This is a genomic window from Escherichia sp. MOD1-EC5990 (genome assembly GCF_002965285.1).
Lineage (GTDB): Bacteria > Pseudomonadota > Gammaproteobacteria > Enterobacterales > Enterobacteriaceae > Escherichia > Escherichia coli_F.
The window spans coordinates 1-57,671 of record NZ_PTRV01000009.1 but is presented as its reverse complement, the minus strand read 5'-3'; the positions used below and the strand labels follow the sequence as shown (position 1 = coordinate 57,671).

Here is a 57,671-nt window from a genome sequence, read left to right as displayed (position 1 = left end):
CCTCGTCTCCGGTACACCAGAAACCGTCGCGGAGTGCGAAGCTTCGCATACGGCGCGCTTCCTCAAGCCGATGCTGTAATCGTTAAGGCCGCTTTCTGAGCGGCCTTTTCCTTTCAGAGTTGCACCAGCAATTTACGTTTTTCTTCCGGCAGCAAATTCACCGCCTGCTGATAAGACGCATCCACCAGATAATAGATTTGCGAATCCGGTAGCGATCCGTCGAGATACACGGTGCTCCAGTGCGCTTTATTCAGATGGCGGCTTGGACGCACATCGCTGTGCTGCTGTCGTAGCAGCTCAGCCAGCTCCGGGCTGGTTTTCAGCGAAACAGCTGGGCGATTTTCTACTTCTTTCACCATCGCAAACAGTACATCTTCCACTTTGATCTGCGTCGCTTTCCAGTCGTTATGCACGCTCTGTTCTGCGCCTGGTTTTGCCATGCAATATTGTAGCAACTCCGAAATGGTCATTTTTTACTCCCCTTGTAGTGTCGCGATGATGCGACGCGATCCGCCGTGGATGCGATGTTCCCCCAGCCAGATGCCTTGCCAGGTGCCGGTCTGAATACGCCCTTTATGCACCGGCAATACAAGCGATGTTCCCAGCATTGAGGATTTGATATGAGAAGGCATATCGTCTGCTCCCTCATAGTCATGCTCATAATTTCCGTTATCGGGAACGGTGCGGAGGAAAAAACGCTCCATGTCGTGGCGTACGGTGGGATCGCAGTTCTCATTAAGTGTCAGAGAGGCGGAGGTATGTTGCAGCAACAGATGCAGTAAACCGATGTTAACGCGCGGCATATCAGCCAGCTGATGCAGTATTTCATCCGTTACCAGATGAAATCCACGAGATTTGGCGCTAAGCGTGAGCGTCTTTTGATACCACATGTGCTGCTCCTTGATAAAACTCTCTTAATCAGTTTGCAGCAAGACAGCGAAAGGATAAAGGTGTGATTAAAAAAACAGCATTCGGGAGAGCATCACGCTCTCCCGCTCTGTCAGTATTCTGAATTGACGATCACCTCTTCACCAAACGCACCCGCTTGTGGCAAGGGTTTGTAGGTAGAGTTGGAGGCGCGCAGAATGCGGATACCACGAGCGCCGACTTCGCGTGCGGCGGTAATATCGTTATCGGAATCGCCATAAAAAATTCGGATATTTTTATCCTGTAGCCATTGCGATTTTGTATTTTGACCTGGTTTATCGCCTGCAAAAATTACCGGATTCATGTTGGTGGCAGGAATGTGAAAATTATCCGCCAGCGTTTTTGACACCGTTTCTGTTTTGGTCGGGCTACGACCAGTCACAAAGAAGATCGCGTCACCGCGGCGTACATGCATATCAATCAGCTGGCGAGCGACCTCTTTTGGAATGCTGAATTCATCCCAGCCATTGTTCATTTTTTCCCAGAACACAGGATTTTTCAGATAATCTTCGCTTTCTGGCGAGAAGGTTTTTTTGCCGCGCCAGAAGCCCGGACTGGAAAAAAGTACCGTGTCATCGATATCAAACCCCACCGCCATTGGCGGACGCCCTGCGAGGCTATTTTCTATTTGTGTGACTGAAACCCAATGAACAGGAGCCTGCTCTGCAAGTCTGGCAACGTTAGTACCAGGATTAAGCGGTGAAGGTGACGAGGCAAGGGCAACAGCGGAACTGTTTAGAGCGAACAATAAGCAAACGGCACTCAAAGCCTGTGTGATCTTGCGCATATTTTTCCCTAAATAGTCAGTCTATTGAAACGTTTTATTATGAGATTTGTTGCAAAAACCATCTGACCATAACGCCAGCTGCCAGGGAATAAAAGGGTTATCTACGGCTTTTGTTAAGAAAGGGAGCAGGATCACATGCGATCAGACTATGTTTGTTGTATTTAATAACTTAATGGCTCTCTATTGTGTAAAAATATTCGGATATAAAAACTTCTATTTTCTCAGTAGGAAATATCGATTATCAGAACCCATTCCTTTGTACGATTAGCCGAAAAAATACGTATACCCACTTATTGATGATTGAGCAGGCGGCTGTTCATCCGCCTGCCAACGACATTACATCACCGCAGCAAACGCCTTTGCCACACGTTGTACATTTGCCGTATTTAACCCGGCGACACACATGCGACCGCTGGCGATGAGATAGACACCAAATTCTTCACGTAGTCGGTCAACCTGAGCGGCACTTAAACCGGTATAACTGAACATACCGCGCTGATTAAGCAGATAATCGAAATTGCGTTCTGGCATTTCTGTGCTCAATACCTTCACCAGTTCCTGACGCATCGCCAGAATGCGAGTACGCATCTCTTCGACTTCCGCCAGCCAGCTGGCTTTCAATGCCTCGTCATTCAGCACCGCAGCCACCACCTGCGCACCAAAATTCGGCGGGCTGGAGTAGTTGCGGCGAACTGTTGCTTTCAATTGCCCCAGTACGCGCCCTGCGGCTTCGGCATCTTCACACAGCACAGAAAGTCCGCCGACGCGCTCGCCGTAAAGGGAGAAAATTTTCGAGAACGAATTGCTCACCAGAGCAGGTAATCCCGCGCTGGCAATGGCGCGAATGGCGTAGGCATCTTCTTCCATACCGGCACCAAATCCTTGATAGGCAATATCAAGAAATGGGATAAGCTCGCGGGCTTTGAGAATTTCAATCACCGCATCCCACTGGTCATTGGTGAGATCGGCACCGGTTGGGTTGTGGCAGCATGGATGCAGCAACACAATACTGCGGGCAGGTAATGTTTCCAGCGTCGCTAACAGGTCATTAAAACGCACGCCGTTGGTTGCTTTGTCGTACCAGGGGTAAGTACTCACTTCGAAACCAGCCCCGGCGAATATTGCTACGTGGTTTTCCCAGGTGGGATCGCTGACCCATACGCCTGATTCCGGGAAGTAACGCTTCAGGAAGTCAGCGCCCACTTTCAATGCCCCTGAGCCGCCAAGGGTTTGAATGGTTGCTACGCGCTGTTGTTGCATTACCGGATGGTCCGCACCAAACAGCAGCGGCGTAATAGCATGGCGATAGCTGTTAAGCCCTTCTATCGGTAAATAAAGCGAAGCGCCATGAGGCTGCGCATTCAGGCGCACTTCCGCATCCGCCACGGCTTTCAGTTGGGGAATAATTCCGTCTTCGTTGTAGTACAGACCGATACTTAAATTCACTTTGTCGCTGCGAGGGTCTTCTTTGAAACGCTCCATAAGCGTAAGAATCGGGTCGCCAGCGTAGGCGTCAACTTTTTGAAACACGCGATGGTTCTCCAGGTTTACGGGCAGGTGGTTAAACCACAATAAACCGGAAGAAGGCGAAGATCGAGTGGATGTTCAAAGTCAGTCGGGAAGTTGATGAAGAATTTGCCCCAGTCGCTCTTGCAGCGAACCCGAAACCGAAAGATAAGGAATGTTCCTGCGCGATAATTCCTGTTCGTACCACGCCTGCTGCCGCGCGCGAAACGCCTCTCCTTGCCGGGTGCCATCCTGCACAAAGGGAAATTCCGCGCCGCAAAGCACCACCAGAGAGTATTCCCGCTCCGCCAGCTGGTGAAGTTCCTTCGGGGCATGACCATATTGATCAAGGGTATAGAACAAGGTCGTGAGTGGCGATGTGTCACATATAAGATAGCGATTAGCTTCTGCTTGTTGTTCCCGACGTACCTGTTCGCGGGCGATATGCAACAAATCGTCTGCGGTTAAAACACCATTTTTCTCTTCCCAATAGTCGCGACCAAATTCAGCGACATACGCCGTGTCGAGCACGTCCGCCAGCGCTTTTGAAAGTGTGCTCTTACCGGTTGATTCGCCACCAAGCAGACAGATACGGCGAACGAAACTGCGATAAACGTCGTGCGCCAGCATGTAACGATAGCGGTGAACGTCGGAACGAATCAGCGTTCCCGAAGGAGATTTATCGCCAAGTGGACGCTGTAATCGAATGTGTTCAACAGGTTGGGCAAAACGCTTTGTCAGCACTTTAGCAAAACCGTCACCATAATCTTCTGCGGTAAATACAGCGTGTGGGCGGCAATGTAATACCTGCAGGCACAGCGTCGCCACATAATGACGATGGATGTCGGCATCGGCATCATTATGCGGTATGGCAGGTAAGTTATAACGCGCGATCAGTTCGGGAGTCAGTACCAGAACCGTCGCTCGCGGGAAGCTCACTTGCAGCCACGTCAGGCGCTTTTCAGGTTCACAGTCAGGCATTTCCGGCACGGAATAACTGATGATGAACAGTTCTTCACATTGTGCCAGCGCGGTATTGATCAACCGTTCATGACCACAATGCAAAGGCGCGAATTTGCCAACCACCAGTCCCGTTACGAAAGGCTTCATGATGCCCGCAGCTCCTTGCGCCACTGATACAAACCATGCCAGGCGTTAATCCAGAACAGGAAATATAAACCGGCGGTCAAGTTTAAACCACGCGTCATATACAGTGGCACCGCCAGGGTATTCACTGCTAACCAGACGTACCAGTTTTCGATACGTCTTCCCATCAACATGAATTGTGCCAGAACGCTGAAGGTCAAAATCAACGAATCCAGCCAGGGGGCCCAGGCATTGGTAAAGGTGTGGAGCAAAAAGCCGTAGCCACCTGCCACGACGACGGCACAGAGCAACAAGAGGAAAAAGTGACTGGCTTGCGTCCGGCGCACCGGCAAGACATCGCCACCCTGACCTTTCAGCCAGTGGATCCAACCGATGATGCTGGTTGCGATGAAGAATAACTGGAGCGTGACATCGGCATAGAGTTGCACGGACCAAAAAACCCAGCCATACAGCATGCTACCAATTATGCCGATCCACCACGTATGCACATTGTTTCTGGCGGCCAGCCAGACGGAAACCGCGTATGCCAGACACGCGGCGATTTCTGAATAAGACATTGTCCCTCCCTGGAGACGGGTATTAATCCACGTATTTCATCGCGACCCTTGAAGTCAGGCGCGTGATAAGTTCGTAAGCGCTCACTTTCGTCATTTCAGCGATACGTTCTACGGGCAAACCTTCGCCCCATAAAATGACCGGGTCCCCGGCTTTATCCTGCGCCTGTGGACCTAAGTCGACGCAGATCATATCCATCGCGACTCGCCCGACAATCGGCACTTCGCGACCGTTCACCAGCACTGGCGTACCGGACGGCGCGGCGCGCGGATAACCATCGCCATAACCCATAGCGACTACGCCAAGACGGGTATTACGTTCGCTTACCCAGGTTCCACCATAACCGACAGGCTCTCCGGCTTTATGCTCACGCACAGCAATCAGGCTGGAGGTCAATGACATTACCGGCTGACAGCCAAAATCGGCACCGGTGGAGCGATCTTCCAGCGGCGAGACACCGTAAAGAATGATGCCCGGGCGCACCCAGTCAAAATGTGACTGTGGCCACAGCAGAATGCCCCCCGACGCGGCAATGGAACGTTGACCAGGTTTGCCTTCACAAAAGGTATTAAAGATATCGAGTTGTTTCTCGGTTGCACCGCATTTTGGCTCATCCGCGCGCGCAAAATGGCTGACAATATTCACCGGCTGACGAACGTTTTTGCACTGAGTCAGGCGATGATAAAACGTCTCAGCCTGTTCCGGCCTTACGCCCAGACGGTGCATACCGGTATCGAGTTTCATCCAGACGGTAACCGGCTCGTCCAGGCTGGCCTCTTCCAGCGCAGCAAGCTGTTCTTCGTTATGCACGGCGGTATGAAAATGTTGCGCAGAAATCGTCGGTAGATCTCTGGCATCAAAAAAGCCTTCGAGTAACAGTACAGGTTTGGTGATTCCCCCCGCACGCAGTCGCAGAGCTTCTTCGAGACGGGCTACGCCAAAGGCGTCAGCATCGGGGAGCGTTCGCGCGGTCTCAAGAAGACCGTGACCATAAGCGTTCGCTTTCACCACCGCAACCATTTTACTGGCAGGTGCCAGTTCACGAAGACGTTGCAGGTTGTGTCGCAGAGCGCGGCGGTTAATCACAACAGTTGCCGCTTGCATTTGTGTTCCTTTTTTTCAGGTTCTGCCCACCCGTGCAAAACCTCGCTAAACAGATAGGACCGGAGTATGCTATTCCACATCCAGGGATGGGTTTATAAACGGCAAGATGATATCGGATTTTCAGCCATGACAAAGATAAAATTTGTTTTCTTTTTTCTGCTAATCGCAGGTATAACGCCTGCCGCGACGGGGGCTTGCCCGGCGCAGACACCTGACGGTGTCGCAGATAAGTTTTACTCAACCTATGTTTTTTCTGATACCAGCTTTAAGAGTGAAAAAGACCAGCTGGCATTTTTTCAGAAATACCTCACCCCCTCGCTTTATCAACTGATTGTTGGCGCGTATGACAGAAATAAACGCGACTACGCCATCGATCCCACGGCCAAACCTACTTTTGGTGACGGGATTATTTTCACGTCTTATCCTTCGGATAGTTACTATGAGAAATTTGATGGCGTGACACTACCGTCATCGTATAAACCTGGTGATAACAACGTCACTGTCGCCCTCCATTTTCATTTTACCGTTGATGATAAAAAGGCCTGGCAGGACGAAGCGCTAATGGCGCGTTCCGCTGATGATGGCTGTTGGCGGATCGACAATATCATATTCCACGAAGACGAAGATAACTCGGTTCTGAGCCTTAAAGAGTGGCTAAAAAAAGGGATTGAAAGTCCGGCGGAATAAAGCAGTTCAACGAACTCAGGAAAAGCATTTTACAAGGAGATAGTAATGACCCCAGACCTGGAACTACTCAAAAACAAACGTAATCAAATTAAAGAAATCATTGATGAGCTACAGCTTACATTAACCGACGATCCAAATTGGGATGCCCCTTCTGATAACAGTTATTTAAATGAAGAAGAACTCGCCATCCCTGAAATTCAGGATAATGTGACGGCAATAAAGGCGACGAATAAATTAATCAGCTGGTTTGGGCAAGATCATGAAGGTTTTGTCGGCTTATGGCGAGGTCCCAATGCGATCCCCCTCGATAAAGCGCAAGTGGTTCGGCTGAATGATGAAGCTAACTATGAACTAGTCGCCGATACCGTGCCCAATTACCTGATGTTCACCTATTTTTATGGCGATGAAGATACTGAACAACATGAATACAATCGTGTTAAAAAATTACTGACTGATGCAGGATTCACCGTTGCTGGCGACATAGAAGCTATCTATGACAATATTGATTACGATAGTCTTCAACCTGAAGATTATAAAGAAGAGCAATATAATCAGGCCCAATCCCGCCGATAAAAATTTTGCCGGTGTTTAACCGGCAAATTGATTATTCATCGTCGTACTGCGGCCCTGCGTAATTATCGAAGCGTGACCACTGACCATTAAAGGTCAAACGTACCGTACCGATAGGGCCGTTACGTTGTTTACCGATAATAATTTCCGCGATGCCTTTTAAATCACTATTCTCGTGATAAACCTCATCACGGTAAATAAACATGATCAAGTCCGCATCCTGCTCGATAGAGCCAGATTCACGCAGGTCGGAGTTGACCGGGCGTTTGTCGGCACGTTGTTCCAGAGAACGGTTCAACTGGGACAGCGCCACCACCGGCACGTTCAGTTCTTTCGCCAGTGCTTTCAGCGAGCGGGAGATTTCTGCAATTTCCAGCGTACGGTTATCGGAAAGCGCCGGTACGCGCATCAGTTGCAGGTAGTCGATCATGATAAGCCCAATGCCGCCATGTTCTCGGGCAATACGCCGCGCGCGGGAGCGCACTTCCGTTGGTGTCAGGCCGGAGGAATCATCAATATAGATATTGCGTTTTTCGAGCAAAATACCCATGGTGCCGGAAATACGCGCCCAGTCTTCATCATCCAGCTGCCCGGTACGGATTTTAGTCTGGTCAACACGCGACAGCGACGCCAGAGAACGCATCATAATCTGTTCTGATGGCATCTCCAGAGAGAAGATAAGTACCGGTTTATCTTGCAACATCGCCGCGTTTTCGACGAGGTTCATCGCAAATGTCGTTTTACCCATCGACGGACGCGCTGCGACGATGATCAAATCCGACGGCTGCAAACCAGCGGTTTTTTTGTTGAGATCGTCATAACCGGTGTTTACCCCGGTAACGCCATCGTGTGGCTGCTGAAACAGCTGCTCAATACGCGCCACGGTTGCGTCGAGCACATCGGCGATGTTCTTCGGCCCTTCGTCTTTGTTTGCACGACTTTCGGCAATTTTAAAGACGCGGGATTCAGCCAGGTCCAATAGATCTTCGCTGGTTCGCCCCTGCGGATCAAAACCGGCTTCGGCAATCTCATTCGCGACAGAGATCATTTCACGGACAACGGCACGTTCACGCACGATGTCCGCATAGGCACTGATGTTCGCCGCACTTGGCGTATTTTTTGACAACTCTGCCAGGTAAGCAAAACCACCAACGCTGTCGAGTTGCCCCTGACGTTCCAGCGATTCCGCAAGGGTAATCAGATCGATAGGACTACCGCTTTCCTGCAAACGCGCCATTTCGGTAAAGATATGACGGTGTGGTCGGGTATAAAAATCGTCCGCCACCACACGCTCGGCTACATCGTCCCAGCGTTCGTTATCCAGCATTAAACCGCCCAACACCGACTGCTCCGCTTCGATCGAGTGCGGAGGCACTTTCAGCCCGGCAACTTGTGGATCGCGTTCGCGGGGTTCAGCCTGCTGTTTGTTGAAGGGTTTATTTCCTGCCATAGTGAATGGAGTTACCGAGATAAAGAATGGGTCGAAACTTTACCATATGAAGCAGACCCTGACGATACGTTCTGGAGGACACATGGCAACACGAATTGAATTTCATAAGCACGGTGGCCCGGAAGTACTTCAAGCCGTAGAGTTCACTCCTGCCGATCCGGCGGAGAATGAAATCCAGGTCGAAAATAAAGCCATCGGCATCAATTTTATCGACACGTATATCCGCAGCGGCCTTTATCCGCCGCCATCGCTACCCAGCGGATTAGGTACCGAAGCGGCAGGCATCGTGAGTAAAGTCGGCAGTGGTGTAAAGCATATTAAGGCAGGCGATCGCGTAGTCTATGCACAGTCGGCATTAGGCGCTTACAGCTCTGTGCATAACGTCAATGCCGATAAAGCGGCGATTCTGCCCGCGGCAATTTCTTTTGAGCAAGCGGCGGCATCATTCCTGAAAGGCTTAACGGTTTATTATCTGCTGCGCAAAACCTATGAAATTAAACCTGATGAGCAGTTCCTGTTCCACGCAGCGGCTGGCGGCGTTGGCTTAATTGCCTGCCAGTGGGCAAAAGCCCTTGGGGCGAAACTTATCGGCACCGTGGGAACCGCGCAAAAAGCGCAGAGTGCGCTAAAAGCGGGCGCATGGCAGGTTATTAACTATCGCGAAGAGAATCTGGTCGAGCGGTTAAAAGAGATCACCGGTGGCAAGAAAGTGCGCGTGGTGTACGATTCCGTGGGCAGAGACACCTGGGAACGGTCGCTGGATTGCCTGCAACGCCGCGGCTTAATGGTCAGTTTTGGCAACTCATCAGGTGCGGTTACCGGTGTGAACTTAGGCATTCTCAATCAAAAAGGCTCGTTGTATGTGACACGCCCTTCCCTGCAAGGCTATATCACCACGCGGGAGGAATTAACCGAGGCCAGTAATGAACTGTTCTCTTTGATTGCCAGCGGTGTGATTAAGGTCGATGTCACCGAGCAGCAGAAATATCCGCTTAAGGATGCACAGCGTGCGCATGCGATTCTGGAAAGCCGGGCGACGCAAGGCTCCAGCCTGTTGATTCCATAAAAGAAATAGGGCTTCCACCTGGGAAGCCCTTTCTTTTTATAGTTCGGCTGTATGTAGGGTACAGCACGATGAATCTGTTAGAGGCGCAATAGTGACAGATTTGATTATCAATTCCTATTTTGTTCTAAGGATAAAACCTTAGGTTGTGATCGTCCGCACAATCCCTTAGTAACGCCAACGGTCATAGCGCTGATATTTCGGCACTTTTGGTGCTTTAATCGCCTTAATAACCCACACCACCGCAATCGCCAATAACAGCCACGGCAGCAACTTAATCATCAATGCCAGCATACCGCCGAGGAACATAATGGCCGTCGCCACAACCAGCGCAGCGATAATACCCAGCAACGAAACGCCGGTGACCATCAGCATGACAAAAAAGCCAATCACAAAAAGTAGTTCCAGCATGATGCTCTCCCAAATATGAAATCTCTTGCTGGCATTACAAGAATCATGCCAAAACTAATCTATTGATTTAACAGCAAAACGCCCCGCGACGGTGCGCAGGGCGTGGTGAATTTGACTACTTTTTGGTGAAAAGTTAACGCTTATCTGCCACCAGTTTGAGCGCGTGTTCCAGCACGTTAATGTCAGCACCCGCTTTATGGGCATTTTCACTTAAATAACGCCGCCACTGCCGCGCGCCAGGAATACCCTGGAACAGCCCCAGCATATGCCGGGTAATATGGCCCAGATAAGTTCCCTGGCTGAGCTCACGCTCAATATACGGATACATGGCACGCACCACCGCTACCGGATCGGCATCGGTATCCGAGGAACCAAAAATCTCTCGGTCTACCGCCGCCAGAATACCCGGATTCTGATACGCCTCGCGCCCTACCATCACGCCATCCATATGTTGCAAATGCGCTTTAGCCTCTTCCAGCGACTTGATACCACCGTTAATCGACATCGTCAGATGCGGAAAGTCGCGCTTCAGTTGATACACACGCGGATAATCGAGCGGCGGGATTTCACGGTTTTCTTTCGGGCTTAACCCAGAAAGCCAGGCTTTACGTGCGTGGATGATGAACATCTCACACTCGCCTTTACCGGAAACGGTGTTGATGAAATCGCAGAGAAATTCATAGCTGTCCAGGTCGTCAATGCCAATACGCGTTTTCACCGTCACCGGAATCGATACGACATCGCGCATCGCTTTCACGCAGTCGGCAACCAGCTGCGCATTGCCCATCAGGCACGCACCAAACATGCCGTTCTGTACCCGGTCAGACGGGCAGCCGACATTCAGGTTGATCTCATCATATCCGCGCGTTTCTGCCAGCTTCGCACACTGCGCCAGCGCCGCCGGATCGCTACCGCCCAGTTGCAACGCTACCGGATGTTCTTCTTCACTGTACGCCAGGTAATCACCTTTACCGTGAATAATCGCCCCTGTGGTCACCATTTCTGTATACAGCAACGTATTGCGGGAAAGCAGACGCAGGAAATAACGGCAGTGTCTGTCCGTCCAGTCGAGCATTGGTGCAACGCTAAACCGACCACTCCAGTGAACGTCAGTTTTTTCAGGCATTGCGCTGGTTTGGTTGATTTTTTGCATTTCAGAATTACCGTGCATTTTCAAATGTAGAGATTATTTTAACGATATATCATGGAGTTATGTTATTCAGCATCACTGTTCAGGAGGCTCAATAGCGGGGTACTATACCATAACAACAGGAAGCGCCTGGCTCTTTGAAAAAGAAAAATGAGATTCCTTCAAAGCGTGACGCTCTCGCGAATTGAAGAAATAATCTTATTAGATGTTAGCGTTGTGAAAAGCAATGATAAACAATTCAGTTTCGACGATAAATAAAAAATCATACATAAAAGCGTGTTGAACTATCTCGCGGCGAATGGCAATGATAGATAAAAAAGAACCCAAGCAATGTTGGGTTCTTTTATGTAAAAAATTCCATACTACAGAGAAAATTCATATTTTATTTTTTTAACACAATACCGAATAGGTCATAAATGAACTTAATAATATCTTCGTTAATGAGATCGTTGTCATTTATATCTTTGTCATTCATATCTTTGCCAATTACAATGGGTCCCGTTGAGTCTGGGTCAAATGATTGAACGAATTTAATTAACGTCTCACCTGCAGCCTGCATTTTTGTAATGTCTGTGATGTCTTTATTGTCTTCTTCAGCCTTCTTTTTCCTCTCATTCAGAATTAAATTAAAATCCAGTTCATTTTTATCTACTAATTCTTTCATATCCATCAGGCTTTTTTTCATCACTTGACGAGATAATATTTTTATCTGACTTGTTATGTGGTTTTCACAATAATCATTAACTTTTTGTGCTGTTGCTATGATATCAGCTGATGCACTACCATATGAGAATGAAAGTAAAAGGGAAGCCAAGGGTTTTAAGCGAGCATCGTTCTTTGCTTTATATGCATTTTCCAAATTTAAAAAACCTTCGCTTACAGTTTTTAGATGTAATGACGCTACAGGTACTTTACCATAGGGTTTATCATAAAATAGCTGAATTGCGGAGGGAAGGTCATTCTGATTTATTACATCGAAAGTACACCTGTCTATTAGAGTTGCATCGCTATTTTCCATTGGATTACAAACAAAATCCATCGCATAATGAAAAATCGCCCGTTCTACAAATGCAGAAATATAGTCACGATCACCTAATTGCTCATTAGTGCACTCTACAATACACTCGTCAACCCAATCTTTGAGAGCATTTATTCGTCCAATTAAGGAAACATTCTTTTCACTTGCAGTCCATAAATTATGGGTAATCCTCTGAATAAACAAATCTATTTTTGCAATAATCGCAGCGCGATTACTCATCGTTGCATAATCAACCGATTTATTATACAGATCCTTAAGTTTTCCCGAGCTTACATTTTTATTATCGTATTGATTTGAGTTGAGGCTTTTATTAAAGTAATCTCTTGAACTTCCTATTATACTTGACATAATTTATCCACCTTTTTACCGAGCTGTATCATTCTTATAATTCATTTGATAAAAAGTCACTATCAAAAATCGCTCATAATTTCTGATCTGTAGGCATACTTTCAAACGCATTTAAATAAATAGCGAGTTAACTTCAAGCAATGTATTTAAAAATGGAGTAATAATTATTGTCATGTTGATAATGGTGTCACCTGGCTATACAACACCTTACCTATGAAACAGAAAATCAACATTACAACAACAATAAGGGTTCTCGGTGTTTTTCCTGGAACATGGTAAAGTAAGGACATTCTTAACCCACACCTTGAGGTGCCCGATGGAAAAGACCACAACGCAGGAATTATTAGCGCAGGCTGAAAAACTCTGTGCGCAGCGTAATGTGCGCCTGACCCCGCAGCGCCTGGAAGTGTTACGCCTGATGAGTCTGCAGGATGGCGCTATCAGCGCTTACGATCTGCTTGATTTGCTGCGCGAAGCTGAACCGCAAGCCAAGCCGCCTACGGTTTATCGCGCGCTGGATTTTCTGCTTGAGCAAGGTTTTGTGCATAAGGTGGAATCCACCAACAGTTATGTGCTCTGTCATCTGTTCGACCAGCCAACGCATACTTCAGCTATGTTTATTTGCGATCGCTGCGGTGCGGTGAAAGAAGAGTGTGCGGAAGGTGTGGAGGACATCATGCATACGCTGGCGGCAAAAATGGGTTTTGCCCTGCGGCATAATGTGATTGAAGCACATGGATTATGTTCAGCATGTGTAGAAATAGAAGCGTGTCGTCATCCTGAACAGTGCCACCATGACCACTCTATTCAGGTGAAAAAGAAATCTCGCTAACAGGGCGTACATCCTTGTACACGTCGGGCAGAAGGGATTAATTACCAGCGATATTCATTGCGGGTTTCCCAATCCACGACCTCTTTTTCTGCCTGATCTTTCTGATAACCATAACGTTCCTGGATTTTACCGACCAGTTGATCACGTTTACCTTCAATGACCGTCATATCATCATCGGTCAGTTTGCCCCATTGCTCTTTCACTTTACCTTTAAACTGTTTCCAGTTACCGCCGGCTTCATCTTTATTCATAATCAAGACCTCATCGTTAGGTTGTGAATGAGAGTACGCTCACTTTTCTTCTGAACGTGAGATTAAGTGTAGTCAGGAATTTTACCCAGGATTATTTATTCAGAATTTTTAACCGTCACGTTGCTGCAAACCAGGTACCGTTGCGCCAGTGACGCTGCCAGATAGCTGCCAGAGAAAGCCCGCGCAGCGCCAGAAAGACAGTTAACGCCAACCACAAACCATGATTGCCCAGCCACGGCAGCGTAAGGAGCGTCAGGGCAAAACCTGCTGCTGCTACCGCCATACTGTTACGCATTTCAGCCGCACGCGTTGCGCCTATAAACATGCCGTCCAGTAGATAACACCAGACACCGACCAATGGCAAAATCACCTGCCAGATAAGATAGCGGTCGGCCAGCTGTTGAATCTGGGTTAACGACGTCAACAACGCAATGATGTGTTCCCCTGCCAGTAAATAAATCACCGAAAACAGCAGTGCAACGATCCCCGACTGGCGGCACGCTGCGCGCCAGACCTCCAATAGCTGGCTCCCGTCGCGCGCACCGTACGCCTGACCTGAATGCGCTTCAACCGCGTAGGCAAAACCATCAAGCGCATAGGCGGTAAAGGTGAGTAGAGTCATCAGAACCGCGTTTACCGCGATGATGTCACTTCCAAGTCGTGCGCCAAGTACGGTGATCGCACCAAAACAGAGTTGCAGCAACAGCGAGCGCAGCATGATATCGCGGTTAAGCGCCAGCAAACGGCGGAAATTACCTCGCCAGGCTTTTTTCAGCATTTCGCCGGAGATACCGCGTGTTTTGATGATTTTACGCACTAGTAGCAGACCAATCAGCAATGTTGCATATTCTGCAATAACCGTCGCCAGCGCAGCGCCCTGCACGTTCATATGCAGCCCCATCACCAGCCAGACATCCAGCACTATGTTGAGAATATTGCCGACTACTAACAAAATTACTGGCGCACGGGCATATTGCACGCCGAGTAGCCAGCCAAGTAACACCAGATTCGCCAGCGACGCCGGTGCGCTTAACCAGCGGATTTCAAGAAAGCGCCGCGCCTGTTCCAGCACTGCTTCGCTACCGCCAACAATATGCAGCGCCAGATCGATAATCGGCGTACGCAGTAGCGCAATTAACGCCCCAGCCCCCAGAGCCAACAGCAACGGCTGTACCAGCGCACGGGCTAATGCCTGGGGATTTTGGGCACCATAAGCCTGCGCAGTAAGCCCGGTGGTGCTCATGCGCAAAAACAGCAACAGCATAAAGAGAAAGCTGGTCGCCGTTGCACCAACCGCCACACCGCCCAGATAAACCGGACTATCAAGATGACCAATAACCGCCGTATCGACCAGCCCAAGCAACGGGACGGTGATATTGGAGAAAATCATGGGTAAGGCGAGATGCCAGAGTGCTTTATCAGATGAAGTGAGGAATGCCATGCAGACAAGCCTGATGAAGAGAGATGAAAAACAAACCGCGACGCCAGGCGGCATCGCGGTCTCAGAGATATGTCACAGCCAGTCGCCGTTGCGAATAACCCCAACCGCCAGCCCTTCAATCGTGAAGCTTTGCTGACGAAGGTCAACGACAATCGGTTTAAACTCACTGTTTTCTGGCAACAGTTCGACTTTATTGCCCTGTTTTTTCAGACGCTTAACGGTAACTTCGTCATCAATACGAGCGACGACGACCTGACCATTACGTACGTCCTGAGTTTTATGCACAGCCAGCAAGTCGCCATCCATAATGCCGATATCTTTCATCGACATCCCGCTGACGCGCAGCAGGAAATCCGCATTCGGTTTGAACAAGGAAGGATCAACCTGATAATGACCTTCAATGTGCTGCTGCGCCAGAAGCGGTTCACCGGCAGCCACACGACCTACCAGTGGCAACCCCTCTTCCTCTTCCTGTAACAGACGAATCCCGCGTGATGCGCCGGAAACAATTTCAATAACGCCTTTGCGTGCCAGCGCCTTCAGATGTTCTTCAGCCGCGTTTGGGGAACGGAACCCCAAACGCTGCGCGATTTCCGCACGCGTCGGCGGCATACCTGTCTGGCTGATGTGATCACGGATGAGATCAAACACCTCTTGCTGCCTGGCCGTTAACGCTTTCATTCCGCCCCCTGGGTGTATATACAGTTATGCTGTGAGTATATACAGCAAAAGGCGATTTTGGAACCATAAACTGCACAATAAACCAGAGATTTATCGAATTCTGGAAGGGTTATCCAAAATGCGACCATAACAGGATGCACCAGGTAATCACGGCGACGATAATCGCGATCAGTACCGCAGCGGACCCCATATCTTTAGCGCGTCCGGAAAGCTCATGGTATTCAGAGCCAATTCGGTCAACCACGGCTTCAATGGCACTATTGAGAATTTCCACAATCATCACCAGCATGACGGAGCTGATAAGCAGCACGCGAGTAATCGCGTCCACATCCAGCCAGCAGGCGATGACCACCGCCAACAATACCGCTACGCCTTCCTGACGGAATGCCGCTTCGTTGATCCATGCCGCGCGTAACCCCTTCCAGGAATAGCCAGCAGCTTTGATAATTCGAGTGAATCCAGTGGTATTATTGGCCATTGAAAGAACCTTTTTACATTATGAGCGTCAATATCAGTGTACCGTTAAATCCGATGATTCGGGTTTGCGTAACGCCGCGCGAAACATGAGCGGATACCACAGAATTTCCCATGAGTTTCTGCTATCCTTGCCGCGCATTTGCATTATTAACCAGAGGCTTTACATCGTTTATGTCCGGCTGGCCACGAATTTACTACAAATTACTGAATTTACCATTAAGCATCCTGGTAAAAAGCAAGTCTATTCCGGCAGATCCTGCCCCGGAACTGGGACTGGATACCTCTCGTCCAATTATGTACGTTTTACCGTACAACTCGAAAGCAGATTTGCTGACGTTGCGCGCCCAGTGTCTGGCACATGACTTGCCTGACCCGTTAGAGCCGCTGGAAATCGACGGCACGCTACTGCCGCGCTATGTGTTCATTCACGGCGGGCCGCGTGTGTTCACCTATTACACGCCGAAAGAAGAGTCTATTAAGCTGTTCCACGACTATCTCGATTTGCACCGTAGCAACCCAAATCTGGATGTGCAGATGGTGCCAGTATCGGTGATGTTTGGTCGCGCGCCGGGGCGTGAAAAAGGCGAAGTGAACCCGCCGCTGCGTATGCTTAACGGCGTACAGAAATTTTTCGCCGTACTGTGGCTCGGTCGCGACAGTTTTGTGCGTTTCTCACCGTCAGTTTCTCTGCGCCGCATGGCCGATGAACACGGCACGGATAAAACTATCGCCCAGAAACTAGCGCGCGTGGCACGTATGCACTTTGCTCGTCAGCGTCTGGCTGCCGTAGGTCCACGTCTTCCTGCCCGTCAGGATCTGTTTAATAAGCTGCTCGCCTCCCGCGCCATTGCCAAAGCGGTAGAAGATGAAGCGCGCAGCAAAAAAATCTCCCATGAAAAAGCGCAGCAGAACGCCATTGCACTGATGGAAGAGATTGCGGCGAATTTCTCTTACGAGATGATTCGCCTGACTGACCGTATTCTGGGCTTCACCTGGAACCGACTTTATCAGGGCATTAACGTCCATAACGCTGAGCGCGTTCGCCAGCTGGCTCATGACGGTCATGAGCTGGTATATGTGCCTTGCCACCGCAGTCACATGGACTACCTGCTGCTTTCTTACGTGCTCTATCACCAGGGGCTGGTGCCACCGCATATCGCCGCCGGGATCAACCTGAACTTCTGGCCTGCCGGGCCGATTTTCCGCCGTCTGGGTGCGTTCTTTATTCGCCGTACGTTTAAAGGCAATAAGCTCTATTCCACCGTTTTCCGTGAGTATCTCGGCGAACTATTCAGCCGTGGTTATTCCGTCGAGTACTTTGTGGAAGGCGGTCGTTCCCGTACGGGGCGTTTGCTGGATCCGAAAACCGGTACACTGTCGATGACCATTCAGGCGATGCTGCGTGGCGGCACGCGTCCGATTACGCTGATTCCGATCTACATCGGTTATGAGCACGTCATGGAAGTGGGTACTTACGCCAAAGAACTGCGCGGTGCAACGAAAGAGAAAGAGAGCCTGCCGCAGATGCTGCGCGGTTTAAGCAAGCTGCGTAATCTCGGTCAGGGTTACGTCAACTTCGGTGAACCAATGCCGTTGATGACCTACCTTAACCAGCACGTACCAGACTGGCGTGAATCTATCGATCCCATCGAAGCGGTGCGTCCGGCCTGGTTAACGCCGACGGTCAATAATATTGCTGCCGATCTGATGGTACGCATTAACAACGCAGGCGCGGCAAACGCCATGAACCTGTGCTGTACTGCGCTTCTGGCGTCACGTCAGCGCTCACTCACCCGCGAGCAGTTAACCGAGCAACTCAACTGCTACCTGGATCTGATGCGCAATGTACCTTACTCCACGGACTCTACCGTTCCTTCAGCCAGCGCCAGCGAGCTTATCGATCACGCGCTGCAAATGAACAAGTTTGAAGTCGAGAAAGACACTATCGGCGACATCATCATTCTGCCGCGCGAGCAAGCGGTGTTGATGACCTACTATCGCAACAACATTGCGCATATGTTGGTGCTGCCTTCGCTGATGGCGGCAATTGTCACTCAGCATCGCCACATCTCCCGCGACGTATTGATGGAGCACGTCAATGTGCTTTACCCAATGCTGAAAGCGGAGCTGTTCCTGCGCTGGGATCGCGACGAATTGCCAGACGTTATTGATGCGCTGGCAAATGAGATGCAACGTCAGGGTCTGATTACCCTGCAAGATGATGAGTTGCATATCAACCCGGCGCATTCTCGCACGCTACAGCTGCTGGCCGCAGGCGCGCGCGAAACGCTGCAACGTTATGCCATCACCTTCTGGCTGTTGAGCGCCAACCCGTCGATCAACCGCGGTACGCTGGAAAAAGAGAGCCGCACCGTCGCGCAACGTCTCTCCGTGCTGCACGGTATCAACGCGCCGGAGTTCTTCGACAAGGCGGTGTTCAGTTCTCTGGTGCTGACACTGCGTGATGAAGGATATATCAGCGATAGCGGCGACGCCGAACCGGCAGAAACGATGAAGGTTTATCAATTGCTGGCGGAGTTGATTACATCAGACGTGCGTTTGACGATTGAGAGTGCGACGCAGGGCGAAGGGTAATCAGTGAGAATTGCCAGATGCGGCGCAAACGCCTTATTCGGCCTACCATGATCTGCAAATTCAATAAATTGCGATATGTTGTGTAGGCCTGAGAAGCGCAGCGCATCAGGCAGCCCAGAAGAAAGCCGGATGATCATCCGGCTTTTTTACATCATCAGAAATGCCAGTAACTCATTGCCAGCCCTAAAAACAGTACCAGACCAACATAGTTATTATTCATAAATGCCTTAAAGCAGGCTTCTCGCTCACGGTTGGCAATCAGTTTTTGTTGATAAACAAACAGCGCGCCAGCCACCAGAATTGACCAGTAATATCCCCAGCCTAAGCCATTTAACTCACCGATGATCGCCATCAGCGCCAGTACGCCAATCTGCAAAATACCAATAATCAATTTATCGTATTGGCCGAACAGGATTGCGGTGGATTTAATGCCAATCTTCACATCATCATCGCGGTCAACCATCGCATACTGCGTGTCGTAAGCCACCGCCCAGAGAATATTGGCGAGGAACATTAACCAGCAACTCAACGGCACCGACTCACTCACAGCGGCAAAAGCCATTGGAATCGACCAGCCAAACGCCGCCCCCAGCACCACTTGCGGTAGATGGGTATACCGCTTCATAAACGGGTACACCCACGCCAGCGCCAGCGCGGCAATCGACAACAGAATGGTCATCGTATTCAGCGTCAGCACCAGTAAAAACGAAATCAGTACCAGCACGACAAACAGCGCACGCGCCTCTTTCTCCGTTACCGCGCCGCTGGGAAGTGGTCGGTTCGCCGTACGCTTAACATGACCATCAAACTTGCGGTCAGCATAATCATTCACCACACAACCAGCAGCGCGCATCAGCCAGACACCCGCGACAAACACCGCCAGGATCCAGAGCTGGGGAACGCCCGGTGTCGCTACCCACAGTGCCCATAATGTTGGCCAGAGCAGCAGTAACGCGCCAATTGGCTTATCCGTACGCATTAAGCGATGAAACGCCAGCAGCTTATTCTGCGTCAGACTCCACTCCATATTTTTTTCCTCTTAGTACAACGGTGACGCCGGTAAAAACAGTTCGGTTAGCAACAGCGGTTTACCGCTTAATCGCAGGCGGGAACGTCGCCCCCACAGTCCGGCATCACGGCCTATCTCAATAAAGTCCCGGGTTAATGTCGATGATGTGAACAGATAGCGTCCTAACGGCGTTTTACCCAATTTTTGTAACGCCAGCTCCGGCCCGCTTAACGTTGACTCAGGAACGACGGTACGACCGGCAAGCCACGGTTCACCATCGGCACATAACAAAATTTCACGTAACCAGTAACGGGACTCTTTCGGCAACAATGGCAGTTCTTCGTGGATTTCATTCTGCCCGACAAACCCTTCGCGGATCATCGTCACGCTCACTGTTTTTCCCTGCTGCTCAAAACGTTTCGTCATGGAATCTTCCAGCAACAACCAGTCGAGCAGTTGCGGATCCAGGGAAGGGATCTCTGTAAAATAGCGCAGCGCACGCAGTTGCGTTAACGCGGGGTGTGACATGCCGAACTCTCCGTTACATAACGTAAAGGCATTGTATCGCAGAAAAGTGTTTACGGGAGATGTATAGCAAATTAAGTGATCTAATGCGCAACAAAAACGCAACAATCGCATGAAGTGATAAAACGCTGTTGAACCTTACGCTTGCCGATGCCCGTGCTGGCAAGAGCAACCATAGGGGCATCACCGCCCGGGATGCCAGGAATGGTGATGTTTTCCTTTACTTACACACCTTTATTCTTTTTATGGATAGCTCGCCAACTTGCAGTAAAAATTGGGAAAAGCGCATGTTCATCATGAGATGTGGAGCCAAAAAGTGTTTCCGGAGTAATATTAACAGGCAGCATTTCATGTCTGGATTTAAAGATATAGGGGGAATTCCAATGGGTATCTTTTGTAGGATTCAACATATCATGTAAGCGCTGGGAGCTTACCACCATAACTGGCCCATCATCGACAGAGGAAAACAGGATAAAGATATTGTCGTTTTGTGTTAATTGCTTGGCGTTAAATGTTCTTAAATAATCGTCAACTTCTTTAAATACAGGTGATATATTATCACTGCGTATCCACTCTTTATAAAGATACCAGGCATTTTCTCTGATAATCTCATCCGATGATCGTAGAGCCTGATCGATAAGTTGGATAAAAAAATTATTATTTTGATCAATCAACCATTTATTCACACGAAATCTATTAATGAAAGTATTCATCTGTGTGACATCAAATTTCACCTTACTAAAACGATGTTGACGCATAAAAATATCGAACTTATCATCTTCATCATGATATAAATAGCTACGTATAATTGGATTGCTCACATAAGGATAATGACTAAATGTGTTTTTCATATTCTCAATAAAGTTTTTATTAACAATATTAAGAATTTTTAATTGCATCACCAGTTTGACTGCCAGAACGGATTTTAATTTCACTGCATTATCAGGCAACGTATTAATCATTTGGATAATGCCATTGATATAACCATCAAGATCTTCATTACCAAATATATCTGAGTAATCAATCGTTAATGCCAATTTCTCTGTAATGCAGTCTTTAAAATTCCCTGTCGACATTCGCACATGATCAAACATAACAGCTGTCAGATTCGATTTAATAAATGATATTTCTTTGGTAGAAAGAAATTCTGCTCTGGTGAAGTGCGAAGCATAAAGATAACAATTATCGAAGTTTGAATTTTTAATCTGACATTCGCGAAAATTACTATGACCAAGTTGACTCTGCGAGAAGTCAACGGTATCAAGAATATTTTGGCTAAAATCAACACATTCGCCACTCGCTTTGAGAAAAATCACATTGTGTAAACGTCGACATTTAAATATGACATTATTAACTGTTGCCTTAGTAAAATTGCAATTCTCAATTTCTTTACATTCGAAAGTTGCATGTTGTAGATTTGACGATAAAAAAGACACCTCCGAAATAACGTCACCTTTAAAATGGCAACTTGTTAAATCCAAATCAGACAGGTCGATATACCCCTGCGCATCTTTATCCATCAGAAAATCACAAGCACATTCTATTTTTTCATTTCTATAAAATTTTACGCTTATAATATCATTACTGATTGAGACTTCACGAAACATATTTATTGAATGATTTTTTTCGTTCCGTTGCTTTATATTTAAAAATATATTGCTGATATAAATAAAATTTTCTCGATTTAACCTTGGTACCCCATTGAAATTACGTAGTAAATCAAGATCTAATTTATTATTTCCTTGCACCACATCATGTTTCATCAAAGAGCTATTGCCGCCAGAATTTGTGATATGACCTATCATAAAACCTCTGTATTACAGAAATAAAATAACCTGGAAAAGTAGCCTGAGCGTCCAGACACTACCGGGGATAGGAAAAGAATCTCTGATATGGCATTGAGATAATGCACATTCTTAGTGAAGAAGAAGCGAAGTACTATAAAAAATCGCTCATATCCCAGGAAATAAGCATAAAAAAAGGTGCGTCAGGAGACGCACCAGTTGTTGCAAAATCAGCACTGTGGGGCGTAATTACCCCTTGCCTTTTACACTGCTGATAAAGGTGGAACGGGCAGATGTCGACCCCAGGCGTTCAGCTTCATCAAGCAGTTTTAACGCCTTATCAACATCACCTTTCGCGACAGCGTTTTTGATCGCGGTATTAAAATAACTTTCCGTGTCGTTGAGCATCGGCTCGCTTTTCTTCACCGGTGCCGGAGCGGGTGCAGCCACAGCTGGTGCCGCCGTGTTGCCTACCGTAACCGGAGCTGGAGCGGAAGAACCAAATAGAGGCCCCACCAACACGCTGGAACTGGAGTTCGTTTTCACTTTCAGTTTCAGTAAGCCATCGGTGGTATGACGAGCAACCGGGTCAGGAATATCCGGGATCGAGTTACCGACGCCTTTGGCATAGGCTTTTGCCGGGTCGAGCAGTTGGGTCGTCTGCTGGAGATCTTTTTCCGTGGTAAAGACCAGTACATAAAGTTTCTGCTGCCCCAACGCCGGTGTCAGGCGCATAACGCCTTCCAGACGGTCTGCGCTCATCACGCCAGGTTCCTGGTAGGTGAAATAACTGCTGGGGAAAAAGGCTGATGGGGTCATGTTCTGATCAAGAATCAGCACGTTGGGCGCAAATACGCTAGTTTGTTTGTTCACTTCGCTGGTCAGCGTTAGGGTCAGTTCGCCAATGTTTGCCGGGACGCTGTACGCAGCAACCGGACCACTGATGCCGGGAACGTTCAGTTGTTGGCCACCGGTCGCCAGTTGGGTGGTCTGGGTTTTCGATTGATCGACCGGTGTCCAGGTGAGTTGTTGCAGCGCGGCAGATGGAATGGCTGGCGCGTCGCTGGTGTTTTGCGGTACGTAGTTAACATCGGCAAGGCTGATTCCAGGCGCGCTTGCCAGCAACCCTGCTGATAAACAGAGGGCGATGAGACTTTTATTCATTTTCATTGTTTTCACCTCAAAATCTGGAGTTCAGCGGTAGCCAGGCAATAGCGCGCCAAACCCGATAATCAGAGGGGCTTTCGCCCCTTTCAGATAATGACAACCTGTTTTTATGCCGGATGCGGCGTAAACGCCTTATCCGGCCTACATTTGACAGCCGTTGTAGGCCTGATAAGACGCGCAAGCGTCGCATCAGGCGCTGATTGCCGGAAGCGGCGCGAACGCCTTATCCGGCCCAGGTTTTGCTATTACCACCAGATTTCCATCTGAGCACCGAAGGTCCACTCGTCGCTGTCGCCACGTCCGAAGCTGCCGCCGTTGAAATCAGCTGGAACAGCTTTGCCGTAGTATGGGTTGGTTGAAGAGCTACCGTTGTAGTCATAACCCCATTTCTCATCCCACTTGGCGTAGGTTGCGAAGACACGAATAGCCGGGCGTGACCAGATGCTGTCGCCAGCCTGCCATTGTTGCGCGAGGGTAATTTTGTACTGATTGTTCTTGTCACCAGTGCGCTGGGATTCGACGTTGTCGTAGCCGATTTCCATCACGGTGCTCATGATTGGCGTCCACTTGTACATCGGGCGAATACCGACGGTCCACCATTTGGTGCCGTTGTCGTTATCCCAGTTGATATCCTGGTACATACCCACGTACATCATGTCCCAGTTGTCGCCCATGGAGATCGCACCATGGTCGAGGATACGCAGCATGTGACCGTTGTTATTGATATTGTAGGCAAATTTTTCGTTATCAAACGCAACGCCAGAACCCTGCGACAGACCTTTACCCTGTGAGGTCATCGAGTCAGTAGCGTACTGAACAACAAACTTGTTAAAGCCCTTCAGGACACTCTGAGTATGTTCTGCAGTGAATAACCAGCCATCTTTCGATGCACCATCAACCAGACGATAGTTATCACGCAGATTGGCACGACCGTAGTCGACACCCAGCTCTAACGTGCCGCCCGGGTTGATTTCCATCTGCGCTAAACGTACGTCGAATACATCGTTCGCGGTTTCGTTGGTATAGTCATAAATATTATTGCTGGCGAAAGAGGAAGAACCACCAGCTTCAGAGGAACGGGTTGCTGCCAGAGAGAGTTTACCAAACCCAACATCGATGTTTTCCAGACCGGCACCAGGACCAGAAATATCCCAGTAGTAGAAGTCGATCATATGAACGTCATGACGTTGGTAGAAACGCTTACCTGCCCAGATGGTGGAGCCTGGCAGCCATTCAATCAGGTTTTTACCCTGCACGTTTGCTTCACGGAAGGCTGGATCGGTAGCTTCCCAGTCATTTTGTTGCGCGACGGAATAGGCCACGTTAGTGTCGAAATAGAAGCTCTTATCGCCCTCTTTCCACACTTCCTGACCCAATTTTAATTCAGCATAAGTTTCACATTCGTTGCCAAGACGGTATTTACTTTGAGCACCGGTAGTCTGGAAACACTGTTGTTCGCCGCCGCTACCTGTCCAGCCAATACCGGAACGTGCATAGCCGTGGAAATCAACAGCCATTGCCTGAGCAGACATTACGCCCGCTGCGACGGCAACCGCCAGAGGAAGTTTGCGCAGAGTAATCATCATTCTATCTCCTGAGTCATTGCTTTTCTTTTTTCACATCACCTGTGACAGGCTTTGTGTGTTTTGTGGGGTGCTTAAACGCCCGGCTCCTTATGCAGTCGACGACATGCAGTGCCATCCTCACGGAACAGATGGCAACGCTCTGGCGGCAGGCCGATAGCGAATGTGGCACCTTCTTCTACCAACACCACGTCGTTCTGGCGGTACACCAGGTTTTGACGAATGGAAGGGATCTGGATATGGATTTGAGTTTCGTTGCCGAGCTGCTCGACGACCTGAACTTCACCCTCAAGGATGACGTCAGCGATATCACTCGGCAGTAGATGTTCCGGGCGAATACCCAGCGACATATTGGCTCCAACCTGGACATCACGGCTTTCAACCGGCAGCCAGACTTGCTGACGATTCGGCATCGGCAGTTCCACCTGCACTTGATCGATTGCGGTGGCGGTCACTTTTACCGGCAGGAAGTTCATCTTTGGCGAACCGATGAATCCGGCGACAAAGCGGTCTGCCGGATAGTGGTACAGCTCCAGCGGTTTCCCAACCTGCGCCACGCGACCGGCGTCCAGTACCACGATTTTGTCGGCCAGCGTCATCGCTTCGACCTGATCGTGGGTGACATAAATCATTGTGCGGCCCAGGCGTTTATGCAGACGGGAGATTTCGATACGCATTTGCACACGCAGTGCAGCATCGAGATTGGAGAGCGGTTCATCGAGCAAAAATACACTTGGCTCGGCCACCAGCGTACGGCCAATCGCCACACGCTGACGCTGACCACCAGAGAGCGCTTTCGGTTTGCGATCCAGCAAATGCGCCAGTTGCAGCACTTCCGCCACCTGGTTGACGCGTTGGTTAATCACCTCTTTTTTTGCGCCTGCCAGTTTCAGGCCAAATGACATGTTTTCTGCTACTGACAGGTGGGGATAGAGCGCGTAAGACTGGAACACCATACCAACGCCGCGTTCTGCTGGCGGTGTGTCATTCATCCGTTTCTCACCGATGAACAGGTCGCCGCTGGTGATCGTCTCAAGCCCGGCAATCATGCGCAGTAAAGTCGATTTTCCGCAGCCAGACGGCCCGACAAACACCACGAATTCACCTTCATGGATGTCGAGATTGATATCTTTCGATACCACGACCTCGCCCCAGGCTTTCGTTACATTTTGCAGCTGTACGCTCGCCATGCCCTTCTCCCTTTGTTACAACCTGTCATCGACAGCAACATTCATGATGGGCTGACTATGCGTCATCAGAAGATGGCTTAAATCCTCCACCCCCTGGCTTTTTTATGGGGGAGGAGGCGGGAGGATGAGAACGCGGCTTCTGTGAACTAACCCGAGACCATGTAAGGAATTTCGTGAAGTTGCTTGCAAAAATCGTGGCGATTTTATGTGCGCATCTCCACATTACCGCCAATTCTGTAACAGAGATCACACAAAGCAACGGAGGGGCGTAGGGGCAAGGAGGATGGAAAGAGGTTGCCGTATAAAGAAACTAGAGTCCGTTTAGGTGTTTTCACGAGCACTTCACCAACAAGGACCATAGATTATGAAAATAAAAACAGGTGCACGCATCCTCGCATTATCCGCATTAACGACGATGATGTTTTCCGCCTCGGCTCTCGCCAAAATCGAAGAAGGTAAACTGGTAATCTGGATTAACGGCGACAAAGGCTACAACGGCCTCGCTGAAGTCGGTAAGAAATTCGAGAAAGATACCGGAATTAAAGTCACCGTTGAGCATCCGGATAAACTGGAAGAGAAATTCCCTCAGGTTGCGGCAACTGGCGATGGCCCTGACATTATCTTCTGGGCGCACGACCGCTTTGGTGGCTATGCTCAATCTGGCCTGTTGGCTGAAATCACCCCAGACAAAGCGTTCCAGGACAAGCTGTATCCGTTTACCTGGGATGCCGTACGTTACAACGGCAAGCTGATTGCTTACCCAATTTCTGTCGAAGCGTTATCGCTGATTTATAACAAAGATCTGCTGCCGAACCCGCCAAAAACATGGGAAGAGATCCCAGCGCTGGATAAAGAACTGAAAGCGAAAGGTAAGAGCGCGCTAATGTTCAACCTGCAAGAACCGTACTTCACCTGGCCGCTGATTGCTGCTGACGGGGGTTATGCGTTCAAGTACGAAAACGGCAAGTACGACATTAAAGATGTGGGCGTGGATAACGCTGGCGCGAAAGCGGGTCTGACCTTCCTGGTTGACCTGATTAAAAACAAACACATGAATGCGGACACCGATTACTCCATCGCAGAAGCCGCCTTTAATAAAGGCGAAACAGCGATGACCATCAACGGCCCGTGGGCATGGTCCAACATCGACACCAGCAAAGTGAATTATGGTGTAACGGTACTGCCGACCTTTAAGGGCCAGCCATCCAAACCGTTCGTGGGCGTACTGAGCGCGGGTATTAACGCCGCCAGTCCGAACAAAGAGCTGGCGAAAGAGTTCCTCGAAAACTATCTGCTGACTGACGAAGGCCTGGAAGCGGTTAATAAAGATAAACCGCTGGGTGCAGTAGCGCTGAAGTCCTATCAGGATGAACTTGCGAAAGATCCTCGTATTGCCGCCACCATGGATAACGCTCAGAAAGGTGAAATTATGCCGAATATCCCGCAGATGTCCGCTTTCTGGTATGCCGTGCGTACTGCCGTGATCAACGCCGCCAGCGGTCGTCAGACTGTGGATGCAGCGCTGAAAGATGCACAGACTCGTATCACCAAGTAATGCAGTGACATGCCGGATGCGGCGTAAACGCCTTATCCGGCCTACAAAACCGAAACGTATGTAGGCCTGATAAGACGCGTCAGCGTCGCATCAGGCAGTTGTTGTCGGATAAGGCGTAAATGCTTTATCTGTCCTGGAATGAGGAAGAACCCCATGGATGTCATTAAAAAGAAACATTGGTGGCAAAGCGACGCGCTGAAATGGTCAGTGTTAGGTCTGCTCGGCCTGCTGGTGGGTTACCTTGTTGTTTTAATGTACGCACAAGGGGAATACCTGTTCGCCATTACCACGCTGATATTGAGTTCAGCGGGGCTCTATATTTTCGCCAATCGTAAAGCCTACGCCTGGCGCTATGTCTATCCGGGAATGGCTGGGATGGGGCTATTCGTTCTTTTCCCTCTGGTCTGCACCATCGCCATTGCCTTCACCAACTACAGCAGCACTAACCAGCTGACTTTTGAACGTGCGCAGGAAGTGTTGTTAGATCGCTCCTGGCAAGCAGGCAAAACCTATAACTTTGGTCTTTACCCGGCGGGCGATGAGTGGCAACTGGCGCTCAGCGACGGCGAAACTGGCAAAAATTACCTCTCCGACGCGTTTAAATTTGGCGGCGAGCAAAAACTGCAACTAAAAGAAACAGCCGCCCAGCCTGAAGGCGAGCGCGCGAATCTGCGTGTGATTACCCAGAATCGTCAGGCGCTGAGTGACATTACTGCCATTCTGCCGGATGGTAACAAAGTGATGATGAGCTCCCTGCGCCAGTTTTCTGGCACGCAGCCGCTCTACACACTTGACGGTGACGGCACGCTGACGAATAACCAGAGCGGTGTGAAATATCGGCCGAATAACCAAATTGGTTTTTACCAGTCCATTACCGCCGACGGCAACTGGGGCGATGAAAAGTTAAGCCCCGGTTACACCGTGACCACCGGCTGGAAAAACTTTACCCGCGTCTTCACCGACGAAGGCATTCAGAAACCGTTCCTCGCCATTTTCGTCTGGACCGTGGTGTTCTCGCTAATCACCGTCTTTTTAACAGTGGCGGTCGGCATGGTTCTGGCGTGTCTGGTGCAGTGGGAAGCGTTGCGCGGCAAAGCGGTCTATCGTGTCCTGCTGATTCTGCCCTACGCGGTGCCATCGTTTATTTCAATCTTGATTTTCAAAGGGTTGTTTAACCAGAGCTTCGGTGAAATCAACATGATGTTGAGCGCGCTATTTGGCGTGAAGCCTGCCTGGTTTAGCGATCCGACCACTGCCCGCACGATGCTGATTATCGTCAACACCTGGCTGGGTTATCCGTACATGATGATCCTCTGCATGGGCTTGTTGAAAGCGATTCCGGACGATCTGTATGAAGCCTCAGCAATGGATGGCGCAGGTCCATTCCAGAACTTCTTTAAAATTACGCTGCCGCTGCTGATTAAGCCGCTCACACCGCTAATGATCGCCAGCTTCGCCTTTAACTTTAATAACTTCGTGCTGATTCAACTGTTAACTAACGGCGGCCCGGATCGTCTTGGCACTACCACGCCAGCCGGTTATACCGACCTGCTCGTTAACTACACCTACCGCATCGCCTTTGAAGGCGGCGGTGGTCAGGACTTCGGTCTGGCGGCGGCAATTGCCACGCTGATCTTCCTGCTGGTGGGTGCGCTGGCGATCGTCAACCTGAAAGCCACGCGAATGAAGTTTGATTAAGGGAGATAACAAAAATGGCAATGGTCCAACCGAAATCGCAAAAAGCACGTTTGTTTATTACTCATCTGCTACTGCTACTTTTTATCGCGGCGATTATGTTCCCGCTGCTGATGGTCGTCGCTATCTCTCTGCGTCAGGGGAACTTCGCGACTGGTAGCCTGATCCCGGAACAAATCTCCTGGGATCACTGGAAACTGGCGTTAGGTTTTAGCGTTGAACAGGCTGATGGGCGCATTACGCCACCGCCGTTCCCGGTACTGCTGTGGCTGTGGAACTCAGTAAAGGTCGCCGGAATTTCCGCGATTGGCATTGTTGCGCTCTCCACCACCTGCGCCTACGCTTTCGCCCGTATGCGCTTTCCTGGTAAAGCGACACTGCTGAAAGGCATGCTGATTTTCCAGATGTTCCCGGCGGTGCTTTCACTGGTAGCGTTGTATGCGTTATTTGATCGTTTGGGTGAGTACATTCCATTCATCGGCCTGAATACTCACGGCGGCGTAATCTTCGCGTACCTGGGGGGGATTGCGCTGCATGTCTGGACCATCAAAGGCTATTTCGAAACCATCGACAGTTCGCTGGAAGAAGCGGCGGCGCTGGATGGTGCAACACCGTGGCAGGCCTTCCGCCTTGTCCTGTTGCCGCTGTCAGTGCCGATTCTGGCGGTGGTGTTCATCCTGTCGTTTATCGCTGCCATTACTGAAGTTCCGGTCGCGTCGTTGTTACTGCGTGACGTAAACAGCTACACCCTGGCCGTGGGAATGCAGCAATACCTCAACCCGCAAAACTACCTGTGGGGTGACTTTGCCGCCGCTGCCGTGATGTCTGCATTACCGATCACCATCGTCTTCTTGCTGGCTCAACGCTGGCTGGTCAACGGACTGACGGCAGGTGGTGTGAAAGGTTAAAGATGTTGTTCTGCCAATGTTATGCCGCTACACCCTCAACTTACGTTATCCCAACTTGTGACTGTTATTCGGCGCTCTATGGAGCGCCTTTTTTTACTCCCGCTTCAGCCGTTTCGAATTACACAGCCATAAGGTGATCACCAGTAGCAGGATCGCTGCCGAGTAGATCAACACATCCAGTGGTGATTTATGATCGACGATGATCAAGCGCACAATGGCGGTGATCCCGATATAGACAAAGTAACGCAAGGGAAAGTGAAAACCGGACTGAAAGTACTTCACAATCAACGCGATAAATTCGAAATAGAGAAAGTAAACCACCAGCCCTTCCACCAGCTCATATTTGCTGGCTTGTTCTGGCGCGAACAGCACATCAGCCAGATGCACCGTTTCTTTGCCGAGGAAGACAACCAAAATCAGGCCGAGGCACAACAGGCCAAGATTGAGAACGGTCTGCAAAATGGTGGAGATAAACTCCACGCGCGGACGAGAGAGTGACGTCATAGCAGTACCTCCTTCACAATGGCGAGCTTCCTGTATAACGCAAAAATGTGACGGAGATCTATATTTTTTGTGTATGTTTTGTTCAGATCGATTAAATGGGCATCTCCCAACCAACGTCGCATCTGGCAAAACACACAGTCCAAAAAATCACCCATTCAGGTGATTCCCAGCCACCAGCAATGCGCGAAAAATCGACAATGTTCCTCTGGAACAAATGAAACGTAACCTGATAAAGGTGGTAAAAATGAAGCCTTATTTTGCTGCTTTGATGTTATCAGTCTCTGTTCTTCCTGCTTATGCTGGTCCGCTCGGTACTGCTGATAAAGCCGACCTACCGCAAAGCAATGTCTCCAGCCCAATGATGGCCCAGTCGCTCAGGCAACCAGACCTGCAACCAATATCGACGGACAGGAAAACAGAATGTTTTCGCCTTTACACACCAGATCGCAAACCGGGGGTGAACTGCGTTCCTGATGGCTCGACAGGCCATTAAGAATGAAGGTGCCAGTGAGTGCGAAAACTGGCACCTTTCCTCTGACTTAGCGGAAATTGACGCTTCGGTCGCTGGTCATGTCATACAACTGGAACTTACGCCCAAGTTGCTGACCACCGTCACGCGTCAGCGGCGTCCAGCCAATTGCCGCTCGGCTACGAGTCGGGCCAGACGAGAAGAGATCCAACGGTACAGAGATATACACGCCTTTGGTGAAGTCCCCTTCGCCGTACTCCTCTTTCGAAACATTCGTGATCGTGGCATACCCACCCACTACCACGCCGCTGTCAAAGCGTTTGGCGATTTCCAGCGTGCCGCCTTTATCCCCTGCCAGATATTGCCCGACGCTGGCTTTCACTAACACATCCTGAGCGAAAGATGGCGTCCAGTAGGCGGTCAGATGTCCGGTTTTCACGCTGTAATCGGTGAATTTCATCATATCTTTCGCGCTACGCCAGTCGCGCTGTTTAACGTAGTTAGCATCCAGACCAAACGCCCAGTTGCTATCCAGCGGGCGATACAACACCTCTGCCCCCACGCCGCCAAACATGGTTTCGAGATAACCACCGTAGACCTGACCGTAGAAGCCGTTGCCCAGATGCTGGAAGTAGTTGGCTTGCAGGTTATTCACATAGACATCATTCTGCACATACTCACGCACATGGGTACGCACGCGCGGTAAGTGCGAGTCCTGCGGCGGATTGGTGTAGTTAAACTTGTCGTAGTTGTTGGCAAGGTTAGCAAACAGGCTGCCGGTGGTCAGCAGATGGTCCGTCAGCCACAAATCTGCCGTTCCCATCACGCCCAGCTGATACATGTAAAAGTTTTCCGGGCCACCGACCGACTGGTTTAGCACCGGATCGATATGGAAATCAAAGCGTGATTTGTCGATATACCAGCCCTGCTCGGTGGACTTCGGAACCACTGGCTCGACGCGTTTTTGCGCCAGCTTCGTTTCGTGGCCCAACGGCTCTCCGGCAAGATGATTTTTCAGGCTGGCGACATCGGTTTCCGTCGTCACCTGCGGCATGTTAAGGCGATTTTCTGTAACGCGGATCGTCTTGATCCCATCCGGCAGATCGTTCATCACGATCCGATTAGCACGGATGATCCCTTCGCGCGAATCACGATATTTCACCTGCTCACCGGTGACGTACAGCGTATCGCCTTTCGTCTGGATCTGCGGATCGGCCAGTCCGGCGTTGTATTTCAACAGCGTTAACTGATTCGCCACCACCGAATGCTGCAAAATGGCATCCTGCGGCTGCGGTTGATATTGCGGACGGGCGTTATCGTTGTAGGACGGGCGTAGATCGTTAAAGTTGGTACGCAGCGTGACGCCAAACATAAAGGTGTTACCGCGTTCATAGCTAAGGTTAACGTCGGCCCAATCGGTAACGCGATAAATCGCCCCGACGTTAAACTTACTTTTTTGCTCCAGCTTCCCGGCAAAATCCTGCTGATAATTATTGCCTTCATACTCCAGTTTCAGACGCAGCGGCTGCCAGGGCGTCTGGTATTCCACGCCGCCAAACAGTGAGGCCGGACCGTGGAACATCTGGCTGCCGTCGATAGATCCCGCTTGTTTGTAGCTGTTATCGCGATAGCAATATTTGTCACTGGCTGAACAGAGCGGATTTTTCACGTTACCGCTGGTGCCCAGATATCCCCAGCCCAGGCCGAGCGTAAAATCGAATGGCCCCCAGGCTTTGCTGGCGACAAGATATTCCGCATCGAACAGCCCCGTACCGCCGATATCCCGCGCACCAACCGCCACCTGTGGCAGCCAGTAACTCTCTTCCCATAAACGCAGTTTGAGATCGAAGGCTTTATCTTTATACGTTTGATCACCAGAGAACGCTTCGACGCTGCTGTACTGCCGAGTGCGCACGTCGGTATAACGCAGCGTTGTTTCCAACCACGGGAAGAGTTGCACCGAAGCAGAGTAATAACGGTACTGATCGTTATCGCGATAGTTCAGACTCAACTCCCCTTCCCGCGCCATGCGCGCAGTAGGTGTTTGTAATAATCCTACGCCACCGAAATCCGATTGCGACGGACCAATGGGCGAAGGATATGTTTCGCCGTAGCAAGCCGTGCTAATGCCCAGCGCCAGTAAACTAAGCAGATGTCTTTTTTTCATTATTGCGGTATCCGCTGCGTCAGAGTCTGAAGAATGTCAGCGTTAAGGGCATCAGGCGTCTCACTCCAGACGGAGTCCGCGAGGCCAACATAAATAATGCTGCCGGGCATCAGCTCTACGTGACGCTTGTTCCAGTAAGCCACCGGCGCTTTTTGCGTGCGTCCATCCGGATAAACGACCCACGCGTAGCTGCGATCCGCACCGCTGAGCAGGCTCTGGTCAGAGAGATAGCTCGCCACGTCGCGACCGGGAGTGAATGGCTGATTGCCAGGACAGCTGATAAGCCCGAATAACGTGACCGTGGACGGTGGTGGTCCGACCCACAGCGTGTAGTTGCCCTGCAACGGCGGGTTACCGCGTTCGGCAACGCGCACGATATCAGGATCAAGATTGATTTTTTGTCTGCCCGTCACCTTCAACGCCTGAATTTGCTGGCGTAAGGCGTTAATGGCGGCGGCATCGTCGGTGCTGGATTCTGAGGCCAGTTCTGCCAGCCTTGTCAGCAACGCCTGCTGCTGCCGTAATGCCGCCGCCGTTGCCAGCTCTTCGCTAATCACCGCTCCGGGCCACCAACTGTTTGCCAGCCGCGGTTGGCCTACCAGATCGATTAAATGCTCTGCGCCCGTTAGCGTTTTGGCCTCATTGCTGCCATTACTGAACACTTTGACGGTGCCTGCCGCAAAGACCGATGACGCTCCCACGCTCATAATCAACGCAGCAATAGTTTGTTTAATCATTGTTTTGCCGCCTTGATGAGAGTGGTTTTCACCGGGAAATAATCCGCGCCGAGATACTGTTCCGACTGGCGAATTTGCCCTTCGCTGTCGATCCAATAGCGGTTATGCCAGCGAGCCTGGTCGGTGGAGACTTCTTCGTCCAGCACACGAACCGGAGTTTCATCGCTACCGACTTTGACAGTATCGGTGCCATCCCATTTGAAAACCGAGCGTGCGGTGGCGTAGCGCACCTGCTGGTACTCGGTCCAGCCCATCGTGCGCGTCCAGGTTGCGCCATCAACAATTTGTGCGGGTTTTATCAGCGGGTCGGCGGCAAGGTTATTCACTTCAATCAGGTTGTCGCCGCCAAGCAAAGTCTTCACCAGACGACCATGTTGTGTGACGAGAGTGGCTTGATCCTGAGTAACCCATTTTTGTTGTCCATCTTCAGCGAAGGCCAGCACCACAAACAACTGCGGCCCGCCATTAAGCTGCATGTACTGGCTGGCGTAGGGCATATTTTGAATATCATCGTCCGTCAGCTGTACGCCTGGCGTACCGAACAGACTGTCCCACAGTGAATTGCCCAGCTCTTTAGTCGTGGCTGAACAAGCCTGTAATAGCAGGCAGATAAGAATGAGTGCAGGTCGCTTCACGACTCTTCTCCAGAGGGGCAGAATAACCACACCGGAGTGTGGTTATGGTTAATCCCCGTCATACTTCAAGCCACAGATGCGATGACTCGAATTATTTTAGGGATACATACTTTATTACTGGGTACTGGTGGTCGTGGTTGTGGTGGTCCCGGTATTAGAACCATCACCGCCACCGGTTGCCGCGAGCGCGACACCCACCGCCGAGCTTACGGTGCTGACGCTGGTCGCGGAGGAGCTACCCGCCGAAACCGACGTTGCTGCCGCCCCTGCCGCTTCGCCCACCTGTACAGGTGCAGCCCACGCAGAAGTCGCCGCAAGCGCAGATATGGCAAAAATGCCATACAGAACTTTTTTCATAACAATTTCCCTTCATTGAATGAATGGAGATTTACCCAAAAACATTTCGGGCGGGATCGAGTATACACAACTAAAGCATGCGAATTACGGCGTGGGGAATTAGTGACGGGGTTTTAAGATAATTGGAATGAATATCAAATATAAGTTTCACATTATATATAAATAACATTGCAAATCATAAACTTAAAATAAAACAAAAAGGAATGAACCTGCGTATTTTCCGAAATCAACCACAATTAAAAATCTATTTTAGGATTAACCTCACGGTATGATTTCTGTTAAATCACAGACAAGGGGATTTATCTGATAAAACAATGCCGACTTATAGTCGGCATTGTTATTAAGGTTATTTAATTAACCGCGCCACGCTTTATAGCGGTTAATCAGACCATTGGTCGAGCTATCGTGGCTGCTGATTTCTTTGTCATCTTTCAGCTCTGGCAGAATACGGTTCGCCAGCTGTTTACCCAGCTCCACGCCCCACTGGTCGAAGGTGAAGATGTTCAGGATCACGCCCTGAGTAAAGATTTTGTGCTCATACAGCGCAATCAACGCACCCAGGCTGAACGGAGTGATTTCGCGCAGCAGGATAGAGTTGGTTGGGCGGTTACCTTCGAACACTTTGAACGGTACCACGTAGTCAAGCGTTGCCGGATCTTTACCCTGATCGCGATATTCCTGCTCAACCACTTCGCGGGATTTACCAAACGCCAGCGCTTCGGTCTGAGCGAAGAAGTTAGACAGCAGTTTCTGGTGATGATCAGAGAGCGGGTTATGGGTGATAGCCGGGGCGATGAAATCGCATGGCACCATCTTCGTACCCTGGTGGATCAGCTGGTAGAACGCGTGCTGACCGTTAGTACCAGGTTCACCCCAGATAATCGGGCCAGTCTGGTAATCCACAACGTTACCGTTACGGTCAACATACTTACCGTTGGACTCCATATTGCCCTGCTGGAAGTACGCTGCGAAACGGTGCATATACTGGTCGTACGGCAGAATCGCTTCAGTTTCCGCGCCAAAGAAATTGTTGTACCAGATGCCAATCAGCGCCAGCAGTACAGGCAGGTTTTTCTCTGCAGGCGTGGTGGAGAAATGCTTGTCCATCGCGTGTGCGCCAGAAAGCAGTTCAACGAAGTTATCAAAGCCGATGGAGAGAACAATCGACAGGCCAATCGCTGACCATAAAGAGTAACGACCGCCGACCCAGTCCCAGAACTCGAACATGTTAGCGGTATCAATACCAAACTCACCAACGGCTTTGGCATTGGTTGAGAGCGCAGCAAAGTGTTTCGCAACGTGTTTCTCATCACCTGCCGCTTTCAGGAACCAGTCACGCGCGCTATGGGCGTTGGTCATGGTTTCCTGAGTGGTGAAGGTTTTAGATGCTACCAGGAACAGCGTGGTTTCCGGGTTTACTTTTTTCAGCACTTCCGCGATGTGAGTTCCATCGACGTTAGAAACAAAGTGCATGTTCAGGTGATTTTTGTACGGACGCAGTGCTTCGGTCACCATGTACGGCCCGAGGTCAGAACCACCGATCCCGATGTTCACTACGTCAGTGATTGCTTTGCCGGTATAGCCTTTCCACTCACCAGAAATAATCGCTTCCGAGAAGGTTTTCATCTTCTCCAGCACCGCGTTGACTTCCGGCATAACATCTTTGCCATCAACCAGAATCGGGGTATTGCTACGGTTACGCAGCGCTACGTGCAGAACAGCGCGGTTTTCGGTGCGGTTGATCTTCTCGCCAGAGAACATCGACTTAATCGCTCCCGCCAGATCGCACTCTTTCGCCAGATCTTGTAATTTCGCCAGCGTCTCTTCAGTGATGCGGTTTTTGGAGTAATCCACCAGCATCTGATCGTCGAAGGTTGCGGAGAACTTAGAAAAACGATCGCCGTCTTTAGCAAAAAGATCGGCGATCGTAACGTCTTTCATTTCATCGAAGTGTTTCTGTAGTGCCTGCCAGGCAGCGGTCTGCGTTGGATTGATGTTTTTCATTAGCAATACTCTTCTGATTTTGAGAATTGTGACTTTGGAAGATTGTAGCGCCAGTCACAGAAAAATGTGATGGTTTTAGTGCCGTTAGCGTAATGTTGGGTGTAAACCCTTAGCGCGATGAAGCATTTATTAGTTGAACTACTGACCGCCAGGAGTGGATGAAAAATCCGCATGACCCCATCGTTGACAACCGCCCCGCTCACCCTTTATTTATAAATGTACTACCTGCGCTAGCGCAGGCCAGAAGAGGCGCGTTGCCCAAGTAACGGTGTTGGAGGAGCCAGTCCTGTGATAACACCTGAGGGGGTGCATCGCCGAGGTGATTGAACGGCTGGCCACGTTCATCATCGGCTACAGGGGCTGAATCCCCTGGGTTGTCACCAGAAGCGTTCGCAGTCGGGCGTTTCGCAAGTGGTGGAGCACTTCTGGGTGAAAATAGTAGCGAAGTATCGCTCTGCGCCCACCCGTCTTCCGCTCTTCCCTTGTGCCAAGGCTGAAAATGGATCCCCTGACACGAGGTAGTTATGTCTGAAATTGTTGTCTCCAAATTTGGCGGTACCAGCGTAGCTGATTTTGACGCGATGAACCGCAGTGCTGATATTGTGCTTTCTGATGCCAACGTACGTTTAGTTGTCCTCTCGGCTTCTGCTGGTATCACTAATCTGCTGGTCGCTTTAGCTGAAGGACTGGAACCTGGCGAGCGATTCGAAAAACTCGATGCAATCCGCAATATCCAGTTTGCCATTCTGGAACGTCTGCGTTACCCGAACGTTATTCGTGAAGAGATTGAACGTCTGCTGGAGAACATTACTGTTCTGGCAGAAGCGGCGGCGCTGGCAACGTCTCCGGCGCTGACAGATGAACTGGTCAGCCACGGCGAGCTGATGTCGACCCTGCTGTTTGTTGAGATCCTGCGCGAACGCGATGTTCAGGCACAGTGGTTTGATGTACGTAAAGTGATGCGTACCAATGACCGATTTGGTCGTGCAGAGCCAGATGTAGCCGCGCTGGCGGAACTGGCTGCGCTGCAGCTACTCCCGCGCCTCAATGAAGGCTTAGTGATCACCCAAGGATTTATCGGCAGCGAAAGTAAAGGTCGTACAACGACGCTTGGCCGTGGAGGCAGCGATTATACGGCAGCCTTGCTGGCGGAGGCTTTACACGCTTCTCGTGTTGATATCTGGACCGATGTCCCAGGTATCTACACCACCGATCCACGCGTGGTCACCGCAGCAAAACGCATTGATGAAATCGCGTTTGCCGAAGCGGCAGAGATGGCAACTTTTGGTGCAAAAGTACTGCATCCGGCAACATTGCTACCCGCAGTACGCAGCGATATTCCGGTGTTTGTCGGCTCCAGTAAAGACCCACGTGCAGGTGGTACGCTGGTGTGCAATAAAACTGAAAATCCGCCGCTGTTCCGTGCCCTGGCGCTTCGTCGTAATCAGACTCTGCTCACTTTGCACAGCCTGAATATGCTGCATTCTCGCGGTTTCCTCGCGGAAGTTTTTGGCATTCTCGCGCGGCATAATATCTCGGTGGATTTAATCACCACATCAGAAGTGAGCGTGGCATTAACCCTTGATACCACCGGTTCCACCTCCACTGGCGATACGTTGCTGACGCAATCCCTGCTGATGGAGCTGTCTGCACTATGCCGGGTAGAAGTGGAAGAAGGTCTGGCACTGGTCGCGTTAATTGGTAATGACCTGTCAAAAGCCTGTGGCGTTGGCAAAGAGGTATTTGGCGTACTGGAACCGTTTAACATCCGCATGATTTGCTACGGCGCATCCAGCCATAACCTGTGCTTCCTGGTGCCCGGCGAAGATGCCGAGCAGGTGGTGCAGAAGCTGCATTTTAATTTGTTTGAGTAAACACAGTATGGCCCGAAAGACATTATTTCGGGCCGTATGTTTTTCTTGTCATTATGCCCATCAATAAACGAGTCTATTCCCTGTTAACCAGCATCTTTATCTAAGAATAATTACCTTTAATTTTTTATCTGCATCTCTAGCTAATTATCGAGAGAGATAAATATTTAAGAGAAGGCAAAATGAATATTATCAGTTCTGCTCGCAAAGGAATTCCCGTACACTGAACTCTCCGGCTCACTGAGGGCACCATCATGGCACTCCCCCGTATTACCCAAAAAGAGATGACTGAACGCGAGCAGCGTGAACTTAAAACACTGCTGGATCGGGCGCGTATTGCGCATGGTCGCGTGCTGACCAACTCGGAAACTAACAGCATTAAGAAAGAGTACATCGATAAATTAATGGTTGAGCGTGAGGCTGAAGCAAAAAAAGCCCGCCAGTTGAAGAAAAAGCAGGCTTATAAACCCGATCCCGAAGCATCGTTTAGCTGGTCGGCAAATACGTCAACGCGCGGCAGGCGCTGATTAGCGCCCCTTCTTTTTGCGCCCCGGCGAGGTAAAACGCTTACCGTTGGACGCCGGGCGACCGCCTTTTTCCGCCGTTTTTTCCATCTTCACCACCGGGCGTTTAATGCCCGCCGTTTTCGGTTTGGCCTTCGCTTTGGGTTTTACCTCAGAAGTGGAATTCTCAATTAATTTAAAGAGATCAATTAGCTCATCGTCGGTTAAATCGCGCCACTCACCCAGCGGAATGCCGCTTAAACTGACGTTCATAATGCGCGTACGCTCCAGCTTTTTCACTTCGTAACCAAAGTGCTCGCACATGCGACGGATCTGACGGTTCAGTCCCTGCACCAGGGTAATGCGAAAAACAAACGGCGCTTCTTTTTTGACTTTGCACTTTTTCGTCACCGTCCCGAGGATCGGCACCCCCGCCCCCATACCACGAATAAATTCATCGGTAATCGGTTTATCGACCGTAACCAGATACTCTTTCTCATGATCGTTACCCGCACGGAGGATCTTATTCACCAGGTCGCCGTGATTGGTGAGGAAAATCAGCCCCTGGGAATCTTTATCCAGGCGGCCAATCGGGAACACGCGTTTGCTGTGGTTAACAAAATCGACAATGTTATCGCGCTCGCCATCTTCGGTGGTGCTGACAATACCGACGGGCTTGTTCAGGGCGATAAGTACCAAATCTTCGGCTTCCCGAGGCTCAATCAACTGACCATTTACTTTCACAACGTCGCCGGGTTTCACCTGATCGCCAATGGTGGCTCGCTTGCCATTAAGGAACACATTGCCTTGCTCGATATAGCGATCCGCTTCGCGGCGTGAGCAAATTCCGCTTTCGCTGATGTATTTATTTAAACGGACTGATGAGTCGGGCAGCATAAATTCTCCTGTAAAAAACGGAATATACCGTACCTTTGGGTTGATAAAAAATAGTCATGAGCGAACTATTTGTTATTTCCATTGGCTTGAATTCGTTACCTGCTCAAATCACTTTCCAGAAGCAATGTGCGACATCGTGAGCCATGTCAGTAAGCGATTAAAATCACAGTGATAGCATGCCTCCCGTGATTTCTTACTAACCGGAGAAGTAATGGAACTGCTTTTATTGAGTAACTCGACGCTGCCGGGTAAAGCCTGGCTGGAACACGCGCTGCCGCTGATTGCTGAACAGTTGCAGGGTCGCCGTTCTGCGGTATTTATTCCTTTCGCTGGCGTAACGCAGACCTGGGATGATTACACAGCGAAAACGGCTGCGGTTCTCGCTCCGCTGGGTGTTTCTGTCACCGGTATTCATAGCGTTGTCGATCCCGTTGCCGCGATTGAAAATGCTGAGATCGTGATTGTCGGCGGCGGTAATACTTTCCAGTTGCTGAAACAGTGCCGCGAGCGCGGGCTGCTGGCACCAATTACTGACGTGGTGAAACGTGGCGCGCTGTATATTGGCTGGAGCGCAGGCGCTAACCTTGCTTGCCCAACCATTCGTACCACCAACGATATGCCGATTGTCGATCCGCAAGGTTTCGATGCGCTAAATCTGTTCCCGCTGCAAATCAACCCGCACTTCACCAACGCGCTGCCGGAAGGCCATAAAGGTGAAACCCGTGAGCAGCGTATTCGCGAACTGCTGGTCGTCGCGCCAGAACTGACGATTATTGGTCTGCCGGAAGGTAACTGGATCACAGTAAATAAAGGTCACGCTACGCTGGGTGGCCCGAACACCACTTATGTGTTTAAGGCTGGTGAAGAAGCGGTGCCGCTGGAAGCGGGTCACCGTTTTTAAGTGAATTGCCGGATGCATGATCCGGCATCTTGTACATAGTGCCTGATGCGACGCTTTACGCGTCTTATCAGGCCTACAGGGGCACGGTATTAATACTCGTCTCGTCCTTCATCTTCATCAGGCTGTTCCAGCACACTGTAAGCGACTGAACAAAACAGCGAGTTCAGGCGCTGCATATCTCCCAGTAATCCTAAATGTAGCGAACTGGTTTCAATGCTCTGCACGTTTTGCTGATGCAGGCGATCGACGTGGGCGTGGGAATAGCGGCGATTAAGAATGCGAAAACGATGTTTGCTGCGGCGCAAACGACGGGCGCTGGTAACATCGCCAGAGAAGAAAACCGACATTGCCAGTTTTAAATTACTGAGCAATTGCTCATAGAGCGCATCCAGTTCCTTCAAGCCATCAAGCGAAAATGCTCGCCTTGCAGCCAGCGATTTGTCGGCAATTTCACTACCCATGCGCTCGACGATATCGGAGGCCTGTTCAAGGTTAAGCGACATTTCGATGATCTCCGCCCAGCGACGCGACTCTTCTTCTGCCAGTTCCTCTTTTGGCATTCGCGCCAGATACAGCTTAATAGCGGTATAGAGAACGTTGATGTCATCAGCCAGTTTACGCAGTTCTTTCTCCTGCCGCGGCTCGCCGTGCATCACTTTATTCAGCCCTTCCATCATCTGTTCCATGGCGTCGCCAATGCGCAGGGTTTCGCGGGCGGCATTCGCCAGAGCAAGCGTGGGCGTATCCAGCGCGCTGACATCCAGATGTTTGGGCCGTAGCTGGGTATCCAGTTCCGGTTCATCGCGAATAATCGTTTTGCAAAACCGTGCCATCGGGTCAACGAATGGCAACATGACCAGGCAGCGTACAAGGTTGTAGAAGACGTGGAAATAGATCACCAGTTCCGCTTTTGGCAATGGCAACTTCCCCATTGTCTCTGCCAGCAAATGAACAAACGGCAGGATAATCAGGCTACCCACCAGCTTAAACAGCAGGCTACCCAGCGCGACACGGCGAGCTGCGGCATTGGCGGCACTGTTGTTGAGCATCGCCAGCAGGCCGGAACCGAGGTTAGCACCAATCACCAGACAGAGCGCCACCGGGAAGGAGATAATGCCTGCGGCGGTCAGAGTCGCGGTCAGCAGTACAGCAGCAAGGCTGGAGTAACTGATAATGGCGAACATCGCGCCAATCAGCGCATCCAGCAGAATGTCACCCGTCAGCGAGGCAAAGATCACCTGAACGCCGTTTGCCTGGGTGATCGGCGTTACGGCCTGCACAATCAACTCCAGCGCCAGTAAAATCAGCCCAAGACCAATACCGACGCGGCCCAGTTGCCCGGCGCGTGATTGTTTGCGGCCGAGGAAAAAAATCACGCCGATAAAAATAAGTAACGGTGACAGCCAGGATAAGTCGAAGGTGAGAATACGCGCCATTAGCGCCGTCCCGACATCTGCACCCAGCACAATCACCAGCGCAGGCGCGAGAGCAACCAGATCCTGGGCGACAAACGAGGTCACCAGCATGGTGGTGGCATTACTGCTCTGCACCAGTGCGGTAACGCCGATCCCCGCGCAAAAGGCGAGCGGCTTTTTTTCGACGCTCCGGCTCAGAACGGTACGCAGACGTGCGCCGAAGACGCGCATTACGCCTGTTCGAACAATATGTGTCCCCCAGACCAACAGGGCGACGGCAGAAAGCAGGTGAAGCAGCGTTAACACGAGTTCAGGTTCTCCTTATCGTTATATGTTCCTGAAGCAATTGAATGACCAAAGGACCGGAAACACGCTGACTGAAATCTTTATCGTGACTTTTGACATTCGTTTTTCCGGCTAAGATTATTCCAGCCTGATTCCAGTATAAGTGTTTCATATTAATAAAGAGACAGGGCACTCATTGAGCGCCCTGTTTGTTGTAAGGAAAAGTGACAGATTTGTGAATCAGTCCGCGTCATACCCCAGATTCGGTGCCAGCCAGCGTTCAACATCTGAGACGCTCATACCTTTACGGCGGGCATAGTCTTCGACCTGATCGCGCTGAATTTGCGCCACCGCGTAGTACTTGCTGTCCGGGTGGCTGAAGTACCAACCCGAAACCGATGCACCGGGCCACATGGCGAAAGATTCTGTAAGTTTCATGCCGGTATGTTTTTCCACTTCCAGCAACTCCCAGATGGTGGCTTTTTCCGTATGTTCCGGGCAGGCCGGGTAGCCTGGTGCCGGGCGGATTCCCTGATAGTTTTCGCGGATCAGCTCTTCGTTGCTGAGGTTCTCGTTCGGCGCATAGCCCCAGTAGACTTTACGCACACGCTCATGGAGATACTCCGCAAACGCTTCGGCTAAACGGTCGGCAAGCGCTTTCACCATGATTTTGTTGTAATCATCGTGCTGTGCTTCAAAGGCATCAGCCAGTGCGTCCTCTTCCAGTCCGCCAGTCACGGCAAATGCGCCGATGTAATCTGCTTTACCAGAAAGCTTCGGCGCAACGAAGTCAGCGAGACAGTAGTTAGCGAAGCCCGTTTTTTCGGTCTGTTGACGCAGATGGTGGCTGACGTTGATCACATGGGTACGCGTTTCGTCACGGTAGATTTCAATGTCATCGCCCACACGGTTTGCCGGGAACAGCCCCACCACGCCACGCGGATTCAGCGTTTTCTCGGCGCTTAATTTATCCAGCATGTCGTTGGCGTCTTTAAACAGCCGCTGCGCCTCAACACCTACCACTTCATCTTCCAGAATGCGCGGATACTTCCCGGCCAGCGACCAGGTCATAAAGAACGGTGTCCAGTCGATGTAATTACGCAGCGTTTCGATGCTGGCTTCGACTTCCTGCACGCCGAGACGGTGCGCCACCGGCGGCGTGTAAGCCTGCCAGTCAAAAGCGAAATCGTTATCGCGCGCCGCTTCCAGCGTGACCGGTGGAGTGCGCGGTTTCTTGCGCCCATGTTGAATACGTACGGTTTCGTACTCTTTACGGGTACGAGCGACAAAATCATCACGCTGAGTGTCAGAAAGCAGCGCCGCCACCACACCAACGGTGCGTGAGGCGTTCTGCACATACACCGTCGGGCCACTGTAGTTTTGCTCGATTTTCACCGCCGTGTGCGCTTTAGAGGTGGTCGCGCCGCCGATCAGTAACGGAATGGTGAAACCCTGACGCTCCATCTCTTTCGCCACGTTAACCATTTCATCCAGCGACGGCGTGATAAGCCCCGAAAGGCCAATCAAATCAGCATTCACTTCTTTGGCGGTGCGGAGAATTTTTTCCGCCGGCACCATAACGCCGAGATCAACAATTTCGTAGTTGTTACATTGCAGCACCACGCCAACGATATTTTTACCGATGTCGTGGACGTCACCCTTCACTGTAGCGATCACCATCTTGCCGTTGGTTTTGCCCTGCTCTTTGCTGGCTTCTATGAATGGTTCGAGGTAAGCCACCGCCTGCTTCATCACACGCGCCGATTTGACCACCTGCGGCAGGAACATTTTGCCTTCGCCAAACAGATCGCCGACCACGTTCATGCCGTCCATCAACGGGCCTTCAATCACTTCAATCGGGCGCGTAGCCTGCTGGCGGGCTTCTTCGGTATCCTGCTCGATAAACTCGGTAATGCCTTTGACCAACGAGTATTCCAGACGTTTATTCACTTCCCACGAGCGCCACTCCGCCTGCTGGGCGTTAGCGGTGTCGTCGGTTTTGCTGCCGCGATATTTCTCGGCAAGCTCCAGTAAACGCTCGGTGCCATCGTCGCGACGATTAAGAATCACATCTTCCACCGCGTCGCGCAGTTCAGCGGGTAGGTCGTCGTAAATCGCCAGTTGCCCGGCGTTGACGATCCCCATATCCATGCCATTGCGAATAGCGTAGTAGAGGAACACCGCGTGAATGGCTTCGCGCACCGGATCGTTGCCACGGAATGAGAACGAAACGTTAGAAACGCCGCCGGAAATCAGCGCGTGCGGCAGTTCACGTTTGATGTCTTCACACGCGCCGATAAAGTCCTGCGCGTAGTTGTTGTGCTCTTCAATGCCAGTTGCGACCGCGAAGATGTTCGGGTCAAAGATGATATCTTCTGGCGGGAAGCCAACCTCTTCGGTGAGGATTTTGTACGCCCGACGGCAAATCTCGATTTTCCGTGCGCGGGTATCGGCCTGGCCCTGTTCGTCAAAGGCCATCACCACGACTGCCGCACCGTAGCGACGCAACAGTTTCGCGTGATGGATAAAGGCGTCGACGCCCTCTTTCATCGAGATAGAGTTAACAATGCCTTTGCCCTGGATACACTTCAGACCTTTTTCAATGACGTCCCATTTTGAGGAGTCGATCATAATCGGCACACGAGCGATATCCGGTTCACCCGCAATCAGATTAAGGAAACGCACCATCGCCGCTTCGGCGTCGAGCATCCCTTCATCCATGTTGATATCGATAATCTGCGCGCCGTTTTCCACCTGCTGACGCGCCACATCCAGCGCCTCGCTGTATTTCTCTTCTTTAATCAGGCGTTTGAACTTAGCGGAACCGGTGACGTTGGTCCGCTCGCCGACGTTCACAAACAGGCTGTCGTCGCCAATGTTCAGCGGCTCCAGGCCGGACAAACGACAGGCTACGGGAATTTCCGGTAGTTTGCGCGGCGCTAATCCTTCTACTGCACGGCTCATCGCTGCAATATGTTGTGGCGTGGTGCCGCAGCAGCCGCCAACAATATTCAGGAATCCCGCTTCTGCCCATTCACGTATTTGTTTTGCCATCGTGTCGGCGTCGAGATCGTATTCACCAAAAGCGTTGGGCAGCCCAGCATTCGGGTGCGCGGTGACGTAGCATTCCGCAATCCGTGACAGCTCCTGCACGTACTGGCGCAGTTCATCGGGCCCCAGCGCACAGTTCAGGCCAAAGGTTAGCGCTTCGGCGTGGCGCAATGAGTTGTAAAATGCCTCAGTGGTCTGCCCGGAGAGTGTGCGCCCGGAGGCGTCGGTGATGGTGCCGGAGATCATAATCGGCAGTTCAACACCCAGCGCTTCAAACTCCGTTTTCACCGCAAAGACCGCCGCTTTGGCGTTAAGAGTGTCGAAAACGGTTTCAATCAGGATCAGATCCGCACCGCCTTCCACCAGCGCTTTAGTGGATTCTCGATAAGCCGCCACCAGCTGGTCAAAAGTGATGTTGCGGAATGCTGGATCGTTCACGTCCGGAGAAATAGACGCCGTGCGGTTGGTCGGGCCGAGAACACCGGCAACGTAGCGCGGTTTCTCTGGCGTACGGGCGGTCCACTCGTCAGCACAGGTACGCGCCAGCTTCGCCGCCGCAAAGTTGATTTCCGCCGACAGGGATTCCATCTGGTAATCCGCCATCGCAATAGTCGTGGAGTTGAAGGTGTTGGTTTCGATGATATCCGCGCCCGCTTCAAAGTAGGCGTTGTGGATAGCGGCGATCACTTCCGGTTTGCTGAGTACCAGCAGGTCGTTGTTGCCTTTGAGATCGCATGGCCAGTCGGCAAAGCGTTCACCACGAAAATCGGCTTCGTTCAGTCGATAGCTCTGGATCATAGTGCCCATACCGCCATCCAGCACCAGAATACGTTCATTTAACTGCGCACGCAGTTGTTCCACTTTGCTGCTCACACTTGCTCCCGACACGCTCAACCCAGATTTAATAAAAATTCAACAAACCATACTGGCATAAACGCATCTGTGGTAAAAGCGAGCACCACGCAACATGAGATTTGTTCAACATTAACTCATCGGATCAGTTCAGCAACTATTGCATTAGCTAACAATAAAAATGAAAATGATTTCCACGATACAGAAAAAGGAGGCTGTCATGGTCGCACCCATTCCCGCAAAACGCGGCAGAAAACCCGCCGTTGCCACCGCACCAGCGACTGGGCATGTTCAGTCTTTAACGCGTGGCCTGAAATTACTGGAGTGGATTGCCGAATCCAATGGCAGTGTGGCACTCACGGAACTGGCGCAACAAGCCGGGTTACCCAACTCCACGACCCACCGTCTGCTAACCACGATGCAACAGCAGGGTTTCGTGCGTCAGGTTGGCGAACTGGGACACTGGGCAATCGGCGCACATGCCTTTATGGTCGGCAGCAGCTTTCTCCAGAGCCGTAATTTGTTAGCCATTGTTCACCCTATCCTGCGCAATCTAATGGAAGAGTCTGGCGAAACGGTAAATATGGCGGTGCTTGATCAAAGCGATCACGAAGCGATTATTATCGACCAGGTACAGTGTACGCACCTGATGCGTATGTCCGCCCCTATTGGCGGTAAATTACCGATGCACGCTTCCGGTGCGGGTAAAGCCTTTTTAGCCCAACTGAGCGAAGAACAGGTGACGAAGCTGCTGCACCGCAAAGGGTTACATGCCTATACCCACGCAACACTGGTGTCTCCTGTACATTTAAAAGAAGATCTCGCCCAAACGCGCAAACGGGGTTATTCATTTGATGATGAAGAACATGCGCTGGGGCTACGTTGCCTTGCAGCGTGTATTTTCGATGAGCACCGCGAACCATTTGCGGCAATTTCGATTTCCGGGCCGATTTCACGTATTACCGATGACCGCGTGACCGAGTTTGGTGCGATGGTGATTAAAGCGGCGAAGGAAGTGACGCTGGCGTACGGTGGAATGCGCTGACTTTTTCTGGCGGGTAGAGGTAATATTCTGCCCGTCATACCTGAGTAGCAATAGAATAAGGGTATCTGTTAATCGCATTGACGCAAAAATAACTTAATATCATACACTTCACACACTTTTATTAACTCAGCATTATTTTTAAACATCAAACCACTTAATTATTAACAAAATCGCAAGAACTCATTGCGCCGAAACTTTTGCGGTTTCATTATGAGATTGAGCGATTTATGATATTTCTTTACTTGTAATCATATTAAATTTTTTCACTGTTCTGATAGTTAAAATTCCAGACATCAATAAACAATGAGATATTTAAATGATTACTCGTATTCCTCGCAATTCTTTCTCTTTAAATATTAATAATGCAGCCCAGACAAATGAACACCAAAACCTGAGTGAATTGTTTTATAAAGAACTCGAGAATAAATTTTCTGGCAAGGAGCTGGGGACACCTCTATTAAAAAGCTTCTCAGAAAACTGTAGACAAAACGGCCGTCATATCTTTAGCAATAAGGATTTTGTCATTAAATTTTCCACGTCTGTCTTACAGACTGATAAAAAAGAAATTACGATAATTAATAAAAATGAAAACACGACACTCACTCAAACCATTGCTCCAATATTTGAAGAATACCTAATGGAAATTTTACCTCAACGCTTAGACACTCTTGACAAACAAGAATTAAACCTAACCTCAGATAGAAAAGAAAAAGAATTTCCAAGAGTTAAACTTAATGGTCAATGTTATTTTCCGGGGCGCCCCCAAAACCGTATAGTATGCCGACACATTGCTGCACAATATATTAATGATATTTATCAGAATGTTGATTACAAACCCCATCAAGATGATTATTCTTCAGCTGAAAATTTTCTCGCTCACTTCAACAAAAAATGTAAAAACCAGACTTTGGCGTTAATTTCCAGCCGTCCTGAGGGGCGTTGTGTTGCTGCCTGCGGTGATTTTGGTCTAGTTATGAAGGCATATTTTGACAAGATGGAATCAAATGGTATCAGTGTTATGGCAGCCATATTATTGGTGGATAACCATGCTTTGACGGCCCGGCTAAGAATAAAAAATACAACTGAAGGATGTACCCATTACGTGGTTTCGGTTTATGATCCTAATGTAACTAACGATAAAATAAGAATCATGAGCGAAAGTAAAGAGGATATTAAACACTATTCTCTGATGGATTTTATGAATGTAGATTATAGCCTCCTGAAATGGTCAAATGATCATGTTATTAACCAATCTGTTGCAATAATTCCAGCACTTCCGAGAGAACAGCTATTGATGTTAAAAGGATCTGTGGATGAAATAACCCCTCCATTATCACCTGCAACGATGAATTTGCTCATGGCAATTGGTCAGAATCACAAACTTACGCAGTTGATGATTCAGCTCCAGAAAATGCCAGAACTACATAGAACAGAAATGTTGACTGCCTATAATAGTATTAACCTGCCAGGTTTATATTTGGCTATAAATTATGGTAATGCGGATATCGTTGAGACTATTTTCAATTCACTGTCAGCTCCTGGATATGAAGGATTACTCTCGAAAAAAAACCTCATTAATATTGTGGAGGCAAAAGATAAAAATGGTTGTTCTGGATTATTTTTAGCGATATCACGTAAGGATAAAAATGTCGTAACCTCGATTCTGAACGCCTTACCTAAACTTGCTGCTACACATCATTTAGATAACGAACAGGTGTATAAAATCCTGAGTGCCAAAAGTAGATCGTCCAGCCATGTTTTATACCATGTTATGGCGAATGGTGATGCCGACATGCTGAAAGTTTTTTTGGATGCATTACCTTTGTTAATTCGCACATGTCATTTGACTAAAGAGCAGGTACTCGTTCTCCTGAAGGCAAAGGATTTTTATGGTTACCCGGGGCTATACCCGGCGATGCAAAATGGACATAGCGATATCGTGAGAGTTATACTCGAAGCATTGCCCTGTCTGGCCCAGGAAATTAACATTTCCGCTTCTGATATTGTAGATCTTCTGACCGCCAAAAATCTTGCGCGCGACACGGGTTTGTTTATAGCCATGCAGCGCGGACATATGAACGTTATTAAGACTATTTTTAACGCATTACCCACTCTGTTTAATACGTTTAAATTCGATAAAAAAAATATGAAGACCCTCCTCCTGGCACATAATTCTAATGAATATCCCGGTTTGTTTTCAGCGATACAGCATAAACAACAAAACGTTGTAGAGACAGTTTATCTTGCTTTATCTGACCATGCACGCCTTTTTGGATTTACCGCTGAAGATATTATAGATTTTTGGCAACATAAAGCGCCACAAAAATACTCTGCCTTTGAGTTGGCTTTTAAATTGGGTCATCGGGTTATTGCTGAATTAATCCTTAATACGTTAAATAAGATGGCTGAAAGCTATGGCTTTACGGATAACTCTCGATACATCGCGGAGAAAAATAAGATGGAAGCTTTACTCAAAAAAGCATCTCCCCATATCGTACGCTAAATCTTTGCCTGCGCCGATACGCATAAACATCTTCCACATGTCCTTCACGAATGCGGTTTTGTAGTGCGCGCCAGTAATCGGCGCGGAACAGGTCGGCGTGCATCTCTTCAAACAGCGGACCAATGCGCGGATCGGCGCAAAGCCAGTGGCGGAATTCTTCCGGGAAAACATCGCCCGGCGAGACGCTGTACCACGGTTCGCTGGCAAGTTCGTCCTCCGGGTAGCGCGACGGTGGGATGTCGCGGAAGTTTACTTCCGTCATGTAGCAAATTTCATCGTAATCATAAAACACCACGCGCCCGTGGCGGGTGACACCGAAGTTTTTAAACAGCATGTCGCCAGGGAAGATATTGGCGGCAGCAAGCTGGCGAATAGCGTTACCGTATTCTTCAATGGCGTCGCGCAGCTGCTGACCTTCCACTTGTTCCAGCCAGATATTGAGCGGCACCATCCGCCGCTCAATATAGAGATGGCGAATTACAATCTGTTCGCCGAGATCGGTGATTTTTTCCGCCGCTTCCTGGAGCAGTAATTCCATTAATGCCGGTGCGATTTGCCGCTTCTCCAGCACAAAGTTTTCAAACTCCTGGGTGTCCGCCATTCGACCTACGCGATCGTGCTCTTTCACCAGTTGGTAGCAGGCACGAACGTGAGCTGCAGACATCTCTTTCTGCGGCGCGAACTTGTCTTTAATCACTTTGAACACCCGATCAAAACCCGGCAGCGTAAACACCAACATCACCATGCCACGAATACCCGGCGCTTCAATGAACTGCTCATTACAGCCCTGTAGATAAACGAGATATTCGCGGTAGCTCTCGGTTTTAGCGTGCTTCTGGCAGCCGATAGCCATATACAATTCAGCGGTGGTTTTACCTGGCAGAATTTCCCGTAGCCACTCGACCAGTGCTGCGGGCAGCGGTGCATAAACCATAAAATAGGAGCGTGCGAAGCCAAAGACGATGCTCGCTTCGGCGGTCGTCGTCAGGCAAGTATCAATAAATAACTCGCCGTCGTCCGTCTGATGGATCGGCAGCAAAAATGGCAATGTGCCGAAAGGCGTGATCAGTTTGCCCACCAGCCAGGCGGCTTTATTGCGATAAAACAGTTCGTTCGCCACCTGTAAATGGCTTTCCGCGAGGTTGTCTGTCCCCAACATTTCTGTCAGATGGCGAATGATGTAATGAATGTCACGGCTTTTATTTTGCCAGCGCAGACGCAGCGGCAGATCGCTGATAACGCGCATTAGCAGAGATTCCCAGCCGTGATCGGGGTGAAAGTCTTTCGCCAGCGGGCGGGGAATGGTACGAAAACGGCGCTCTGGCTGGGAGCTAAAGATAAAAAGCCGCTCGGGAGTAAGCGAGCGGTGGTCAAATAACCGACAGTACACGGAGTTAAAAAAGCTCTCCGCAATCTCGAAACGCGGGTAGTCCGGCAACAGCCGGGTGTAATGCTCTTTAACGCGCAGTAAAAATGCCGCGTCCGTGCTTTGGCCGTTGGTAATGCAGCGCAGTTGCTCCACCACCAGACCCACGTGATGATCGTAAAGATGGATACGGTTTTTCATCGCCTGCTGGACAGCGTGCCAGTCGGCTTGTTCGAAACGCTGCTGCGCCCCGGAAGTCACTTCGAGGAATCGACCATACTGAGCGTCGAAGCCTTGCAGAATGGTTTGTGCAATCAGTAATTCCAGGCCACGCGGCATCGCCTCTCCTTAATTCGCCCCTCGCCTTACGGAAAGGGGCGTTGGTTATTAGAACTGCGATTCTTCGGTGGAGCCGGTCAGCGCGGTGACTGAAGACGTGCCGCCCTGAATAATGGTCGTCACTTTATCGAAATAACCTGTACCCACTTCCTGCTGGTGAGATACGAAGGTATAGCCATCTTTCGCGGCGGCAAATTCCGGCTGCTGCACTTTCTCAACATAGTGCTTCATACCCTCGCCCTGGGCATAGGCGTTTGCCAGGTCAAACATGTTGAACCACATGCTGTGGATGCCTGCCAGGGTGATGAACTGGAACTTGTAGCCCATATCCGACAGCTGCTGCTGGAAGCTGGCAATAGTTTTGTCGTCGAGGTTTTTCTGCCAGTTGAACGACGGCGAGCAGTTATAAGCCAGCAGTTTGCCCGGATATTTCGCGTGGATAGCTTGTGCAAAGCGACGCGCCAGTTCCAGATCCGGCGTGGAGGTTTCACACCATACCAGGTCAGCATATGGCGCATACGCCAGGCCACGGCTGATCGCTTGCTCAATGCCCGCATGAGTACGGAAGAAGCCTTCACTGGTACGCTCGCCGGTAATAAATTCGCTGTCATACGGGTCGCAATCGGAGGTGATCAGATCCGCCGCATCGGCATCGGTACGTGCAACCAGCAGGGTTGGAACGCCCGTCACGTCAGCTGCCAGACGCGCCGCGACCAGTTTCTGAATAGCTTCCTGAGTTGGCACCAAAACTTTGCCGCCCATGTGACCGCATTTCTTCACTGACGCCAGCTGATCTTCGAAGTGAACTGCCGCTGCACCGGCTTCAATCATCGCTTTCATCAGTTCAAAGGCATTCAGGACACCGCCAAAACCGGCTTCCGCATCGGCAACGATCGGCAGGAAGTAATCGACATAGCGCGGATCGCCCGGCTCAATGCCCGCGGACCATTGGATCTGATCCGCACGGCGGAAGGTGTTGTTGATCCGCTCCACCACAGCTGGCACCGAGTTTGCCGGATAGAGCGACTGATCCGGATACATGCTGGCCGCCAGGTTAGCGTCCGCCGCTACCTGCCATCCCGACAGATAGACTGCTTCAATACCCGCTTTCGCCTGTTGCAGCGCCTGACCGCCAGTCAGTGCACCGAGGCTGTTGATGTAGCCTTTTTTCGACTCGCCATGCAGCAGACGCCACATTTTCGCCGCGCCCAGTTGCGCCAGCGTGCATTCAGGATTGACTGAACCGCGTAATTTCACCACATCTTCCGCGCTGTATGGGCGAGTAATGCCTTCCCAACGCGGTTGAGTCCACTCTTTCTGTAATTCTTCAATTTGTTGTGTACGGGTTTTCATGTGCAGATGCTCCATAGTTATGTGGTGGTTTACGCTAACAGGCGGTAGCCTGGCAGGGTCAGGAAATCAATTAACTCATCGGAAGTGGTGATCTGTTCCATCAAGCGTGCGGCATCGTCAAAACGCCCCTGGGAGAAACGTTCTTCGCCCAGTTCGCTGGCAATGACTTTCATCTCTTCGCCAAGCATCTGGCGGAACAAGGCTTTGGTCACCGGTTTGCCATTGCTCAACGTTTTTTGATGATGGATCCACTGCCAGATCGAGGTACGGGAAATTTCAGCCGTCGCCGCATCTTCCATCAGGCCATAAATCGGCACACAGCCGTTGCCGGAGATCCATGCTTCGATGTACTGCACAGCCACGCGAATGTTGGCGCGCATACCTTCTTCGGTGCGTTCACCATCACAAGGTGCCAGTAGCTGATCGGCAGTAATCGGCGCGTCTTGTTCGCGCATCACTTCAAGCTGATTTTTACGGGAGCCGAGAATGTCGTTGAATACCGCCATTGCCGTATCCGCAAGACCTGGGTGAGCGATCCATGTGCCATCGTGACCGTTATTGGCTTCCAGCGATTTATCCGCTTTTACTTTGTTGAGCACCTGGTTATTGCGCTCTTCATCTTTGCTCGGAATAAACGCTGCCATGCCGCCCATCGCAAATGCGCCGCGTTTATGGCAGGTTTTGATTAACAGGCGTGAATAGGCATTAAGGAACGGTTTATCCATCGTCACAGCCTGTCTGTCTGGCAGGACGCGATCGGGATAGTTTTTCAACGTTTTGATATAGCTGAAGATGTAATCCCAACGACCGCAGTTCAGACCAACAATATGGTCACGCAGCGCGTGAAGGATTTCATCCATCTGGAACACGGCGGGCAGCGTTTCAATCAGCAACGTCGCCTTGATGGTGCCGCGCGCCAGATTAAAGCGATCTTCTGCATAGCTGAAGACTTCGCTCCACCAGGCCGCTTCCTGCCAGGACTGGGTTTTTGGCAGATAGAAATAGGGGCCACTGCCTTTTGCCAGTAAGGCCTGGTAGTTGTGAAAGAAGTAGAGCGCAAAATCAAACAGGCTGCCAGGGATTGCCTCACCACGCCAGGTGACATGTTTTTCCGGCAAGTGCAGACCGCGTACCCGACAAATCAACACCGCTGGATTGGGCTTGAGCTGGTAAATTTTGCCTGCTTCATTGGTGTAACTGATGGTGCCATTAACTGCATCGCGCAGGTTAATTTGCCCATCGATCACTTTGTTCCAGTCCGGGGCCAGTGAATCCTCAAAATCGGCCATAAAGACTTTCACATTGGCGTTGAGCGCGTTGATCACCATCTTGCGCTCTACGGGTCCGGTAATCTCTACCCGACGATCTTCTAAGTCCGCAGGAATACCACGAATTTTCCAGTCAACATCACGAATGGAAGCTGTTTCCGAAATAAAATCAGGCAATGTTCCGTTATCGATATCCTGCTGCTGCTGAATGCGCGCTGCCAGAAGTTTATTACGTTGTGGCGTAAAATGCGTCACCAGCTCAGTCAGAAATTCTACCGCTTCGGCAGTAAGAATTTGCTTCTCCTGCTCGCCATACGGCCTTGTGAAAACCAGTTCATCGGTTGTTGTTGCCTGTTCAGTCATCGTGCAGCTCCTCGTCATGGATCCGAAAACTTCCCCACTGTGAACGAAGGATTGTTGTGTGCTTTTCGTTCAGCACAACTAAGACTACTCATTTAAAATGCAAAATCAAAAACAATTTCCATTTTAAATAAAAATACATGTTAACCTATTGATAACAATATGAATAAAATTTATTCACCTCTTGAGGTGTGTTTCGGAAATAAAAAAGGCACCCGAAGGTGCCTGAGGTAAGGTGCTGAATCGCTTAACGATCGACTATCACAGAAGATTAATCCAACGTTGGATTCATGTGCCGTAGATCGTATGGCGTGATCTGGTAGACGTAATAGTTGAGCCAGTTGGTAAACAGCAAATTACCGTGACTACGCCAGCTCGCTCGCGGTGTATTTTGCGGATCATTATGCGGGAAATAGTTATACGGTACATCCGGGTCTAGTCCGGCTTCCACATCGCGGAAAAATTCCTGCGCCAGCGTATGTGCGTCGTATTCCGGATGCCCCGTCACAAAGGCAATGCGCTTATCTTTGCTGGCAAACAGATATGCATCCCCTTCTTCTGTCTCCGCCAGAATTTCCAGATCGGTATAATCACGAATCAACGCTGCCGGAAAGTCAGCATAGCGCGAATGCGGTGCCAGAAATGAATCATCAAAGCCACGCGTCAGAAGCGCATGAGGATGGAGAATGTGATGCTCATAAACGCCAGAGAGTTTGTCGGTGCGGGTTTGCTTAGGAATGCCGTAGAGGATATTGAGCGCAGCCTGTACCGCCCAACAGACAAACAGCGTTGAGGTGACGTGATCTTTCGACCACTCCAGCACCTGTTTGATCTGCGGCCAGTAAGCGACGTCATTAAACTCCACCAGGCCCAGCGGCGCGCCAGTAACTATCAGACCATCAAAGTTTTGTTCCTGAATATCTTCAAAGTTACAGTAGAAGTTATTCAGATGCTCTGCGGGCGTGTTGCGCGATTCACGGGAATCGATGCGCAACAGCTGAATATCGACCTGCAAAGGTGAGTTTGAAAGCAGGCGCAGAAACTGATTTTCAGTTTCGATCTTCTTCGGCATCAGGTTAAGGATAAGCACCTTTAGCGGACGAATTTCCTGACCAGACGCGCGAGAAGTTGTCATCACAAAGACGTTTTCTTCACGCAAGAAATTGACGGCGGGTAGCTCGTCCGGCACACGAATCGGCATAACCTGATTACCTCACTACATACGCTTATACGTTTAGACATCCAGATAGCTGAAGATAACCAGAAAATTTGCCAATGTCGAGCCTGCATGTTGAAGGTGAGAAAGTTTCAAGGAAAAGGCTACGTTAGAATATAAGAATGACGAAAAGGAGAGAAAATGGTTATTAGTATTCGCCGCTCACGGCATGAGGAAGGGGAAGAACTGGTTGCGATTTGGTGCCGTTCTGTCGATGCCACTCACGATTTTTTATCAGCAGAGTATCGGGCCGAGCTGGAAGAGCTGGTGCGTTCCTTCCTGCCGGAAGCGCCGTTGTGGGTCGCGGTTAATGAGCGGGATCGGCCGGTTGGGTTTATGTTGTTAAGTGGGCAGGATATGGATGCGCTGTTTATCGATCCTGATGTGCGCGGCTGCGGCGTGGGTCGGATGCTGGTGGAACATGCGCTCTCGATGGCACCGGAACTGACAACCAACGTTAATGAGCAAAATACGCAGGCGGTGGGGTTCTATAAAACGATGGGGTTTAAGGTTACGGGACGCTCGGCAGTTGACGATCTGGGGAGACCGTATCCGCTGCTGAATCTGGCGTATGTGGAGGCGTAGGCAATTTTTTTCTCATCCCGGTGAGCTGAACTTCAGGTTTCGTACCCACCAATGGTGACATGATTATTTCTGCTTAAGCATTGCCATGACCGCACTATCACTGAGCACCACTGATTGCGCATGGATGTGGAAATGGCGATATTTCATTAACGTTGCACCAGCGACCACTTCATGAAGAATGCGTTCCTCAACCTGTGACAAACCGCCCTCATTCATTTCCAGCGCGCTCACAACAATATCCATACGTTTTGCTGGCAAAAAAGAGTACCAGGGTGAACGTGGGTGGAGTTGCAAAACAAGATCTTGCAGAACTTTTTCTGCAACAAAGAAATTGGCGATTAACAGGCGCTGGTTACTGAAGGCAGCCTCTCCTGACACTTCACGTTTGCTTTCAAGATCGCGAACAGTAATTTGATTACGACGAATTTGGATATACAGAACTGACATGAGATTCCCTTCATCATGCAAATAATTGATATGCAAAAAACCCCGGCCTTATGGACCGGGGTTTTTCTAATTTGATGCCTGGCAGTTCCCTACTCTCGCATGGGGAGACCCCACACTACCATCGGCGCTACGGCGTTTCACTTC

51 protein-coding genes and 1 riboswitch (1 of these 52 running past the window's edge) are annotated in these 57,671 nt (G+C 50.1%); of the genes, 16 read left to right on the top strand and 35 right to left on the bottom strand.

Going from position 1 to position 57,671, the window contains the following annotated elements:
• Positions 1-79, top strand: partial view of an excinuclease ABC subunit UvrA gene (gene uvrA, locus BEB42_RS12570; protein WP_000357740.1) — the end only. The gene continues 2,744 nt to the left of window position 1, outside the view; 79 of the gene's 2,823 nt are visible here — the last part of the coding sequence; its start codon lies beyond the left edge, outside the window; the stop codon is at positions 77-79.
• A 34-nt stretch (positions 80-113) separates the two neighbouring features.
• Here the strand turns inward: uvrA and BEB42_RS12565 are convergent, their stop codons facing one another.
• From BEB42_RS12565 to alr, 7 genes are all read right to left on the bottom strand, one after another.
• Entirely contained in the window at positions 114-470 is a 357-nt protein-coding gene (locus BEB42_RS12565) for an MmcQ/YjbR family DNA-binding protein (RefSeq protein ID WP_000155657.1), read from the bottom strand.
• Between the two features lie 3 nt (positions 471-473).
• Complete coding sequence (locus BEB42_RS12560) at positions 474-890, bottom strand: secondary thiamine-phosphate synthase enzyme YjbQ (RefSeq protein ID WP_000270364.1); 417 nt, start codon at positions 888-890, stop codon at positions 474-476.
• A gap of 110 nt (positions 891-1,000) precedes the next feature.
• On the bottom strand, positions 1,001-1,714 hold the full coding sequence (gene aphA, locus BEB42_RS12555) for an acid phosphatase AphA (RefSeq protein ID WP_001353538.1): 714 nt from the start codon (positions 1,712-1,714) through the stop codon (positions 1,001-1,003).
• A 336-nt stretch (positions 1,715-2,050) separates the two neighbouring features.
• Entirely contained in the window at positions 2,051-3,244 is a 1,194-nt protein-coding gene (gene tyrB / locus BEB42_RS12545; protein WP_105267410.1) for an aromatic amino acid transaminase, read from the bottom strand.
• An 81-nt stretch (positions 3,245-3,325) separates the two neighbouring features.
• On the bottom strand, positions 3,326-4,330 hold the full coding sequence (locus BEB42_RS12540) for an AAA family ATPase (RefSeq protein WP_024218679.1): 1,005 nt from the start codon (positions 4,328-4,330) through the stop codon (positions 3,326-3,328).
• On the bottom strand, positions 4,327-4,884 hold the full coding sequence (gene pnuC / locus BEB42_RS12535; protein ID WP_000122238.1) for a nicotinamide riboside transporter PnuC: 558 nt from the start codon (positions 4,882-4,884) through the stop codon (positions 4,327-4,329). The genes BEB42_RS12540 and pnuC overlap by 4 nt, the downstream gene beginning before the upstream one ends.
• 22 nt (positions 4,885-4,906) lie before the next feature.
• The gene (alr, locus tag BEB42_RS12530; RefSeq protein ID WP_001147343.1) at positions 4,907-5,986 is read right to left on the bottom strand and encodes an alanine racemase; all 1,080 of its coding nucleotides are present in this window, start codon (positions 5,984-5,986) and stop codon (positions 4,907-4,909) included.
• Positions 5,987-6,112: 126 nt separating this feature from the next.
• Here alr and BEB42_RS12525 point away from each other — a divergent pair, with 126 nt between their 5' ends.
• A complete protein-coding gene (locus BEB42_RS12525) occupies positions 6,113-6,673 on the top strand; it encodes a hypothetical protein (protein ID WP_002433025.1) in 561 nt (186 codons plus the stop codon).
• A 45-nt stretch (positions 6,674-6,718) separates the two neighbouring features.
• The gene (locus tag BEB42_RS12520) at positions 6,719-7,246 is read left to right on the top strand and encodes a hypothetical protein (RefSeq protein ID WP_000186897.1); all 528 of its coding nucleotides are present in this window, start codon (positions 6,719-6,721) and stop codon (positions 7,244-7,246) included.
• Positions 7,247-7,277: 31 nt separating this feature from the next.
• Here the strand turns inward: BEB42_RS12520 and dnaB are convergent, their stop codons facing one another.
• Positions 7,278-8,693: a replicative DNA helicase gene (dnaB, locus tag BEB42_RS12515; RefSeq protein ID WP_000918363.1), complete on the bottom strand. Its 1,416-nt coding sequence runs from the start codon at positions 8,691-8,693 to the stop codon at positions 7,278-7,280.
• Between the two features lie 82 nt (positions 8,694-8,775).
• Between dnaB and BEB42_RS12510 the strand changes: the two genes are divergently transcribed.
• Positions 8,776-9,759, top strand: coding sequence for a quinone oxidoreductase (locus BEB42_RS12510; protein ID WP_000235533.1), 984 nt, complete (start codon positions 8,776-8,778; stop codon positions 9,757-9,759).
• Between the two features lie 165 nt (positions 9,760-9,924).
• Here the strand turns inward: BEB42_RS12510 and pspG are convergent, their stop codons facing one another.
• The 3 genes from pspG to BEB42_RS12495 form a co-directional block, all read right to left on the bottom strand.
• Positions 9,925-10,167, bottom strand: a complete 243-nt coding sequence (pspG, locus tag BEB42_RS12505; protein WP_000891404.1) for an envelope stress response protein PspG — start codon at positions 10,165-10,167, stop codon at positions 9,925-9,927.
• Between the two features lie 133 nt (positions 10,168-10,300).
• Positions 10,301-11,338, bottom strand: coding sequence for a tRNA dihydrouridine(20/20a) synthase DusA (gene dusA / locus BEB42_RS12500; RefSeq protein ID WP_001353539.1), 1,038 nt, complete (start codon positions 11,336-11,338; stop codon positions 10,301-10,303).
• A 361-nt stretch (positions 11,339-11,699) separates the two neighbouring features.
• Complete coding sequence (locus tag BEB42_RS12495; RefSeq protein ID WP_000094903.1) at positions 11,700-12,704, bottom strand: DUF2713 family protein; 1,005 nt, start codon at positions 12,702-12,704, stop codon at positions 11,700-11,702.
• Between the two features lie 316 nt (positions 12,705-13,020).
• On the opposite strand from BEB42_RS12495, the gene zur reads away from it, so the two are divergent.
• Positions 13,021-13,536 (top strand): zinc uptake transcriptional repressor Zur, encoded by a 516-nt coding sequence (gene zur / locus BEB42_RS12490; RefSeq protein WP_001353540.1) that lies wholly within the window; start codon positions 13,021-13,023, stop codon positions 13,534-13,536.
• Between the two features lie 41 nt (positions 13,537-13,577).
• On the opposite strand, the gene BEB42_RS12485 is transcribed toward zur, so the two are convergent.
• From BEB42_RS12485 to dgkA, 4 genes are all read right to left on the bottom strand, one after another.
• Positions 13,578-13,787 carry a CsbD family protein gene (locus tag BEB42_RS12485; protein WP_001030595.1) on the bottom strand — a complete coding sequence of 70 codons (210 nt, stop codon included), beginning with the start codon at positions 13,785-13,787 and terminating at the stop codon, positions 13,578-13,580.
• Positions 13,788-13,902: 115 nt separating this feature from the next.
• On the bottom strand, positions 13,903-15,228 hold the full coding sequence (gene dinF / locus BEB42_RS12480; protein WP_001353541.1) for an MATE family efflux transporter DinF: 1,326 nt from the start codon (positions 15,226-15,228) through the stop codon (positions 13,903-13,905).
• Between the two features lie 72 nt (positions 15,229-15,300).
• Positions 15,301-15,909 carry a transcriptional repressor LexA gene (lexA, locus tag BEB42_RS12475; protein ID WP_000646078.1) on the bottom strand — a complete coding sequence of 203 codons (609 nt, stop codon included), beginning with the start codon at positions 15,907-15,909 and terminating at the stop codon, positions 15,301-15,303.
• Between the two features lie 109 nt (positions 15,910-16,018).
• Positions 16,019-16,387 carry a diacylglycerol kinase gene (dgkA, locus tag BEB42_RS12470; protein ID WP_000002907.1) on the bottom strand — a complete coding sequence of 123 codons (369 nt, stop codon included), beginning with the start codon at positions 16,385-16,387 and terminating at the stop codon, positions 16,019-16,021.
• A gap of 170 nt (positions 16,388-16,557) precedes the next feature.
• On the opposite strand from dgkA, the gene plsB reads away from it, so the two are divergent.
• The gene (gene plsB, locus BEB42_RS12465; protein ID WP_000017354.1) at positions 16,558-18,981 is read left to right on the top strand and encodes a glycerol-3-phosphate 1-O-acyltransferase PlsB; all 2,424 of its coding nucleotides are present in this window, start codon (positions 16,558-16,560) and stop codon (positions 18,979-18,981) included.
• A 154-nt stretch (positions 18,982-19,135) separates the two neighbouring features.
• Here plsB and ubiA read toward each other — a convergent pair whose 3' ends face one another.
• The 6 genes from ubiA to malK all read right to left on the bottom strand — a co-directional run bounded on the left by ubiA (position 19,136) and on the right by malK (position 26,239).
• Positions 19,136-20,008 carry a 4-hydroxybenzoate octaprenyltransferase gene (gene ubiA, locus BEB42_RS12460; protein WP_000455227.1) on the bottom strand — a complete coding sequence of 291 codons (873 nt, stop codon included), beginning with the start codon at positions 20,006-20,008 and terminating at the stop codon, positions 19,136-19,138.
• 12 nt (positions 20,009-20,020) lie between these two features.
• On the bottom strand, positions 20,021-20,518 hold the full coding sequence (gene ubiC / locus BEB42_RS12455) for a chorismate lyase (protein ID WP_001353542.1): 498 nt from the start codon (positions 20,516-20,518) through the stop codon (positions 20,021-20,023).
• A gap of 221 nt (positions 20,519-20,739) precedes the next feature.
• A complete protein-coding gene (locus BEB42_RS12450) occupies positions 20,740-22,320 on the bottom strand; it encodes a SopA family protein (RefSeq protein ID WP_000579106.1) in 1,581 nt (526 codons plus the stop codon).
• A 228-nt stretch (positions 22,321-22,548) separates the two neighbouring features.
• Positions 22,549-23,469, bottom strand: coding sequence for a maltose operon protein MalM (malM, locus tag BEB42_RS12445; protein ID WP_000783444.1), 921 nt, complete (start codon positions 23,467-23,469; stop codon positions 22,549-22,551).
• A 242-nt stretch (positions 23,470-23,711) separates the two neighbouring features.
• Positions 23,712-25,052: a maltoporin LamB gene (lamB, locus tag BEB42_RS12440; protein WP_000973662.1), complete on the bottom strand. Its 1,341-nt coding sequence runs from the start codon at positions 25,050-25,052 to the stop codon at positions 23,712-23,714.
• 71 nt (positions 25,053-25,123) lie between these two features.
• Entirely contained in the window at positions 25,124-26,239 is a 1,116-nt protein-coding gene (gene malK, locus BEB42_RS12435) for a maltose/maltodextrin ABC transporter ATP-binding protein MalK (RefSeq protein ID WP_000179165.1), read from the bottom strand.
• 364 nt (positions 26,240-26,603) lie between these two features.
• On the opposite strand from malK, the gene malE reads away from it, so the two are divergent.
• The 3 genes from malE (at position 26,604) to malG (ending at position 30,397) form a co-directional block, all read left to right on the top strand.
• Positions 26,604-27,794, top strand: a complete 1,191-nt coding sequence (malE, locus tag BEB42_RS12425; protein ID WP_000695398.1) for a maltose/maltodextrin ABC transporter substrate-binding protein MalE — start codon at positions 26,604-26,606, stop codon at positions 27,792-27,794.
• Positions 27,795-27,947: 153 nt separating this feature from the next.
• Positions 27,948-29,492 (top strand): maltose ABC transporter permease MalF, encoded by a 1,545-nt coding sequence (malF, locus tag BEB42_RS12420; protein ID WP_001353545.1) that lies wholly within the window; start codon positions 27,948-27,950, stop codon positions 29,490-29,492.
• Between the two features lie 14 nt (positions 29,493-29,506).
• Positions 29,507-30,397 carry a maltose ABC transporter permease MalG gene (malG, locus tag BEB42_RS12415; RefSeq protein ID WP_001252058.1) on the top strand — a complete coding sequence of 297 codons (891 nt, stop codon included), beginning with the start codon at positions 29,507-29,509 and terminating at the stop codon, positions 30,395-30,397.
• A 93-nt stretch (positions 30,398-30,490) separates the two neighbouring features.
• Here the strand turns inward: malG and psiE are convergent, their stop codons facing one another.
• Positions 30,491-30,901, bottom strand: coding sequence for a phosphate-starvation-inducible protein PsiE (gene psiE / locus BEB42_RS12410; protein WP_000202899.1), 411 nt, complete (start codon positions 30,899-30,901; stop codon positions 30,491-30,493).
• Positions 30,902-31,115: 214 nt separating this feature from the next.
• On the opposite strand from psiE, the gene BEB42_RS12405 reads away from it, so the two are divergent.
• Entirely contained in the window at positions 31,116-31,394 is a 279-nt protein-coding gene (locus BEB42_RS12405) for a periplasmic protein (RefSeq protein WP_001295279.1), read from the top strand.
• Between the two features lie 46 nt (positions 31,395-31,440).
• On the opposite strand, the gene BEB42_RS12400 is transcribed toward BEB42_RS12405, so the two are convergent.
• The 5 genes from BEB42_RS12400 to pgi all read right to left on the bottom strand — a co-directional run bounded on the left by BEB42_RS12400 (position 31,441) and on the right by pgi (position 37,270).
• On the bottom strand, positions 31,441-33,537 hold the full coding sequence (locus BEB42_RS12400) for a YjbH domain-containing protein (protein ID WP_000745796.1): 2,097 nt from the start codon (positions 33,535-33,537) through the stop codon (positions 31,441-31,443).
• Positions 33,537-34,274, bottom strand: coding sequence for a capsule biosynthesis GfcC family protein (locus BEB42_RS12395; protein WP_105267409.1), 738 nt, complete (start codon positions 34,272-34,274; stop codon positions 33,537-33,539). Before BEB42_RS12395 ends, BEB42_RS12400 begins: the two co-directional genes overlap by 1 nt.
• Positions 34,271-34,909 (bottom strand): YjbF family lipoprotein, encoded by a 639-nt coding sequence (locus BEB42_RS12390; RefSeq protein ID WP_001296632.1) that lies wholly within the window; start codon positions 34,907-34,909, stop codon positions 34,271-34,273. Before BEB42_RS12390 ends, BEB42_RS12395 begins: the two co-directional genes overlap by 4 nt.
• 114 nt (positions 34,910-35,023) lie before the next feature.
• Positions 35,024-35,266: an exopolysaccharide production protein YjbE gene (gene yjbE / locus BEB42_RS12385; protein ID WP_000757329.1), complete on the bottom strand. Its 243-nt coding sequence runs from the start codon at positions 35,264-35,266 to the stop codon at positions 35,024-35,026.
• A 354-nt stretch (positions 35,267-35,620) separates the two neighbouring features.
• Positions 35,621-37,270, bottom strand: coding sequence for a glucose-6-phosphate isomerase (pgi, locus tag BEB42_RS12380; protein ID WP_000789986.1), 1,650 nt, complete (start codon positions 37,268-37,270; stop codon positions 35,621-35,623).
• A gap of 236 nt (positions 37,271-37,506) precedes the next feature.
• Positions 37,507-37,703: riboswitch (Lysine riboswitch) on the top strand.
• Positions 37,704-37,794: 91 nt separating this feature from the next.
• Here pgi and lysC point away from each other — a divergent pair.
• Together lysC and BEB42_RS12360 are read left to right on the top strand one after the other, a co-directional pair.
• On the top strand, positions 37,795-39,144 hold the full coding sequence (lysC, locus tag BEB42_RS12365) for a lysine-sensitive aspartokinase 3 (protein ID WP_001290326.1): 1,350 nt from the start codon (positions 37,795-37,797) through the stop codon (positions 39,142-39,144).
• Positions 39,145-39,395: 251 nt separating this feature from the next.
• Positions 39,396-39,668, top strand: a complete 273-nt coding sequence (locus BEB42_RS12360; RefSeq protein ID WP_001207638.1) for a DUF3811 domain-containing protein — start codon at positions 39,396-39,398, stop codon at positions 39,666-39,668.
• Here BEB42_RS12360 and rluF read toward each other — a convergent pair whose 3' ends face one another.
• Complete coding sequence (gene rluF, locus BEB42_RS12355; protein ID WP_000936373.1) at positions 39,669-40,541, bottom strand: 23S rRNA pseudouridine(2604) synthase RluF; 873 nt, start codon at positions 40,539-40,541, stop codon at positions 39,669-39,671.
• A 211-nt stretch (positions 40,542-40,752) separates the two neighbouring features.
• Between rluF and pepE the strand changes: the two genes are divergently transcribed.
• The gene (pepE, locus tag BEB42_RS12350) at positions 40,753-41,442 is read left to right on the top strand and encodes a dipeptidase PepE (protein ID WP_000421761.1); all 690 of its coding nucleotides are present in this window, start codon (positions 40,753-40,755) and stop codon (positions 41,440-41,442) included.
• Between the two features lie 89 nt (positions 41,443-41,531).
• On the opposite strand, the gene BEB42_RS12345 is transcribed toward pepE, so the two are convergent.
• A complete protein-coding gene (locus BEB42_RS12345; RefSeq protein ID WP_000956822.1) occupies positions 41,532-43,163 on the bottom strand; it encodes a Na/Pi cotransporter family protein in 1,632 nt (543 codons plus the stop codon).
• Positions 43,164-43,382: 219 nt separating this feature from the next.
• On the bottom strand, positions 43,383-47,066 hold the full coding sequence (gene metH / locus BEB42_RS12340; protein WP_105267408.1) for a methionine synthase: 3,684 nt from the start codon (positions 47,064-47,066) through the stop codon (positions 43,383-43,385).
• A 199-nt stretch (positions 47,067-47,265) separates the two neighbouring features.
• Here metH and iclR point away from each other — a divergent pair, with 199 nt between their 5' ends.
• Together iclR and BEB42_RS12330 are read left to right on the top strand one after the other, a co-directional pair.
• Positions 47,266-48,090, top strand: coding sequence for a glyoxylate bypass operon transcriptional repressor IclR (iclR, locus tag BEB42_RS12335; RefSeq protein WP_105267407.1), 825 nt, complete (start codon positions 47,266-47,268; stop codon positions 48,088-48,090).
• Between the two features lie 316 nt (positions 48,091-48,406).
• Positions 48,407-50,593, top strand: a complete 2,187-nt coding sequence (locus BEB42_RS12330) for a ShET2/EspL2 family type III secretion system effector toxin (RefSeq protein WP_105267406.1) — start codon at positions 48,407-48,409, stop codon at positions 50,591-50,593.
• Here BEB42_RS12330 and aceK read toward each other — a convergent pair.
• From aceK to metA, 4 genes are all read right to left on the bottom strand, one after another.
• Positions 50,562-52,298 (bottom strand): bifunctional isocitrate dehydrogenase kinase/phosphatase, encoded by a 1,737-nt coding sequence (gene aceK, locus BEB42_RS12325; protein WP_105267405.1) that lies wholly within the window; start codon positions 52,296-52,298, stop codon positions 50,562-50,564. The two genes, BEB42_RS12330 and aceK, sit on opposite strands and share 32 nt — an antisense overlap.
• A 48-nt stretch (positions 52,299-52,346) precedes the next feature.
• Positions 52,347-53,651: an isocitrate lyase gene (gene aceA, locus BEB42_RS12320; protein WP_000857856.1), complete on the bottom strand. Its 1,305-nt coding sequence runs from the start codon at positions 53,649-53,651 to the stop codon at positions 52,347-52,349.
• Between the two features lie 29 nt (positions 53,652-53,680).
• Positions 53,681-55,282 (bottom strand): malate synthase A, encoded by a 1,602-nt coding sequence (gene aceB / locus BEB42_RS12315; protein ID WP_000138924.1) that lies wholly within the window; start codon positions 55,280-55,282, stop codon positions 53,681-53,683.
• Between the two features lie 268 nt (positions 55,283-55,550).
• Positions 55,551-56,480, bottom strand: a complete 930-nt coding sequence (metA, locus tag BEB42_RS12310) for a homoserine O-acetyltransferase MetA (RefSeq protein ID WP_001122781.1) — start codon at positions 56,478-56,480, stop codon at positions 55,551-55,553.
• 156 nt (positions 56,481-56,636) lie between these two features.
• Here metA and BEB42_RS12305 point away from each other — a divergent pair, with 156 nt between their 5' ends.
• Positions 56,637-57,080: an acetyltransferase gene (locus tag BEB42_RS12305; RefSeq protein ID WP_105267404.1), complete on the top strand. Its 444-nt coding sequence runs from the start codon at positions 56,637-56,639 to the stop codon at positions 57,078-57,080.
• A 63-nt stretch (positions 57,081-57,143) separates the two neighbouring features.
• Here the strand turns inward: BEB42_RS12305 and BEB42_RS12300 are convergent, their stop codons facing one another.
• Positions 57,144-57,527 carry a YjaA family stress response protein gene (locus tag BEB42_RS12300; RefSeq protein ID WP_001353546.1) on the bottom strand — a complete coding sequence of 128 codons (384 nt, stop codon included), beginning with the start codon at positions 57,525-57,527 and terminating at the stop codon, positions 57,144-57,146.
• Positions 57,528-57,671 lie beyond the last annotated feature (144 nt).

Bases quoted from the DNA above. Each gene is read 5' to 3' on its own strand.
- dgkA (WP_000002907.1), bottom strand. From the start codon at position 16,387: ATGGCCAATAATACCACTGGATTCACTCGAATTATCAAAGCTGCTGGC.
- aceB (WP_000138924.1), bottom strand. From the start codon at position 55,282: ATGACTGAACAGGCAACAACAACCGATGAACTGGTTTTCACAAGGCCG.
- BEB42_RS12395 (WP_105267409.1), bottom strand. From the start codon at position 34,274: ATGATTAAACAAACTATTGCTGCGTTGATTATGAGCGTGGGAGCGTCA.
- pgi (WP_000789986.1), bottom strand. From the start codon at position 37,270: ATGAAAAACATCAATCCAACGCAGACCGCTGCCTGGCAGGCACTACAG.
- BEB42_RS12360 (WP_001207638.1), top strand. From the start codon at position 39,396: ATGGCACTCCCCCGTATTACCCAAAAAGAGATGACTGAACGCGAGCAG.
- dinF (WP_001353541.1), bottom strand. From the start codon at position 15,228: ATGGCATTCCTCACTTCATCTGATAAAGCACTCTGGCATCTCGCCTTA.
- BEB42_RS12525 (WP_002433025.1), top strand. From the start codon at position 6,113: ATGACAAAGATAAAATTTGTTTTCTTTTTTCTGCTAATCGCAGGTATA.
- BEB42_RS12400 (WP_000745796.1), bottom strand. From the start codon at position 33,537: ATGAAAAAAAGACATCTGCTTAGTTTACTGGCGCTGGGCATTAGCACG.
- BEB42_RS12520 (WP_000186897.1), top strand. From the start codon at position 6,719: ATGACCCCAGACCTGGAACTACTCAAAAACAAACGTAATCAAATTAAA.
- aphA (WP_001353538.1), bottom strand. From the start codon at position 1,714: ATGCGCAAGATCACACAGGCTTTGAGTGCCGTTTGCTTATTGTTCGCT.
- zur (WP_001353540.1), top strand. From the start codon at position 13,021: ATGGAAAAGACCACAACGCAGGAATTATTAGCGCAGGCTGAAAAACTC.
- aceK (WP_105267405.1), bottom strand. From the start codon at position 52,298: ATGCCGCGTGGCCTGGAATTACTGATTGCACAAACCATTCTGCAAGGC.
- malE (WP_000695398.1), top strand. From the start codon at position 26,604: ATGAAAATAAAAACAGGTGCACGCATCCTCGCATTATCCGCATTAACG.
- BEB42_RS12405 (WP_001295279.1), top strand. From the start codon at position 31,116: ATGAAACGTAACCTGATAAAGGTGGTAAAAATGAAGCCTTATTTTGCT.
- dnaB (WP_000918363.1), bottom strand. From the start codon at position 8,693: ATGGCAGGAAATAAACCCTTCAACAAACAGCAGGCTGAACCCCGCGAA.
- BEB42_RS12300 (WP_001353546.1), bottom strand. From the start codon at position 57,527: ATGTCAGTTCTGTATATCCAAATTCGTCGTAATCAAATTACTGTTCGC.
- malG (WP_001252058.1), top strand. From the start codon at position 29,507: ATGGCAATGGTCCAACCGAAATCGCAAAAAGCACGTTTGTTTATTACT.
- lexA (WP_000646078.1), bottom strand. From the start codon at position 15,909: ATGAAAGCGTTAACGGCCAGGCAGCAAGAGGTGTTTGATCTCATCCGT.
- alr (WP_001147343.1), bottom strand. From the start codon at position 5,986: ATGCAAGCGGCAACTGTTGTGATTAACCGCCGCGCTCTGCGACACAAC.
- ubiA (WP_000455227.1), bottom strand. From the start codon at position 20,008: ATGGAGTGGAGTCTGACGCAGAATAAGCTGCTGGCGTTTCATCGCTTA.
- BEB42_RS12565 (WP_000155657.1), bottom strand. From the start codon at position 470: ATGACCATTTCGGAGTTGCTACAATATTGCATGGCAAAACCAGGCGCA.
- BEB42_RS12540 (WP_024218679.1), bottom strand. From the start codon at position 4,330: ATGAAGCCTTTCGTAACGGGACTGGTGGTTGGCAAATTCGCGCCTTTG.
- BEB42_RS12485 (WP_001030595.1), bottom strand. From the start codon at position 13,787: ATGAATAAAGATGAAGCCGGCGGTAACTGGAAACAGTTTAAAGGTAAA.
- aceA (WP_000857856.1), bottom strand. From the start codon at position 53,651: ATGAAAACCCGTACACAACAAATTGAAGAATTACAGAAAGAGTGGACT.
- pnuC (WP_000122238.1), bottom strand. From the start codon at position 4,884: ATGTCTTATTCAGAAATCGCCGCGTGTCTGGCATACGCGGTTTCCGTC.
- metA (WP_001122781.1), bottom strand. From the start codon at position 56,480: ATGCCGATTCGTGTGCCGGACGAGCTACCCGCCGTCAATTTCTTGCGT.
- lysC (WP_001290326.1), top strand. From the start codon at position 37,795: ATGTCTGAAATTGTTGTCTCCAAATTTGGCGGTACCAGCGTAGCTGAT.
- BEB42_RS12560 (WP_000270364.1), bottom strand. From the start codon at position 890: ATGTGGTATCAAAAGACGCTCACGCTTAGCGCCAAATCTCGTGGATTT.
- malM (WP_000783444.1), bottom strand. From the start codon at position 23,469: ATGAAAATGAATAAAAGTCTCATCGCCCTCTGTTTATCAGCAGGGTTG.
- lamB (WP_000973662.1), bottom strand. From the start codon at position 25,052: ATGATGATTACTCTGCGCAAACTTCCTCTGGCGGTTGCCGTCGCAGCG.
- BEB42_RS12305 (WP_105267404.1), top strand. From the start codon at position 56,637: ATGGTTATTAGTATTCGCCGCTCACGGCATGAGGAAGGGGAAGAACTG.
- BEB42_RS12450 (WP_000579106.1), bottom strand. From the start codon at position 22,320: ATGATAGGTCATATCACAAATTCTGGCGGCAATAGCTCTTTGATGAAA.
- rluF (WP_000936373.1), bottom strand. From the start codon at position 40,541: ATGCTGCCCGACTCATCAGTCCGTTTAAATAAATACATCAGCGAAAGC.
- BEB42_RS12495 (WP_000094903.1), bottom strand. From the start codon at position 12,704: ATGTCAAGTATAATAGGAAGTTCAAGAGATTACTTTAATAAAAGCCTC.
- pspG (WP_000891404.1), bottom strand. From the start codon at position 10,167: ATGCTGGAACTACTTTTTGTGATTGGCTTTTTTGTCATGCTGATGGTC.
- iclR (WP_105267407.1), top strand. From the start codon at position 47,266: ATGGTCGCACCCATTCCCGCAAAACGCGGCAGAAAACCCGCCGTTGCC.
- psiE (WP_000202899.1), bottom strand. From the start codon at position 30,901: ATGACGTCACTCTCTCGTCCGCGCGTGGAGTTTATCTCCACCATTTTG.
- yjbE (WP_000757329.1), bottom strand. From the start codon at position 35,266: ATGAAAAAAGTTCTGTATGGCATTTTTGCCATATCTGCGCTTGCGGCG.
- pepE (WP_000421761.1), top strand. From the start codon at position 40,753: ATGGAACTGCTTTTATTGAGTAACTCGACGCTGCCGGGTAAAGCCTGG.
- plsB (WP_000017354.1), top strand. From the start codon at position 16,558: ATGTCCGGCTGGCCACGAATTTACTACAAATTACTGAATTTACCATTA.
- malF (WP_001353545.1), top strand. From the start codon at position 27,948: ATGGATGTCATTAAAAAGAAACATTGGTGGCAAAGCGACGCGCTGAAA.
- malK (WP_000179165.1), bottom strand. From the start codon at position 26,239: ATGGCGAGCGTACAGCTGCAAAATGTAACGAAAGCCTGGGGCGAGGTC.
- dusA (WP_001353539.1), bottom strand. From the start codon at position 11,338: ATGCACGGTAATTCTGAAATGCAAAAAATCAACCAAACCAGCGCAATG.
- BEB42_RS12510 (WP_000235533.1), top strand. From the start codon at position 8,776: ATGGCAACACGAATTGAATTTCATAAGCACGGTGGCCCGGAAGTACTT.
- ubiC (WP_001353542.1), bottom strand. From the start codon at position 20,518: ATGTCACACCCCGCGTTAACGCAACTGCGTGCGCTGCGCTATTTTACA.
- BEB42_RS12330 (WP_105267406.1), top strand. From the start codon at position 48,407: ATGATTACTCGTATTCCTCGCAATTCTTTCTCTTTAAATATTAATAAT.